General features: G+C 71.7%; 50 protein-coding genes and 2 tRNA genes (1 of these 52 only partly in view). 31 read left to right on the plus strand and 21 right to left on the minus strand.

Annotated elements, in window-relative coordinates:
- The 5 genes from ABD106_RS01165 to ABD106_RS01185 all read left to right on the plus strand — a co-directional run.
- A protein-coding gene (locus ABD106_RS01165) for a YdcF family protein (RefSeq protein WP_343917836.1) crosses the window boundary here: on the plus strand, positions 1-112 show its 3' portion. 845 nt of this gene lie to the left of the window's left edge; the window shows 112 of its 957 coding nt (coding positions 846-957); its start codon lies off the left edge, out of view; its stop codon occupies positions 110-112.
- A gap of 64 nt (positions 113-176) precedes the next feature.
- A complete protein-coding gene (gene gatC / locus ABD106_RS01170; protein ID WP_343916498.1) occupies positions 177-476 on the plus strand; it encodes an Asp-tRNA(Asn)/Glu-tRNA(Gln) amidotransferase subunit GatC in 300 nt (99 codons plus the stop codon).
- On the plus strand, positions 473-2,026 hold the full coding sequence (gatA, locus tag ABD106_RS01175) for an Asp-tRNA(Asn)/Glu-tRNA(Gln) amidotransferase subunit GatA (protein ID WP_343916500.1): 1,554 nt from the start codon (positions 473-475) through the stop codon (positions 2,024-2,026). Before gatC ends, gatA begins: the two co-directional genes overlap by 4 nt.
- Positions 2,023-3,534 (plus strand): Asp-tRNA(Asn)/Glu-tRNA(Gln) amidotransferase subunit GatB, encoded by a 1,512-nt coding sequence (gene gatB / locus ABD106_RS01180; RefSeq protein WP_343916501.1) that lies wholly within the window; start codon positions 2,023-2,025, stop codon positions 3,532-3,534. The genes gatA and gatB overlap by 4 nt, the downstream gene beginning before the upstream one ends.
- A 117-nt stretch (positions 3,535-3,651) precedes the next feature.
- Positions 3,652-3,927, plus strand: a complete 276-nt coding sequence (locus tag ABD106_RS01185) for a GlsB/YeaQ/YmgE family stress response membrane protein (protein WP_343916502.1) — start codon at positions 3,652-3,654, stop codon at positions 3,925-3,927.
- 91 nt (positions 3,928-4,018) lie between these two features.
- Here ABD106_RS01185 and ABD106_RS01190 read toward each other — a convergent pair whose 3' ends face one another.
- Complete coding sequence (locus ABD106_RS01190) at positions 4,019-4,939, minus strand: TIGR03560 family F420-dependent LLM class oxidoreductase (RefSeq protein ID WP_343916504.1); 921 nt, start codon at positions 4,937-4,939, stop codon at positions 4,019-4,021.
- A 99-nt stretch (positions 4,940-5,038) separates the two neighbouring features.
- Here ABD106_RS01190 and ABD106_RS01195 point away from each other — a divergent pair, with 99 nt between their 5' ends.
- On the plus strand, positions 5,039-6,073 hold the full coding sequence (locus ABD106_RS01195; protein ID WP_343917838.1) for an LLM class F420-dependent oxidoreductase: 1,035 nt from the start codon (positions 5,039-5,041) through the stop codon (positions 6,071-6,073).
- 63 nt (positions 6,074-6,136) lie between these two features.
- Positions 6,137-6,997, plus strand: a complete 861-nt coding sequence (locus ABD106_RS01200; protein WP_425545697.1) for a DUF3097 domain-containing protein — start codon at positions 6,137-6,139, stop codon at positions 6,995-6,997.
- Positions 6,998-7,027: 30 nt separating this feature from the next.
- Here the strand turns inward: ABD106_RS01200 and ABD106_RS01205 are convergent, their stop codons facing one another.
- Positions 7,028-7,789, minus strand: coding sequence for an SGNH/GDSL hydrolase family protein (locus tag ABD106_RS01205; RefSeq protein ID WP_343916506.1), 762 nt, complete (start codon positions 7,787-7,789; stop codon positions 7,028-7,030).
- A gap of 173 nt (positions 7,790-7,962) precedes the next feature.
- On the opposite strand from ABD106_RS01205, the gene ABD106_RS01210 reads away from it, so the two are divergent.
- The 5 genes from ABD106_RS01210 (at position 7,963) to ABD106_RS01230 (ending at position 12,403) form a co-directional block, all read left to right on the plus strand.
- On the plus strand, positions 7,963-8,574 hold the full coding sequence (locus tag ABD106_RS01210; protein WP_343916508.1) for an ECF transporter S component: 612 nt from the start codon (positions 7,963-7,965) through the stop codon (positions 8,572-8,574).
- The gene (locus ABD106_RS01215) at positions 8,571-10,031 is read left to right on the plus strand and encodes an ABC transporter ATP-binding protein (protein ID WP_343916510.1); all 1,461 of its coding nucleotides are present in this window, start codon (positions 8,571-8,573) and stop codon (positions 10,029-10,031) included. The genes ABD106_RS01210 and ABD106_RS01215 overlap by 4 nt, the downstream gene beginning before the upstream one ends.
- Positions 10,028-10,792 carry an energy-coupling factor transporter transmembrane component T family protein gene (locus ABD106_RS01220; RefSeq protein ID WP_343916512.1) on the plus strand — a complete coding sequence of 255 codons (765 nt, stop codon included), beginning with the start codon at positions 10,028-10,030 and terminating at the stop codon, positions 10,790-10,792. Before ABD106_RS01215 ends, ABD106_RS01220 begins: the two co-directional genes overlap by 4 nt.
- Positions 10,789-11,268 (plus strand): nucleoside/nucleotide kinase family protein, encoded by a 480-nt coding sequence (locus tag ABD106_RS01225; RefSeq protein ID WP_343916514.1) that lies wholly within the window; start codon positions 10,789-10,791, stop codon positions 11,266-11,268. Before ABD106_RS01220 ends, ABD106_RS01225 begins: the two co-directional genes overlap by 4 nt.
- Positions 11,269-11,350: 82 nt before the next feature.
- A complete protein-coding gene (locus ABD106_RS01230; RefSeq protein WP_343916516.1) occupies positions 11,351-12,403 on the plus strand; it encodes an NAD(P)-dependent alcohol dehydrogenase in 1,053 nt (350 codons plus the stop codon).
- Between the two features lie 31 nt (positions 12,404-12,434).
- Here ABD106_RS01230 and ABD106_RS01235 read toward each other — a convergent pair whose 3' ends face one another.
- Positions 12,435-12,779, minus strand: a complete 345-nt coding sequence (locus ABD106_RS01235; RefSeq protein ID WP_343916518.1) for a metallopeptidase family protein — start codon at positions 12,777-12,779, stop codon at positions 12,435-12,437.
- 80 nt (positions 12,780-12,859) lie between these two features.
- Between ABD106_RS01235 and ABD106_RS01240 the strand changes: the two genes are divergently transcribed.
- Together ABD106_RS01240 and ABD106_RS01245 are read left to right on the plus strand one after the other, a co-directional pair.
- Entirely contained in the window at positions 12,860-13,696 is an 837-nt protein-coding gene (locus tag ABD106_RS01240) for a siderophore-interacting protein (protein WP_343916520.1), read from the plus strand.
- Between the two features lie 40 nt (positions 13,697-13,736).
- Entirely contained in the window at positions 13,737-13,988 is a 252-nt protein-coding gene (locus tag ABD106_RS01245; RefSeq protein WP_343916522.1) for a DUF3253 domain-containing protein, read from the plus strand.
- Positions 13,989-14,018: 30 nt separating this feature from the next.
- On the opposite strand, the gene ABD106_RS01250 is transcribed toward ABD106_RS01245, so the two are convergent.
- Complete coding sequence (locus tag ABD106_RS01250) at positions 14,019-14,375, minus strand: iron chaperone (protein ID WP_343916524.1); 357 nt, start codon at positions 14,373-14,375, stop codon at positions 14,019-14,021.
- A 191-nt stretch (positions 14,376-14,566) separates the two neighbouring features.
- Here ABD106_RS01250 and ABD106_RS01255 point away from each other — a divergent pair, with 191 nt between their 5' ends.
- Positions 14,567-14,896, plus strand: coding sequence for a hypothetical protein (locus tag ABD106_RS01255; protein WP_343916526.1), 330 nt, complete (start codon positions 14,567-14,569; stop codon positions 14,894-14,896).
- A 249-nt stretch (positions 14,897-15,145) separates the two neighbouring features.
- Here ABD106_RS01255 and ABD106_RS01260 read toward each other — a convergent pair whose 3' ends face one another.
- The gene (locus tag ABD106_RS01260) at positions 15,146-16,045 is read right to left on the minus strand and encodes a hypothetical protein (RefSeq protein WP_343916528.1); all 900 of its coding nucleotides are present in this window, start codon (positions 16,043-16,045) and stop codon (positions 15,146-15,148) included.
- Positions 16,046-16,730: 685 nt separating this feature from the next.
- On the opposite strand from ABD106_RS01260, the gene ABD106_RS01265 reads away from it, so the two are divergent.
- Both ABD106_RS01265 and ABD106_RS01270 read left to right on the plus strand, forming a co-directional pair.
- Positions 16,731-17,402: a hypothetical protein gene (locus tag ABD106_RS01265; protein WP_343916530.1), complete on the plus strand. Its 672-nt coding sequence runs from the start codon at positions 16,731-16,733 to the stop codon at positions 17,400-17,402.
- Positions 17,403-17,593: 191 nt separating this feature from the next.
- Positions 17,594-18,142, plus strand: a complete 549-nt coding sequence (locus tag ABD106_RS01270; protein WP_343916532.1) for a hypothetical protein — start codon at positions 17,594-17,596, stop codon at positions 18,140-18,142.
- 197 nt (positions 18,143-18,339) lie between these two features.
- Here the strand turns inward: ABD106_RS01270 and ABD106_RS01275 are convergent, their stop codons facing one another.
- Positions 18,340-18,570 carry a hypothetical protein gene (locus ABD106_RS01275; RefSeq protein WP_343916534.1) on the minus strand — a complete coding sequence of 77 codons (231 nt, stop codon included), beginning with the start codon at positions 18,568-18,570 and terminating at the stop codon, positions 18,340-18,342.
- Positions 18,571-18,597: 27 nt separating this feature from the next.
- Between ABD106_RS01275 and ABD106_RS01280 the strand changes: the two genes are divergently transcribed.
- Complete coding sequence (locus tag ABD106_RS01280; RefSeq protein WP_343916536.1) at positions 18,598-20,127, plus strand: recombinase family protein; 1,530 nt, start codon at positions 18,598-18,600, stop codon at positions 20,125-20,127.
- Here ABD106_RS01280 and ABD106_RS01285 read toward each other — a convergent pair.
- From ABD106_RS01285 to ABD106_RS01300, 4 genes are all read right to left on the minus strand, one after another.
- Positions 20,120-20,195, minus strand: a tRNA-His gene (locus ABD106_RS01285). The two genes, ABD106_RS01280 and ABD106_RS01285, sit on opposite strands and share 8 nt — an antisense overlap.
- A gap of 67 nt (positions 20,196-20,262) precedes the next feature.
- The gene (gene orn / locus ABD106_RS01290) at positions 20,263-20,847 is read right to left on the minus strand and encodes an oligoribonuclease (RefSeq protein ID WP_425545715.1); all 585 of its coding nucleotides are present in this window, start codon (positions 20,845-20,847) and stop codon (positions 20,263-20,265) included.
- Positions 20,848-20,914: 67 nt separating this feature from the next.
- Complete coding sequence (locus tag ABD106_RS01295) at positions 20,915-21,556, minus strand: HAD family hydrolase (protein WP_343916540.1); 642 nt, start codon at positions 21,554-21,556, stop codon at positions 20,915-20,917.
- A gap of 47 nt (positions 21,557-21,603) precedes the next feature.
- Entirely contained in the window at positions 21,604-22,122 is a 519-nt protein-coding gene (locus tag ABD106_RS01300) for a pyridoxamine 5'-phosphate oxidase family protein (protein WP_343916542.1), read from the minus strand.
- Positions 22,123-22,419: 297 nt separating this feature from the next.
- Here ABD106_RS01300 and ABD106_RS01305 point away from each other — a divergent pair.
- From ABD106_RS01305 to ABD106_RS01315, 3 genes are all read left to right on the plus strand, one after another.
- Positions 22,420-22,492, plus strand: a tRNA-Arg gene (locus ABD106_RS01305).
- Positions 22,493-22,992: 500 nt separating this feature from the next.
- Entirely contained in the window at positions 22,993-23,676 is a 684-nt protein-coding gene (locus ABD106_RS01310) for a DedA family protein (protein WP_425545698.1), read from the plus strand.
- 112 nt (positions 23,677-23,788) lie between these two features.
- The gene (locus ABD106_RS01315; RefSeq protein ID WP_343916544.1) at positions 23,789-24,349 is read left to right on the plus strand and encodes a YceI family protein; all 561 of its coding nucleotides are present in this window, start codon (positions 23,789-23,791) and stop codon (positions 24,347-24,349) included.
- A 90-nt stretch (positions 24,350-24,439) separates the two neighbouring features.
- Here ABD106_RS01315 and ABD106_RS01320 read toward each other — a convergent pair whose 3' ends face one another.
- Complete coding sequence (locus tag ABD106_RS01320; protein ID WP_343916546.1) at positions 24,440-24,691, minus strand: hypothetical protein; 252 nt, start codon at positions 24,689-24,691, stop codon at positions 24,440-24,442.
- Between the two features lie 99 nt (positions 24,692-24,790).
- Here ABD106_RS01320 and msrA point away from each other — a divergent pair, with 99 nt between their 5' ends.
- The 6 genes from msrA (at position 24,791) to ABD106_RS01350 (ending at position 30,132) form a co-directional block, all read left to right on the plus strand.
- Positions 24,791-25,315, plus strand: coding sequence for a peptide-methionine (S)-S-oxide reductase MsrA (gene msrA / locus ABD106_RS01325; RefSeq protein ID WP_343916548.1), 525 nt, complete (start codon positions 24,791-24,793; stop codon positions 25,313-25,315).
- Between the two features lie 64 nt (positions 25,316-25,379).
- A complete protein-coding gene (locus ABD106_RS01330) occupies positions 25,380-25,919 on the plus strand; it encodes a single-stranded DNA-binding protein (RefSeq protein ID WP_343916550.1) in 540 nt (179 codons plus the stop codon).
- A gap of 43 nt (positions 25,920-25,962) precedes the next feature.
- Entirely contained in the window at positions 25,963-26,412 is a 450-nt protein-coding gene (locus ABD106_RS01335; protein WP_343916552.1) for a DUF6993 domain-containing protein, read from the plus strand.
- Positions 26,413-26,416: 4 nt separating this feature from the next.
- Positions 26,417-28,099: an energy-dependent translational throttle protein EttA gene (gene ettA, locus ABD106_RS01340; protein WP_343916554.1), complete on the plus strand. Its 1,683-nt coding sequence runs from the start codon at positions 26,417-26,419 to the stop codon at positions 28,097-28,099.
- Positions 28,099-28,554: an acyl-CoA thioesterase gene (locus tag ABD106_RS01345; protein ID WP_343916556.1), complete on the plus strand. Its 456-nt coding sequence runs from the start codon at positions 28,099-28,101 to the stop codon at positions 28,552-28,554. Before ettA ends, ABD106_RS01345 begins: the two co-directional genes overlap by 1 nt.
- A 51-nt stretch (positions 28,555-28,605) precedes the next feature.
- Positions 28,606-30,132 (plus strand): CoA-acylating methylmalonate-semialdehyde dehydrogenase, encoded by a 1,527-nt coding sequence (locus ABD106_RS01350; protein ID WP_343916558.1) that lies wholly within the window; start codon positions 28,606-28,608, stop codon positions 30,130-30,132.
- Between the two features lie 77 nt (positions 30,133-30,209).
- On the opposite strand, the gene ABD106_RS01355 is transcribed toward ABD106_RS01350, so the two are convergent.
- A complete protein-coding gene (locus ABD106_RS01355; RefSeq protein ID WP_343916560.1) occupies positions 30,210-30,782 on the minus strand; it encodes a GNAT family N-acetyltransferase in 573 nt (190 codons plus the stop codon).
- Positions 30,779-31,663, minus strand: coding sequence for an acyl-CoA thioesterase (locus ABD106_RS01360; RefSeq protein WP_343916562.1), 885 nt, complete (start codon positions 31,661-31,663; stop codon positions 30,779-30,781). Before ABD106_RS01360 ends, ABD106_RS01355 begins: the two co-directional genes overlap by 4 nt.
- A 51-nt stretch (positions 31,664-31,714) precedes the next feature.
- On the opposite strand from ABD106_RS01360, the gene ABD106_RS01365 reads away from it, so the two are divergent.
- Positions 31,715-32,329, plus strand: a complete 615-nt coding sequence (locus tag ABD106_RS01365) for a DUF8185 domain-containing protein (RefSeq protein WP_343916564.1) — start codon at positions 31,715-31,717, stop codon at positions 32,327-32,329.
- 132 nt (positions 32,330-32,461) lie between these two features.
- Here the strand turns inward: ABD106_RS01365 and ABD106_RS01370 are convergent, their stop codons facing one another.
- From ABD106_RS01370 to ABD106_RS01380, 3 genes are read right to left on the minus strand one after another with little or no spacing between them, the layout of a single operon-like run.
- On the minus strand, positions 32,462-32,884 hold the full coding sequence (locus tag ABD106_RS01370; RefSeq protein WP_343916565.1) for an NUDIX domain-containing protein: 423 nt from the start codon (positions 32,882-32,884) through the stop codon (positions 32,462-32,464).
- Positions 32,881-33,918 carry an App1 family protein phosphatidate phosphatase gene (locus tag ABD106_RS01375; protein ID WP_343916567.1) on the minus strand — a complete coding sequence of 346 codons (1,038 nt, stop codon included), beginning with the start codon at positions 33,916-33,918 and terminating at the stop codon, positions 32,881-32,883. Before ABD106_RS01375 ends, ABD106_RS01370 begins: the two co-directional genes overlap by 4 nt.
- 34 nt (positions 33,919-33,952) lie before the next feature.
- The gene (locus tag ABD106_RS01380) at positions 33,953-34,648 is read right to left on the minus strand and encodes an SOS response-associated peptidase (RefSeq protein ID WP_343916569.1); all 696 of its coding nucleotides are present in this window, start codon (positions 34,646-34,648) and stop codon (positions 33,953-33,955) included.
- 47 nt (positions 34,649-34,695) lie between these two features.
- Between ABD106_RS01380 and ABD106_RS01385 the strand changes: the two genes are divergently transcribed.
- Positions 34,696-35,358: a TetR/AcrR family transcriptional regulator gene (locus tag ABD106_RS01385; RefSeq protein ID WP_343916570.1), complete on the plus strand. Its 663-nt coding sequence runs from the start codon at positions 34,696-34,698 to the stop codon at positions 35,356-35,358.
- A gap of 57 nt (positions 35,359-35,415) precedes the next feature.
- On the opposite strand, the gene ABD106_RS01390 is transcribed toward ABD106_RS01385, so the two are convergent.
- Both ABD106_RS01390 and ABD106_RS01395 read right to left on the minus strand, forming a co-directional pair.
- Positions 35,416-36,060: a DedA family protein gene (locus ABD106_RS01390; protein WP_343916572.1), complete on the minus strand. Its 645-nt coding sequence runs from the start codon at positions 36,058-36,060 to the stop codon at positions 35,416-35,418.
- Entirely contained in the window at positions 36,057-36,863 is an 807-nt protein-coding gene (locus tag ABD106_RS01395) for an aminotransferase class IV (RefSeq protein WP_343916573.1), read from the minus strand. Before ABD106_RS01395 ends, ABD106_RS01390 begins: the two co-directional genes overlap by 4 nt.
- 12 nt (positions 36,864-36,875) lie before the next feature.
- Here ABD106_RS01395 and ABD106_RS01400 point away from each other — a divergent pair, with 12 nt between their 5' ends.
- A complete protein-coding gene (locus tag ABD106_RS01400) occupies positions 36,876-38,171 on the plus strand; it encodes an anthranilate synthase component I family protein (RefSeq protein ID WP_343916575.1) in 1,296 nt (431 codons plus the stop codon).
- A 119-nt stretch (positions 38,172-38,290) separates the two neighbouring features.
- Here the strand turns inward: ABD106_RS01400 and ABD106_RS01405 are convergent, their stop codons facing one another.
- The 3 genes from ABD106_RS01405 to ABD106_RS01415 form a co-directional block, all read right to left on the minus strand.
- Positions 38,291-38,617 carry an ArsR/SmtB family transcription factor gene (locus ABD106_RS01405; RefSeq protein WP_343916577.1) on the minus strand — a complete coding sequence of 109 codons (327 nt, stop codon included), beginning with the start codon at positions 38,615-38,617 and terminating at the stop codon, positions 38,291-38,293.
- 11 nt (positions 38,618-38,628) lie between these two features.
- Entirely contained in the window at positions 38,629-39,549 is a 921-nt protein-coding gene (locus ABD106_RS01410; protein ID WP_343916579.1) for an SRPBCC domain-containing protein, read from the minus strand.
- A gap of 76 nt (positions 39,550-39,625) precedes the next feature.
- Positions 39,626-40,096 (minus strand): SRPBCC family protein, encoded by a 471-nt coding sequence (locus ABD106_RS01415; RefSeq protein ID WP_343916581.1) that lies wholly within the window; start codon positions 40,094-40,096, stop codon positions 39,626-39,628.
- Positions 40,097-40,235: 139 nt separating this feature from the next.
- Between ABD106_RS01415 and leuS the strand changes: the two genes are divergently transcribed.
- Complete coding sequence (gene leuS, locus ABD106_RS01420; protein WP_343916583.1) at positions 40,236-42,779, plus strand: leucine--tRNA ligase; 2,544 nt, start codon at positions 40,236-40,238, stop codon at positions 42,777-42,779.
- Positions 42,780-42,875 lie beyond the last annotated feature (96 nt).

Consider the following 42,875-nt stretch of genomic DNA (forward strand, 5'->3'; position numbering starts at 1 on the left):
CGCGATCGTGCGGGAGGCGCTCGCGATCGCCGCCGACCTCCGCTGGTGGTGCCTCGGCGCGGCGCTCGCCCTCGAGGCGCTCGCCGTGTGGGCGCTGCTGTCCACCTCGTAGCGGCAGGGGCGGCCCGGGCGCCGCCGTAGGATTGAGCGAACCCCCGCCGCCGAGGAGGAGACGCATGTCCGAGATCACTCGCGAGGAGGTCCAGCACCTGGCTGGACTCGCTCGCATCGCGCTCACCGACGACGAGGTGACGAGCCTCACGACCGAGCTCTCCGCCATCGTCGACGCGATCGCCACCGTCCGCGAGATCGCCGGCGACGACGTCCCGGCGACGAGCCACCCCGTGCCGCTCACGAACGTGCTGCGCGACGACGCCGTCGGCGAGACGCTCACGCACGAGCAGGCCTTCGCCGGCGCCCCGAGCCACGACGGCGAGCGCTTCCGCGTCTCGGCCATCCTGGGGGAGGAGCAGTGAGCGCCGACCTCACCCGCCTCGCCGGCCACGAGCTCGCGGGACTGCTCGCCGCCGGCGACGTCTCGAGCGTCGAGGCCACCCAGGCGCACCTCGACCGCATCGCGGCGGTGGACGGCGAGATCCACGCCTTCCTGCACGTCAACGACGGCGCGCTCGAGCAGGCGCGCGCGATCGACGAGCGACGTGCCGCGGGCGAGGAGCTGCACCCGCTCGCGGGCGCCCCCGTCGCGATCAAGGACGTGCTCTGCACGATCGGCATGCCCTCGACGTCGGGCTCGCGCATCCTCGAGGGCTGGATCCCGCCCTACGACGCGACCGTCGTCGCTCGCCTCAAGGCGGCCGGCCTCGTCGCCCTCGGCAAGACGAACATGGACGAGTTCGCCATGGGCTCGTCGACCGAGCACTCCGCCTATGGACCCACGCGCAACCCGTGGGACACCGAGCGCATCCCGGGCGGCTCCGGCGGCGGCTCGGCGGCCGCGGTCGCCGCGTTCGAGGCGCCCTTCGCGCTCGGCTCCGACACCGGCGGCTCGATCCGCCAGCCCGCGGCGGTCACCGGCACGGTCGGCGTCAAGCCCACCTACGGCGGCGTGAGCCGCTACGGCGCGATCGCGCTCGCCTCGAGCCTCGACCAGGTCGGCCCCGTCGCGCGCACGGTGCTCGACTCGGCGCTCATCCATGACATCATCGGCGGGCACGACCCGCACGACTCCACGAGCCTCCAGCGCGAGTGGCCGTCGTTCACCGCTGCGGCCCGCGAGGGCGCCGCGTCGGGGAGCCTCGCGGGCGTCCGCGTCGGCGTCGTCAAGGAGCTCGACGCCGAGGGCATCGCCGACGACGTGCAGGCGCGCTTCCGCGAGACCGTGCAGGTGCTGAACGATGCGGGGGCGGAGGTCGTCGAGGTCTCGTGCCCGTCGTTCGCGTACTCGGTCGCCGCGTACTACCTCATCCTGCCGGCGGAGGCGTCGAGCAACCTCGCGCGCTTCGACTCCGTGCGCTTCGGCCTGCGGGTCGAGCAGCCCGGGCAGACGGTCGAGGACGTCATGGCGGCGACTCGCGAGGCCGGCTTCGGGGCCGAGGTGAAGCGCCGCATCATCCTCGGCACCTACGCACTCTCCGCGGGCTACTACGACGCGTACTACGGCTCCGCGCAGAAGGTGCGCACGCTCATCCAGCGCGACTTCGACGCTGCGTTCCAGCAGGCCGACCTCCTCATCAGCCCCGCGGCGCCGACCACGGCGTTCAAGCTCGGCGAGAAGCTCGACGACCCGCTCGCGATGTACGTGAACGACATCACGACCATCCCCGCGAACCTCGCGGGCATCCCCGGCATGGGGCTGCCGATGGGGCTCGGCGACGACGGGCTGCCCGTCGGGCTGCAGATCCTCGCGCCGATGTTCGAGGACGAGCGGCTGTACCGCGCGGGCGCCGCCATCGAGGCGCTGCTCGCCGAGCGGTGGGGCGGCATCCTCACCACGAAGGCACCGGCCCTTCGAGACGCCGGCTCCGCCGGCTCCTCAGGAACCAAGCTGACGGAGGCGACGCGATGAAGGACAAGCTGATGGACTTCGACCGGGCGCTCGAGCTCTTCGAGCCGGTCATGGGCTTCGAGGTGCACGTCGAGCTCGGCACGCGCACGAAGATGTTCTCCGCCGCGCCCAACCCCGCGCATCCCGACTTCCACGAGGTCGAGCCGAACACGCTCATCGACCCGCTGAGCCTCGGGCTGCCGGGCAGCCTGCCGGTCGTGAACGAGCTGGCCGTGCGCTACTCGATCTCGCTCGGGCTCGCGCTCGGCTGCGAGATCGCCACCTCGAGCCGCTTCGCGCGCAAGAACTACTTCTACCCGGACACGCCGAAGAACTACCAGATCTCGCAGTACGACGAGCCGATCGCGTTCGAGGGCTCCGTCGAGATCGAGCTCGCCGACGGCCGGCAGATCGCGATCCCGATCGAGCGCGCGCACATGGAGGAGGACGCCGGCAAGCTCACGCATGTCGGCGGCGCCACCGGCCGCATCCAGGGCGCCGAGTACTCGCTCGTCGACTACAACCGCGCGGGCGTGCCGCTCGTCGAGATCGTGACGAAGCCCATCTTCGGCGGCGAGCACTCGTCGCCCGAGATCGCGAAGGCCTACGTCGCGACGATCCGCGACATCGTGCTCTCGCTCGGCATCTCCGAGGCGCGCATGGAGCGCGGCAACCTCCGCTGCGACGCGAACGTGAGCCTGCGGCCCCGCGGCCAGGAGCGGCTCGGCACGCGCACCGAGACGAAGAACGTCAACTCGATGCGCTCGGTCGAGCGCGCGGTGCGCTACGAGATCCAGCGGCAGGCGGCGATCCTCGCCGACGGCGGCACGATCATCCAGGAGACGCGCCACTGGCACGAGGACACCGGCACGACGAGCCCGGGGCGGCCGAAGTCGGATGCCGACGACTACCGCTACTTCCCGGAGCCCGACCTGCTGCCGATCGCGCCGAGCCGCGAGCTCGTCGAGGAGCTGCGCGCGCAGCTGCCCGAGCAGCCCGTCGCCCGTCGGCGCCGGCTCAAGGCCGATTGGGGCTTCGCCGACCTCGAGTTCCAGGACGTCGTGAACGGCGACATGCTGCACCTGGTCGAGGCGACCGTGGCGGCCGGCGCGACGCCGCAGGTCGCGCGCAAGTGGTGGACGGGCGAGATCGCGCGCGTCGCGAACGAGCGCGGCGTCGAGGCGGAGACGCTCGTCCAGCCCGCGTACGTCGCAGAGCTCCAGCGGCTCATCGACGAGGGCACGCTCACCGACCGGCTCGCTCGCCAGGCGCTCGAGGGCGTCATCGCAGGTGAGGGCAGCCCGAGCGAGGTCGCCGCGGCTCGCGGGCTGCAGGTCGTCACCGACGAGTCGGCGCTCATCGCGGCCGTCGACGAGGCGCTCGCCGCGCAGCCCGACGTGCTGCAGAAGATCCGCGACGGCAAGGTGCAGGCGGCGGGCGCGGTCATCGGCGCCGTGATGAAGGCGATGCGGGGCCAGGCGGACGCCGCGCGAGTGCGCGGGATAGTACTCGAGCGAGCCGCACGGTGATCAGGCAACTTCCCAGGAATTCTCAATGAATCGGGGTACGCTTTTCCCGACCCCGCAGAGCGCGGGGGCACGGCGGGGCCACACCATGTCCCGTCGCGACACGGAAGGATCACTCACATGGGATTCCTCGTCTTCCTCATCTTCGGCCTCATCGCCGGTGCACTCGCAAAGCTGATCCTGCCCGGCAAGCAGGGTGGCGGCTGGCTCGTCACGCTCATCCTCGGCGTCGTCGGCGCCATGCTCGGCGGCTGGATCGCCGGCGGCATCTTCAACCTCGACATCTACAACAGCTTCTTCGAGCCGCTCGCGTGGGTCTTCGCGATCGGTGGTGCGATCATCGTGCTGCTGATCTGGGGCCTCGTCACGAAGAACCGCGGCCGCTCGCGCGCCTGATCTTCTGACGCACGCGAAGGGGGCTGCCTGCGGGCAGCCCCCTCTTGCGTGCCCGGAGCACGAACGCCGGCCCGCGCGGGGGCGGGCGTGCTCAGACCGCGTTGAGTCCCGTGAAGGCCGCGATCTCGTCGAGGTGGTCGAGGTCGGTCATGTCAAGCACCTGCAGGTACAGGCGCTCGACGCCCGAGTCGGCGAGCTCGCCCATGCGGTCCTCGACCTCGGCACGGCTGCCCGCGATGCCGTGCTCGCGCAGCTCCTGCGGCTCGCGCCCGATCGCGGCGGCACGGCGCGCGAACATCGCCTCGTCGTCGCCGACGACCGCCACGAGGGCTGCCGAGCGCACGATCGGCCGCGTGCGCTCCTCGCGCTCGATCGCGCGATCGAGCGCGGCGAAGAGCGGTCGGATGCGGTCGAGGGCAGGGAAGGGCAGGTTGTGCTCGTCGGCGAACTCCGCCGCGAGGCGCGGTGTGCGCCGCTCGCCGAGACCGCCCACGATGACCGGCAGCCGCTCCTGTGCGGGCTTCGGCAGTGCGGGGGCGTCCTCGAGCCGATAGTGCTCGCCCTCGAACGAGAACCGGGCGCCGACCGGCGTCTCCCAGAACCCGGTGACGATCGCGAGCTGCTCCTCGAGCAGGTCGAAGCGCGCTTGCGGGAACGGGATGCCGAACGCGGCGTGCTCCTCGGCGAACCAGCCGGTGCCGAGCCCGAGCTCGACGCGGCCGCCCGACATCTGGTCGACGTTCGCGACCTGCACGGCGAGGATCCCGGGCAGCCGGTATGTGACCGACGACACGAGCGTGCCGAGCCGCACCCGCTCGGTGTCGCGAGCGAGCCCCGCGAGCGTCGTCCAAGCATCCGTCGGCCCGTAGCCGGGGTCGCCGTCGCCCATCCGGAGGTAGTGGTCGGAGCGGAAGAAGCCGTCGAAGCCGAGCTGCTCGGTGCGCTGCGCGATCGCGAGCAGCTCGTCGTAGGAGGCGCCTTGCTGGGGCTCGGTGAAGATGCGGAGGTCCATGGCTCGAGCCTACGGATGCCGACTGCCAGCGCGCCGCGCGCCTGGTCGGAGAGCCACAACGGCGACGGCTCGGCGCGCGGGGTCTGCCACGATCGGGGCATGGACTACGGCTACATGCTCGGCTACTGGAAGGCCGGCCCGCCCGCTGGCGCGCTCGAGGCGATCCAGGAGGCGGAGCGGCTGGGCTTCGACTCGGTGTGGACGGCGGAGGCGTACGGTTCGGATGCGTTCACCCCGCTCGCGTGGTGGGGCGCGTCGACCTCGACCATCAAGCTCGCGACCGGCATCGCGCAGCTCTCGGCGCGCACGCCGGCGTCGACGGCGATGACCGCGATGACGCTCGACCACCTCTCGGGCGGTCGCGTCATCCTCGGGCTCGGCATCAGCGGTCCGCAGGTCGTGGAGGGGTGGTACGGGCAGCCGTTCCCGAAGCCGCTCGCCCGCACCCGCGAGTACGTCGCCATCCTGCGCAGCATCATGGCTCGCGAGGCGCCCGTGACGGCGCCCGGGCCGCAGCTGCCGCTGCCGCGGTCGGGGGAGGGCACGACGGGCCTCGGGAAGCCGCTCATGTCGACCCTCCACCCGGTGCGACCGCACATCCCCATCCACCTCGCGGCCGAGGGCCCGCGCAACACGGCGCTCGCCGCCGAGATCGCCGATGGCTGGCTGCCGTTCCTGTTCTCGCCGGCGAGCGACGCAGACGCGCGAGCGCTGCTCGCCGAGGGCTTCGCCCGGCGCGACCCGAGCCTGCCTGGCGCCGACGCGTTCGAGGTGTCGGTGCCGGTGCCGATCGTCGTCGACGACGACCTGGAGGCCGCGGCCGACCGGCTGCGCCCGATGATCGCGCTCTACGTGGGCGGCATGGGCGCGAAGGGCGCGAACTTCCACTTCGACGCCGTCGCGCGGCTCGGGTTCGAGGCGGAGTGCCTGCAGATCCAGGAGCTCTACCTCGCCGGTCGCAAGGCCGAGGCGATCGCCGCGGTGCCGACCCGGCTCGTCGACGAGATCGCGCTCATCGGGTCGATCGAGCGCATCCGCGACGGGCTCGCGCGCTGGGAGGAGTCGGTCGTGACGCGGATCCTCGTGCAGGGCGACGTCGCGACCCTGCGGGCGATCGCGCAGCTGCGCGGCTGACGGCGACCGCACACAGCCGCGCGCCTCGACCGCCGCTCGCGACCCGCCGCGTAGGCTCGGCCGGTGCCGAACGACAACCGCTTCGACTGGGATGCCTGGGGTGGCGACGTGCTCTCGCCGGAGGCGAAGGCCGCCCGCGCGCCGGTGCCGCCGAAGCGCGTGCCCGCTGAGCGCGGCCTCGTCGTCGAGCGGCACGACGGCTGGGTCGGCGCCGTCGTGCGGGTCGAGACGGGCAACGTGCACCTCGAGGATCGGCGAGCGAAGGTGCGGGCGTTCCCGCTCGGTCGCGGCTTCTTCGTCGACGGCGTCGAGGTCGAGCTCGTGCCCGCGGCGGCCAAGCAGCAGGCGGCGACCCGCACCGCTTCGGGATCGCGCGCCGTCGCCGACGTGCGGGCGCGCGTCGCGCTGCCGAGCCGCATCCTCGTCGAGGGGGTGCACGACGCCGAGCTCGTTGAGCAGGTCTGGGGCCACGACCTGCGCGTCGAGGGCGTCGTCGTCGAGCCGCTGCACGGCGCCGACGACCTCGCGGGCATCGTCGCGGAGTTCGCGCCCACCGCCGAGCGCCGGCTCGGCATCCTGCTCGACCACCTCGTGCGCGGCTCGAAGGAGACGCGCATCGCCGAGGCCGTGCTGCGCGGGCCGCACGGCGCGCACGTGCGCATCGTCGGGCATCCGTTCATCGACATCTGGCAGGCGATCAAGCCGGCGCGGCTCGGCATCGAGGCGTGGCCGGATGTGCCGAGGGGCGAGGACTGGAAGCGCGGCACCCTGCGGCGCCTGGGCATGCCGCACGACTCGCAGGAGGACGTCGGGCGCGCGTGGCAGCGCATCCGCTCGCGCGTGCGCGACTGGAACGACCTCGAGCCGGCGCTGCTCGCGCGCGTCGAGGAGCTCATCGACTTCGTGACGACGAACCGCCACTAATCCGGGCGCCCGAGCCGGGCGCCCGAGCCGCTACGCGAGCGGCTGCACCTCGACGAGCTGCGGCAGCTTCGGGTCGCGGCCGTCGCCCGAGGAGCGGCCCGTGAACCGGCGCCCGAGCCACGGCAGCACGAACTCGCGGTAGTACGCGAGGTCACGGCGGCCCTCGGCGGTGCTCGCGCCTGTGAGGTCGCGCCAGCCGGCCGGCGCCTCGAAGCCGAGCGCGCGCAGCACGTTGCGCGCGACGTGCGCGTGCCCCGCCGCGTTGAGGTGCAGGCGGTCGTTCGACCAGAAGCGCGGGCTGCGCAGCTCGACGTCGGACCAGTTGTCGACGTAGGGCGCGTCGAGGTCGCCCGTGCGGGCGACGACCGCCCGGGCGAGCGCGTCGCCGCGGCGCTGCATCGCGGCGCCGAGCGGCATGACGGCGCTCGGGTTGCCGCCCGAGAGCATGATCGGGCGGATGCCCGCGTCGGCGATGCGGTGCGCGGCGGCCGCGAGGCGCTCGCCCACGTGGTCGATCGAGACCTTCGGGCGCAGGATGTCGTTGCCGCCGCCGTTGATGCTGATCGCGTCGGGCGCGAGGGCGATCGCCGCGTCGAGCTGCTCGTGCAGGATGCCGGCGAGCTTGCGGCCGCGGATCGCGAGGTTGGCGTACTGCACGGGCTCGCCCTGCGCGGTCGCGAGCCCCGCGGCGACGAAGTCGGCCCAGCCGCGCACGCTCCCGTCGGGCAGCTCGTCGCCCACGCCCTCCGTGAAGCTGTCGCCGATGGCCACGAACGATCGGATGCGCTGCATCCCTCCAGCGTACGCGCGGCATCCGCGTGCCCGGGCTAGACTGGCGGCATCACGGGAGTCCGGTGCGCCGGGCTGAGAGGAAGGCCGAAGCCTTCGACCGTCAAACCTGATCTGGATCATGCCAGCGCAGGGAGGACAACACACCCGTGCCACCCCTCGAGGAAGGCACCGCAATGACCACCACCGCACCCGCGCCCGCGCGCACTCGCTCCAGCCACTGGCGCGTCGTCGACATCGTCGTCGCCGCGGTCCTCGGCGTCGCCACCGGGCTCCTGTTCGTCGTCTGGAACGGCGTCGGCTACGTCTGGTTCAGCGCCATGGACGCGCTCACCCCCGGCTTCGGCGGCCTCGCCGTCGGCATCTGGCTCATCGGCGGCGTACTGGGCGGGCTCATCATCCGCAAGCCCGGCGCCGCGCTCTTCGTCGAGCTGCTCGCCGCGAGCGTCTCGATGCTGCTCGGCAGCCAGTGGTCGATCGAGACCGTCTACGCCGGTGTCGCGCAGGGGCTCGGCGCCGAGCTGATCTTCCTGCTCTTCGCCTACCGCCGCTTCGGCGTGCTCGTCGCGATGCTCGCCGGTGCCGGCGCCGCCGTCGCCGCCTGGACGCTCGAGCTGTTCACCTCGGGCAACCTCGCGAAGGGCGCCGAGTTCCTCGCGATCTACCTCGGCTGCGTCGTCGTCTCCGGGGCGCTGCTCGCCGGCCTCGTCGGCTGGCTCCTCACCCGAGCGCTCGCCGCGACCGGCGTGCTCGACCGCTTCGCCTCGGGTCGGTCGCGCTCCCGGTGACCGGCTCCCGCATCCGCGCCCGCGGGTGGGGCTGGCGGCACGCGAGCCGCGATGCGCCCGCCGTTGCCGGGCTCGATCTCGACGTCGAGCCGGGGGAGCGCGTGCTGCTGCTCGGCCCCTCCGGCGCCGGCAAGTCGACGCTGCTCGCAGCGCTCGCCGGCGTGCTCGGCGGCGACGACGAGGGCGACGAGACGGGCGAGCTCGCCGTCGACGGCGCGCATCCGGCGACGCGGCACGGCGAGGCGCACACCGCCGGCCTCGTGCTGCAGGACCCGCAGGCGAACACGATCATGTCGCGCGTCGGCGACGACGTGGCGTTCGGCTGTGAGAACCTCGCGGTGCCGCGCGACGAGATCTGGTCGCGCGTGCGCGAGGCGCTCGATGCCGTCGGCCTCGACGTGCCGCTCGACCGCTCCACCGCCGCGCTCTCGGGCGGGCAGCGGCAGCGGCTCGCGCTCGCCGGCGTGCTCGCGATGCGACCGGGGCTCATCCTGCTCGACGAGCCGACGGCCAACCTCGACCCGGTCGGGGTGGTCGAGGTGCGGGATGCCGTGGCCCGCGTCGCCGCCGCGACCGGCGCGACGCTCGTGGTCGTCGAGCACCGCGTCGAGACCTGGCTGCCGGTCGTCGATCGCGTCGTCGTGCTCGAGCCCGGCGGCGGAGCGCTCGCCGACGGCGCGCCCGGGACGGTGCTCGACGCGCACCGCGCGTCGCTCGCGGCGCAGGGCGTCTGGGTGCCCGGGCTGCCGGTCGAGGTGCCGCGCTCCCGCCGCTCGCCGGGTGGGGCGCTGCTCGTCGCCGATGCCGTGCGCTCGGGTCGCGCAGGGGAGGCCGTGCATTCGGCCGTCGACCTCGAGATCCGCGCCGGCGAGGCGCTCGTCATCACCGGGCCGAACGGCGCCGGCAAGTCGACGCTCGCGCTCACCCTCGCCGGGCTGCTCTCGCCCGTCGCAGGCACGGTGCGCGCCACCGATGCGCTGCGCGGCACGGGAGCGGTCCGCGTCGCCGACGCGCCCATCCGCTGGCGTCCGAAGCAACTCACGACCCGCATCGGCACGGTCTTCCAGCAGCCCGAGCACCAGTTCGTCGCGGCTCGCGTGCGTGACGAGATCGGGGCCGGGCTGCGCGCGCTGCGCCTGCCGCAGCGCGGGATCGACGCTCGCGTCGACGAGCTGCTCGCCGCCCTGCGGCTCGAGGCGCTCGCCGACGCCAACCCCTTCACCCTCTCCGGGGGCGAGCAGCGGCGCCTCTCGGTCGCGACCGTGCTCGCGCCGGCGCCCCGAGTGATGGTGCTCGACGAGCCGACCTTCGGGCAGGACCGCCGCACGTGGCAGGAGCTCGTGCGGCTCATCGCCTCGCTCGTCGACGATCGGGGCTGCGCCGTCGTCGCGGTGACGCACGACGCCGACGTCGAGCGCGTGCTCGGCGACCGCACCCTGCGGCTGGGGGAGCCGTGAGCGTGCTCGACCGCGTCAACCCCGTGACGCCGCTCGTCGCGGCGGTGCTCTACTCCGTGCCCATGCTGCTGACGATCGACGTCGTCACCGCCGCGGTCGCGCTCGGCGCTTGGGTCCTGGCCTTCGCCGCCGTCGGGATCGGTGCGCGCACGGTGCTGCGCCGCTCGTGGCCGCTGCTCGTCGCGGCGCCCATCTCGGCGGTGAGCATGCTGCTGTACGCCGAGCCGGGTGGACGCATCCACGCCCAGGTCTGGCTCGCCACGATCAGCGACCAGTCGATCGAGCTCGCGCTCGCGATCGGCCTGCGCGTGCTCGCGCTCGGCGTGCCCACGCTCGTCGCGCTCGTCGGGCTCGATCCCACGAGGCTCGCCGACGGCCTCGCGCAGGTCGCGCGGCTGCCGCATCGCTTCGTGCTCGCGGCGCTCGCCGGCACGCGGCTCTTCGGCGTGCTCGGCGAGGACTGGCGGCAGATCGCGCTCGCCCGCCGCGCGCGGGGGCTCGGCGACACGGGCGCCGTGCGCCGCGCGCTCCAGTCGGCGTTCGCCCTGCTCGTGGTGGCGCTGCGCCGCGGCGGCACGCTCGCCACCGCGATGGAGGCCCGTGGCTTCGGCGGCCCCACGCGCACGTGGGCGAGGCCCTCGACGGTCGGACGGGCGGACGCGGCGATGCTGGTCCTGTCGATCGCGGTCGCGGCGCTCGCGATCGGCGTCTCGATCGCGGCAGGATCGTTCCGACCCGTGTGGGAGGGGGCCTCGTGGTGACGCGCACGCCGATCACGATCGTCGACGGCCGCTCCGGCGCGGGCAAGACCGCGCTCGCGGCGCGGCTGGCTGCGCAGTCGGGCGCGCGCGTCATCCACATGGACGACCTCTACGCCGGGTGGCACGGGCTCGCGACCGGGTCGCGCCTGCTCGAGCGCGGCATCCTCGTGCCGCTCGCAGCAGGGCGCATCGCGGTCTGGCGGCGCTGGGACTGGACGACCGGCGACTGGGGCGAGGAGGACTCGGCGGCACCGGGGGAGCCGCTCATCGTGGAGGGCTGCGGCGCGCTCACGCTCGAGTCGCGCGAGCACGCCGAGCGCGCGATCTGGCTCGAGGCGCCCGAGGGCGTTCGCCGCGACCGCGCGCTCGCACGCGACGGCGACGACTCCTGGTGGATGCTGTGGCGCGAGCAGGAGGATGCCCACGTCGCCGCGAACGATCCGGCATCGCTCGCCGACGAGGTGCGGCGCACCTAGCTCGCTCCCGGCGGGCACTGCGGGTGCTCGCCGTATGCTTGCCGCCGGCCTCGCTCGAGGTCGAGATCCCCGAGGAGGCACCATGCCCATCCTGACCCAGGCGCTGCAGAAGACGGCGCCCGACCAGCCGTTCCGGATCGCCACGATCGAGCGCCGCGACCCGCGACCGAACGACGTCGTGATCGCCATCAAGGCGGCGGGGATCTGCCACAGCGACATCCACACGATCCGCAACGAGTGGGGCGAGGCTCCCTTCCCGCTCACCGTCGGTCACGAGATCGCGGGCATCGTCGAGTCGGTCGGCGACGCCGTCACGCGCCATGCCGTGGGCGACCGCGTCGGGGTCGGCTGCATGGTCGACTCGTGCGGCGAGTGCGAGCAGTGCCTCGGCGACCAGGAGCAGGACTGCCTGAACGGCACCGTCGGCACCTACGCGGCGGTCGACCGCGACGGCTCGGTCACGCAGGGCGGCTACAGCCAGCACGTCGTCGTCGACGAGCGCTTCGTGCTGCGCATCCCGGAGGGCATCGAGCTCGACGTGGCGGCACCGCTGCTGTGCGCGGGCATCACCCTCTACTCGCCGATCGACCGCTGGGGCGTCGGGCCGGGGAAGCGCGTCGCGGTCGTCGGCCTCGGCGGCCTCGGCCACATGGGCGTGCAGCTGTCCGCCGCGAAGGGCGCCGACGTCACCGTGCTGTCGCGATCGCTCGCCAAGGCCGACCTCGCCGCCGAGCTGGGCGCCGCGCGCACGGTCGCGACCGGCGAGGAGGGTTGGGCGGACGCGCACAAGGGCGAGTTCGACGTCATCCTCAACACGGTGAGCGCCGACCTCGACCTCGGCACCTACCTCTCGACGCTCAAGCCGCACGGCGCGATGGTGAACGTCGGGCTGCCGCCCGCGCCGCAGCAGCTGTCGATCGGCTCGCTCATCTCGGGCGGCAAGGTGCTCGCCGGCTCGAACATCGGCGGCATCGAGCAGACGCAGGAGATGCTCGACTTCTGCGCCGAGCACGGCCTCGGCGCCGTCATCGAGCGCATCGGCGTCGACGACGTGGATGCGGCCTACGACCGGGTGGTCGACGGCGACGTGCGCTTCCGCTTCGTCATCGACACGGCGACGTTCCCCGCCGCCTGACGACCGCCGGCTGCACGAGCTCGCGGGGGCGCTACGCCCAGCCGAGCTCGTGCAGCTGCTCGTCGTCGATCCCGTAGAAGTGCGCGATCTCGTGCACGATCGTGGTGCGCACCTCGGCGCGCAGCTCGTCGAGGCTCTCGGCGGTCTCGAGGTGCGGCAGCCGGTAGACCATGATGCGGTCGGGCAGCTCGCCGAAGCCATACTGGCCGCGATCGGTGATCGCGACGCCCTCGTAGATGCCGAGCAGGTCCTCCTCGGGGTGCTCGTCCTCGACGAGGAACACGACGTTGTCGAGCCCTTCGACCATCTCGTCGGGCAGCGCGTCGAGCACCTCCGTCACGAGCGCCTCGAACGCGTCGGGGTCCACCTGCAGCATGCGCCCTCCGGTCGTGCACGATCATCGTGAGCCTACCGGCGGGCCCGTCGCCGACGCCCGCCGATAGGCTCGAGAGCACCATGAGCCTCCCTGTCCGTCAGCCTCGACCGAACCGCCCGCAGCACGTCATGGAGGTCCTCCGCACCGAGCGGATCGCCCCGAGCCTCGTGCGCGTCTGGATCGGCGGACCGGGCTTCTCGACGTTCGAGGACAAGGACTGCACCGACGCCTACGTGAAGCTCCACTTCGTGAAGCCCGAGCTCGGCCTCGAGCCGCCGTACGACCTCGCGGCCCTCCGCGAGACGCTCGCGCCCGACGATCTGCCCGTGACGCGCACGTACACGGTGCGCCAGGTCGCCGACGACGCCATCGCGATCGATGTCGTCGTGCACGGCGATCAGGGCGTCGCGGGCCCGTGGGCTGCTGCCGTCGAGCCGGGAGCGCGCGTCGTCTTCGGCGGCCCGGGCGGCGCCTTCGTGCCCGATGTCACCGCCGATTGGCACCTCTTCGTCGGCGACGAGTCGGCGCTGCCCGCGATCGCACGCGCGCTCGAGGCGCTGCCTGCGACGGCGACGGGCATCGCGGTGCTCGAGGTGCAGGATGCGTCGGAGGAGATCGCGCTGCGGCACCCGGACGGAGTCGACGTGCGGTGGCTGCACCGCGGCACGCCGAGCGAGGCAACGATCGGCCTGCTCGCCGCGACGGTCGCCGGTCTCGATTGGCCGGCCGGCCGGGTGCAGGTCTTCGCGCACGGCGAGCGCGAGTCGATGAAGGCGATGCGCGAGGAGCTCTTCGTGCACCGCGGCCTCGAGCGCACGCAGGTCTCGCTGTCGGGCTACTGGGCGCTCGGCCGCACCGAGGACCGGTTCCAGGCCGAGAAGCGCGAGCCCATCGGGCAGATCCTGCCGCGCGACTGACGCGGATGCGCTCGGCCCGCGATCGCGCGAGGATGGCCGCATGACCGACGACGCGATGGAGACCGCGATCCTCGAGCTGCTCGCGAAGCGGCGGCCCGGCGCGACCATCTGTCCGAGCGACGCCGCTCGGCACGTCGCGGGCGACGATCCGGACGCCTGGCGACCGCGCATGGACGAGGCGCGCGCAGCCGCCGCGCGGCTCGTCGAGCGCGGGGAGGTGGTCGTGACCCAGAAGGGGGAGCCGACCGATCCGGCGCTCGCGCGCGGACCCATCCGCATCCGCCGCACGTGAGACCGGGGGTCGGCTCGGGGCCGCGCGCCGTCAGACCCCGGCGTCCTTCCGCGACGCCCGCGCCAGCCGTTCGACGAGGTCGTCGGGGATCGGCGTGCGCGGCGAGAAGGTGACGCCCGTCTTGGTCGCCTTCAGGCCGGCGGCCGCGATCTCCTCGGCGTGCTCGGAGATCGCCCCGGCCCGGAGGTACAGGCCGCACTGCTTGCTGAACGCCGCATAGCTCGCGACGATCGAGCCGCCGATCGTGAACCCCGGCATGTCGTAGGCCACGACCTCCTCCGCGTCCGGCAGCGCGCTGGCGAGCAGCGCGCGCAACCGGCGCAGCGACGCCTGGAACGGCTCGGGCGCGGCAGCGATGTAGGCGTCGTGGTCGGCTGTCGTGGTCATCGCTGTGGCTCCGTCCTGACGAGAGAAGGCCCGGAGGAGATCCTCCGGGCCTTCGTCTGGGGTGCCTGGGTAGCACGTTCGGCAACTCCTCCCCGAAGACAAAGACCCTAGGCAACCGCATGACTCGTGGGGTCTACGAGGTCTCGCGGCGTCCCCAGATGAGCGCTCCGAGGGACGATCGGGGGCCCGCCGTGAGGACTGTCGAGACGGCTCAAACTTTTCTGACCGCTGCTGAGGTGGACGCTCTCGTCGGCGACTACCTGGCCGGGATGGGCGTCAAGCAGCTCGCCGAGCGGTACGGAATTCACCGTGCCACGGTGTTCGCCCACCTCCGCCGCCGGAACGTGCCGAGTCGTCGACCGGGGCTGGGCCTCGACGAGAAGGCGGAGGCCGTGCGGCTCACGCGGGCGGGTGTCTCGATGCGAGCGATCGGTCGCCGGATGGGCGTCGACCGCAAGGCAGTGCGAGCGGCGCTGGTCGAGGCTGGGCTCATCGTGGACGACGCCAGCGACGGTTCATAACGCACCTCCGCGCCGCTGATCCCGCGGGGCTGTCGGCGCACGCCGTCGGTGACGAACGCCGAGAGGAACCGACGATGTCGAGCTTGAGTCAGCTGGCGACCGACGAACGAACCGCAAACGGCGTCGATCGTCCTTACCCTGCTGGCCATCGCGACCTACTCGATCGCATGGCCGATGTCAGAGTCCTCGTCAGCGACGTGCCACCCGGTGCTGGCACGCGCATAGGAGCGGCAGAGAACCGGGGACGGTTCAGACGAGCCTGCTCGAGGACGCGATCGCGTAGGTGACGCGCGGCACGGATGCGACGGGGGAGGACTGGTTCGTGTTCGGCCGCGCGAGCAGCGTCTGGGTCGTGGACGGGTAGGCGAGGCGCGTGTCGCTCGTGCCGGGCGATCCGGGCGAGGTGTTCGACTGCGACACCCGCAGGACCCGGTTCGTGGTCGCCTGGTACTCGAACGAGATCGTGGCGCCGGTGGGACCGGTGATGGACGTGAGCAGCTGCCCGGAGTAGGCGAAGGTCGTGGATCGGCCCATGGCGTCGACCATCGACGTCAGGTTCGAGCTCGCGTCCTTCGTCCACGTCACCTGCCGGCTGGACGCGCCCGACGTCTGCGTGGCGGTCAGCTGCCCCCCGTAGGGCCCGGGGTAGTCGAGCGTCGCGGTGCGGGCGGCGATCGGGCCAGCAGAAGAGACGACGGCGCTCGGGATGCCCGGCGAGGAGTAGCTGATCGTCGTCGTGTTGCCGTTGCGGTCCGTGATCGAGATCGGGTGCCCGTCAGCGTTGAACGTGGCGACCTGCCGCGACTCGCGCTCGGTGAGGGTGTAGTTGCCGCTCGAGAGCGCGAGGTCGGCCTTCGCGCCGGCCGGCGAGACGAAGGCGCCCGGGGTGGTGGTCGAGGGAGTGAACTGCCAGGTCGCGCCGGAGCCGTCGGTGTAGATCACGGCGCCGGATGCGCCCGCCGCCAGCCAGCCGACACCCCCGACGCTCAACGTCCATCGGTTCGCGGCCGACGTCGACGTCGAACCGAGCGTCGCCCTGAGCGAGTTGTAGGTGCGTCCGATCTCGACCTGACCGTTCACGCCGACGAGGGACAGGCTGGAGGTGGACACCCGGAGGTTGCCCGTGCCGACGTCGACAGATGCGGTCACGCGATCCGAGACAGCGAAGCCCAGCTCCGTCGCCCCGGGACGATCACCCGTCGTCTGGCTCGACGTAGGAGCGACCGGCAGAGCCGCGTTCGCCGGTGCTGCGACCGCCGTGATCAGTCCCAGGGTGAGGGCCGTCGTGGCGAGGACAGAGACGAGAGAACGACCCTTTCGCATGGCGCATCCTTGCTGCCTCGGTCGTCTTTCGCGACCGATAGCCAGAACGTAAGCGAGGAACCATCACGAGCGCAACACCTTTCTCGAACAATGTTCGCCTCCGCGATGCGAGCGGTACTCCACCATGGGCAGAAGCGAGCCATCCAGGCGCAGGCTGGTCACCGGATGGCCAGCCACGAGCGAGCGCCGCGCGCCTCGCGGCGGCTTAGTCATTCGGTTCTCACAGGAAGTCCTTGTGGAGGAAGACTCACTTCGCTTAGTGTTCGGCACGCGCCGTTCTTTCGGGCGTTGGCAGCCGAGCTCGAGGAGAGCCATGAAGCTCCGCGTACTAGTCACCATGACGGCGTTGATGCTTGGGGTGGGAGCCGCCTCAGTGCAAGCAGCGCCGCCTCCGCTCGAAAGTCCCGCAGTGCAAGCTGAGACAGCAAGCACGGTTGAGCCGCAGGCAGGGGCCCGTTCAACGGGGTCGGCGGCCGGCGACATTGAGATGTGCCTGGTGAGGAATGCGATCGTGCCGATCGATGAACAGAACATCGGTGCGGAAACTCCGGACTTTGCGGTCTTCGAGTACGCGCTCAGGTCTCTTCAATATGGGCTCCTCACCCACCACTCCGACTCCATCGCGGCAGTCGATCGCACGCTGGACGAGAGTGGCGCGATGACGGGGTTGACGGTGTCGGTGCCTCGGGGTGCCCAGCTCGACGTTCTAGGGATGGTGCGGGAGGCGATCGTCTCGCTGCCGAGGGCGTATGCGGCTGTCGCCGGCGTCGCGAAGATCGAAGTTCGAGAGAGCGAGACGTCAGCCACGTTCGCGGACTTGTGCGCGGGTATGCAGCAGATTATGGACCGTACGGAGCTCGGCGGCGACCTCACGTACGTGGGCATCGATCCAGCGGCCGGACGGCTCGAAGTCGGCTCTCTCGGCTCGCCATCCGGTGCGGTGGCTGAGGTTCGCGAAGCACTCGGGGGTGCGCTCGAAGTCCGGGAAGACACGCGACAGGTCCCCGCGGCCGCGCATCGAAGCAACGACACCAACGGTTACAGCGCCGGGGCCGGCATCGACGTGGCTTACGGCTGGCCTTGCCCTGCCGGGTTCGCCGCCGTTACGGGGTCCGGTCAGCGCTACCTGGGCACGATCCTGTACACCTACGGCGGCACGCTCTTCACTCCGAAGCCGCTGTAGTGAAGAGAGCATCCGCAACCTGCGCAGTCGCCGCCCTCTTGACGCTGGCATTGTCGGCCTGCACGAGCCCGGGAGCTGCGACTCCTACGCCCAGCACGGCGGCATCACCATCCAACGCCGAGTCGACGGCGCCAGCGGCCGAGTCGCCGTCCCCCTCGGTTGAGGCGCCGAGCTCAGCGATTGCCGCCCTGGTGCTTCCGCCTGAGGGATTCCCGGTCGATGGCTGGGAGCCGATCGAGAGAGACACGGGAGGGGACTTCCCCAGGACCGCAGAGGCGTGCGCGCTCGCCGTCGAGCCGCTGCTCGGGGACGTCGACCTCGAGCGCGATGGCGAAGACGGCACCCGAGCCGGTCAGGTCTACTCAACCTCGCCAGCCACCTCGCCCCTGACGGTCGCGACGATCATGGTCTATCAGTCCGAGACGGCAGTCGACGGAGTGAACGCGGCGCAAGAAGCCGTCAGCGCGTGCCCTCTCGACGTTGTCGGCCCGTCGAACCCGTATGGTCCGGTCACGTTGCTCGCGCCCGCCGCGCAGATCGAAGCCGGCGACGCTTCGTTCTGCGCCTCTGCGTCGGTTGATCACTTCCAGTACGGTCCGATGCTCGAGACCTCGTGCTGGGCCGCTGCGGATGGCCACCGGTTGGAGGTGCTGGTCTCGGCGCCCGAGAGCGCTCCCGTGCCGGCCGAGGCCATGCAAGCGATCGTCGATGCCGCCGCCGATCAAGCGTTTGCAAACTGACCGGATGACGGCCGATCGCCCCGCCCCTCTTCGGAGGTGGCGGGGCGCTTCGCATCGCACTTAGCCTCAGCGCTACGGGCGCGGTGACCGCGACAACTTTAAGGCATGGTGGGAAGCGAATCTGCCGCCGGACGTGCGTCGACACTGGCGGTGACCCATAGCGAATACGCAGACGGTGGAAATCGGACGAGGCATCCCTACGAACGCTGTTGTGCGCGGCGCTTCTTGACGCGGGCTGCCGAGATCGACATGCGAATGATGTAGAGGACGGCAACTGCTGCGGGGATGAGTAGCTGGAGCAAGAGTTGATCGACGCGCCAGATGACGAGACCGATGACGGCGGCGAGCACGATGATCCCGATGCGGGCTTCGCGGGCGGGCGTTGGCGCGATCATCGGATTGACGAGATCAAGCAAGATCTTGGACATGTTGGGGTAGCTCCTTAGCGGTCTGTGGTGAGGCTTCACCGGCGGTTTGTCGATTCAGCAGTGGTTGGTCTCAGTGACGGGGAGTTCGTCGACGCGGGGGAGTCCGCGCGCAAGGCGGACCGGCCAGAACTCCTGCGGATGATCCACTACGTCACCAAGCACAAAACCAACTACTGCATCGTCCACAAGGTCGACCGGCTCGCCCGCAACCGTGCCGACGATGTGACCATCCATCTGGCACTCAAGGACGCGGGCGTGACGCTCGTGTCGGCGACCGAGAACATCGACGAGACGCCCTCGGGGATGCTGCTGCACGGGATCATGTCCTCGATCGCTGAGTTCTATTCACGCAACCTCGCCACGGAGGTGGTCAAGGGTTTGTCGCAGAAGGCAGCGCAGGGCGGCACAGTGACGAAGGCACCCATCGGCTACCGCAATGTCGGCGTGCGAGACGAGTTCGGACGGGAAGTCCGCACCGTCGAGACCGACGGTGAACGAGCGCCGCTGGTCCGGTGGGCGTTCCAGGTGTTCGCGTCCGGCGACTGGACGACGAGCCAGCTCCACCGAGAGCTCGTGGCGCGCGGGCTGACCAGTGCGGCGACGCCACGACGCCCATCGCGGCCCATCGCCAAGTCATCTGTGCACCGGATGCTGACGAACCCCTACTACAAGGGCAGCGTGCGGTACCAGGGTGTCGCCTACGCCGGAGTGCACGAGGCGATCGTGCCGAACGAGGTGTGGGACCAGGTTCAAACCGTGCTCGGCACTCATCGCTCGGCGGCGGACGCGACCCAGGTGCATGAGCACTACCTGAAGGGGACGGTTTTCTGCGGGCAGTGTGGGTCGCGTTTGCTGGTGTGCAACGCGAAGAGCAGCCAGGGCACGATCTACCCGTACTTCGTGTGCGCGAGTCGGCATGGGGGCAGGGGCGACTGCACTCGGCAGGCCATGCTGATCGAGCACGTCGAGCGGCTCGTCGAGCGCTTCTACGCACGGGTCCAGATCAGTTCCGAGACGATGCAGGCACTGTCGTCGATGCTGCATGCCAAGTTCGACCAGATGATGTCCGAGGGAGCAGCCGAGCTGGCCGACCTTGCGACGCGCAGGACGCAGCTGGAAGGCGAACAGCAGAAGCTGCTCCAGGCCCACTACGCTGGCGCGATTCCTCTCGATCTCCTCAAGAAGGAACAGGACCGGATCACGGCCTCGCTGGAGACGATCGCTCACCGGATCGCCGCGCACCACGGTCACTACGCGGAGGCCCGCGCGAATCTCGATGACTCGCTCGAGCTGCTGTCCAACGTCGCCGACATCTATGCCAACGCCGACGACGCGAACCGCCGGCTGTGCAACCAGGCGCTGTTCAAGGCGATCTACGTCGACGAGGACAACGACGTGCGCGTCGGCTACCGGACTCCGTACGACGGACTGAGCGACGCCGGCTTGCAGGCCGACGCTCTCACCTGGGCCGCCGAGGCAAAGAAAGAGGGCCAGGTGCGAACTTCCTCCAAGGGTGGTCCCTTGGTCGAAAGTTCACACCTGACCCGTCTGGGGTGAGTAACGGGACTTGAACCCGCGACATCCGCCACCACAAGGCGGCGCTCTACCAACTGAGCTATACCCACCATGTGCGCGTGAAGCGCAACCAGGACAGTGTACGACATACCGGGGCTGATTGCCGCATCGGCGGCGTCATTCGGGCTGGAGCGCTCCGAAGCCCTCGGAGACCTCGCGCGAGATCAACTGCAGCTCCTCGCTCGACCGGCCGGGTGCATCCGTGAAGACCGCACGGCGGTAGTAGCGCAGCTCGCGGATCGACTCGAGGATGTCCGCGAGCGCCCGGTGCCCGCCGGCCTTCTCGGGAGACTGGAAGTAGGCGCGCGGGAACCAGCGGCGCGAGAGCTCCTTGATGCTCGACACGTCGATCGACCGGTAGTGGAGGAAGCCGTCGAGCGTCGGCATGTACTTCGCGATGAACATGCGGTCGGTGCCGATCGTGTTGCCGCCCAGTGGCGCAGTGCGCTCGAGGGGCACGAAGCGCTGCACGTACTCGAGCACCTCGAGCTCTGCCTCGGCGAGCGAGACCCCGTGCTCGAGCTCGGCGTCGAGGCCGCTCGTCGCGTGCATCTGGCGCACGAAGTCGCCCATCTGCTCGAGCGCGGCGTCGGACGGCTTGATCACGATCTGCAGCCCGGGATCGAGCACCTCGAGCTCGAAGTCGGTGATCACCACCGCGACCTCGACGAGCTCGTCGACCGACGGGTCGAGCCCCGTCATCTCGCAGTCGATCCAGACGATCCGATCAGCAGCAGCCACGCGCCCGAGTGTACGCGGCGTCCGAGGGTCAGCCGATCGCGGCGAAGAGGTCGTCGGCGTCGATGTCGGCGAACGTGCCGATCGTGCGCTCGGCGGGCACGGGCGATGCGGTGAGCTGGGTCGTGAGGAACCAGAGCCGGGCGCCGGCGGCGACGGCGGAGCGCGCGCCGCTGCTCGAGTCCTCGAAGGCGATGCAGGCGGATGCGTCGGCCCCGAGCCGCGCGATCGCGGTCGCGTACGGCTCGGGATCGGGCTTCGAGCGCTCCACGTCGTCGGCGGCGATTGCGAAGCGGAGCGCCCCCTCGGGCGCCGCGGCGAGCAGCGCTCGCGCGTTCTCTGCCGTCGCGTTGGTGATGAGCGCTGCGGGGATCCCGGCCGCGGCGACGCGCTCGAGCAGGGCGAGGCTGCCCGGCAGCCACGGGACGTCGTCGCGCACTCGCGCGGCGACGGCGCCCGCGACGGTCGCGATGATCGTCGCGGCGTCGAGCGTCACGCCGCGCTCGCGCATCCGCTCGGCCCACTCGACCATCGGCCGGCCGGTCGTCCAGTGCGCGTCCTCGGCCGTCCATTCGATGCGGTGCTGCTTCGCGAAGGCGCGCATCTCGTCGTGCCACATGGGCTCCGAGTCGATGAGCGTGCCGTCCATGTCGAACAAGAGCGCACCCGTCATGGCTCCAGCCTGCCATGGTGCCGTCTGGCTTCGCGGCGCGACCGCCGTCACCAGCGGAAGCGCGTCACGTCCTTCGGGAAGTCGAACCAGGCCAGCACGCGCTCGGGCGTGATGACCCGCAGCCCGCCTCCGTCGGCACCCGACCACGCGTCGGCCGCCGGGGCGTAGCCGTCGTCGGCATACTTGCCGAACGCCGCCGACAGCCGTGCGCCGAGGTCGTCCGCGTCGGCGCGCGCGGCGAGCGACCTGCCTTCGACGATGACGACCTCGGTGCCGCTCTCGAGCGTGAGCGTGACGGCGGGGTTGTGCTCCGCGTTCAGCGCGTGCCGCGTGGTCGGGGCGCCGTCGTACCAGAACCGGCCGTCGACCCACACGCCCCAGCGGGGGATGCTGTGCGGACGACCGTCCGGGCGCACCGACGCGAGCCAGTAGTGCTTCGAGGCGATGAGCCGTGCCTCGACCTCGCGCCAGTCGAGCAGTCCTTCGTCGTCGGCCGGCAGGCCGTAGCCGTCCGGCAGGCGTGGTCGGTCGCGGCGCGGAGGGAGAGGCTCCAACTCGGTCTCCATGCGGGCAAGCTACTGGCGGCCGCCCACACGGCGCCAGAGGGTGGCCACCGCGGGTCACGAGACGACACGGCCTCCATGATGATGCGGCGCTCGCTCATCCGCTCCGTGGTGCGGTCGATGCCTGCGGGCGACGACGCGCAGCGCATCGTGCCGGCTCGGGTTGGAGTGGAGGAGCGCCGTTCATGTCGAACAGGAGTGCGCCAGGCGAGCCCGTAGCCTGCCGCCTCGAGGGAGCCGAGATAGGCACTTCGCAGCCGCCGAACCGAGTGGCGCAGTCGCGCCCGGTAGATTGAGCACGCCCCCGTAGCTCAGCGGATAGAGCAGAGGCCTTCTAATCCTTTTGTCGCGGGTTCGACTCCCGCCGGGGGCGCATCCAGAAGCGCTGTCAGTGGCTCCCTCTATCTTCCGGCCATGAAGCGTTGTGCGCGGTGCCTTGGAGAGAAGCCAGTCGGTGACTTCAATAGGAGCCCCCGCAACAAGGACGGTCGACACTCGTACTGCCGCGCGTGCCAGAAGGCGCACTATCGAGACAATGCGGCACGCCACAAAGCCAATGTGCGCCGCACGAGCAAGGCTCGACGCCGGCAAGCACTCGACGCGATCATGGCGCGCTTCTCCCACGGATGCGTGGACTGTGGCAGCACGGACATACGTGTGCTCGAATTCGACCACGTTCGTGGGACGAAGGTTGCCAGCGTCGGCAGCATGGTTCGACGAGGGCGTGGCTTGGCGGTGATCGAAGCGGAGATCGCGAAATGCGACGTGCGCTGTCGCAACTGCCACGCGATCGTGACCATCCAGCGGAGGGGTGCGTCGTGGCACGACGCTTACATGACAGGGTGACCGAGCCGACGGCCCTAGGCTGTTGTGGTGCTCCGGACGATGCTGCAGTCAGCCCAGCCCGCCCCCGACACCGGCGAGCTCACCGGCGTCGCCGGCTGGGCCGTCGGCCTCATGGAGGCGGTCGGTGCTCCCGGCGCGGGGCTCGCGATCGCCGCGGAGAACCTGTTCCCGCCGATCCCGAGCGAGGTCATCCTGCCGCTCGCTGGGCTCACCGCCGCGGCGGGCGGGTTCACGCTGCTCGAGGCGATCCTGTGGACGACCGCGGGCTCGGTCGTCGGCGCGCTGCTGCTCTACTCGCTCGGCCGCGTGCTGGGCCACGAGCGGCTCGCCCGGATCGCGTCGAAGATGCCGCTCGTGCGCTCGAGCGACATCGACAAGACCACCGCGTGGTTCGCGAAGCACGGCTGGAAGACGGTCTTCTTCGGCCGGTTCCTGCCGATCTTCCGCAGCCTCATCTCGATCCCAGCGGGGATCGAGCGCATGCCGGTGCCGCTGTTCCTCGGGCTCACTGCGATCGGCTCGGCCATCTGGAACACGATCTTCATCATGATCGGGTTCACCCTCGGCCAGAACTGGCACATCATCGAGCCGTACATGGACTGGCTGCAGTGGGTCGTCATCGGCGCCGTGATCGTGCTGATCGTGTGGTGGGTCGTGCGTCGCATGCTGCTGAACCGCCGCGAGGGCAAGCACCTGCTGCACGGCGAGTGACGCATCCGCCCGCCCGGTCGACGGATCGGGAATGGATCGAGACGCGGCGCGGTTCCCTCTCCTCGGACTTGCTCGTTCGATTCTGAACGACTCCTTCGACCGAAAGGCACCCATGCTGCAGAACATCCCCGGCTACCAGCCCGGCACCTACGTCATCGACGGCTCGCACTCGAACGTCACCTTCTCCGTCCGCCACATGATGGTGGCGAAGGTCCGCGGCGAGATCGAGGGCCTCGAGGGCACCATCGTGCTGGCCGAGCAGCCCGAGGAGTCGTCGATCACGGCGACCGTCGACCCGTCGACGATCAATACGAAGAACGCCGACCGCGACGCGCACCTGCGCTCGGCCGACTTCTTCTCGACCGACGAGCACCCGATGTGGACCTTCCAGTCGACCGGCGCGCGCGTCGACGGCAGCGACCTGTACGTCGACGGCGACCTGCAGCTGCGCGGCGTGACGAAGCCCGTCTCGCTGCTCGTCGAGTTCGGCGGCATCGGCCCGGACACGTGGGGCAACACCCGCGCCGGCGCATCGGCCCGCACGCGCGTCAAGCGCAGCGACTTCGGCATCACCTGGAACGTCGCCATCGAGTCGGGCGGCGTCATGCTCTCCGACGACATCGACATCGAGATCGAGATCTCGGCGATCCAGCAGGCGCCCGTCGCGGCCTGAGCGGATCACCTGAGCGGATCGCTCTGGCGGGGTCGGGGCGAGAGCCTCGGCCCCGCTTCGTCGTCCGGCCTACCGCTCTCGTCGTCCGGCCTACGGCGTCGTGAAGCAGGCAAGCGCGTCGGCGAGCGCCCAGCCGCCGCCGATCGGGATCATCGCGGTGCCGCCCGGCAGCAGCCGGCGCGCCTCGAAGACGGTCCCGCCCGGCCCGTCGACCTGGGCGATGTAGCCGAGCGCGAGTCCGGATGCGCTGACGACGCGCCAGAGGTCGTCGCGCACGCGGCGGGTCGCGACGCCGGTCGCTTGCGGTGCGGTGCGCCGCTGGGTGCTGGACATGATGGCCATGGCCGCTCCTCTCCCTCGACTGCACGCTACGACCGGCCACCCACACCGCCGCGCCCGCGGCCACGGCGGGCGCAGAGGGGTCGGAGCTACGCTCGGACCATGCAGGAGATCGTGCTCGCCGGTGGTTGCTTCTGGTGCCTGGACGCCGCGTATCGCGTCGTCGACGGCGTGGAGGATGTCGTGTCCGGCTACACGGGCGGCGATGTCGCCCACCCGGACTACGAGACGGTGTGCACCGGCAGGACCGGCCATGCCGAGGCCGTGAAGGTCGTCTACGACGAGGATCGCCTGCCCACCGAGGTGGTGCTCGACATGTTCTTCACGATGCACGACCCGCGGCAGCTGAACCGCCAGGGCAACGACGTCGGCACCCAGTACCGCTCGGCGATGTTCTACCGCGACGACGCGGAGCGCGAGCGCTTCGAGACCGCGATCGCGCGGGCGGCCGAGTGGTGGCCAGGCGAGGTCGTGACCGCGCTCGAGCCGCTCCGCGAGTTCTACGACGCCGAGGACGAGCACCAGGACTTCTTCGCGAAGAACCCGACGCAGGGCTACTGCCTCGCTGTCGCGGCGCCGAAGGTCAACAAGATCCGCGCCGGCTTCGCCGAGTACCTGCGCGTCTGACGTTGTCCACAGGGCGGCCGATCGGTCGCCCGCGGCAGTGCCGTGCCGGCGCATGCTCGCGCCCATGAACGAAGATGTCATCACCGTCGTCGGGCGCCTGGGCGGCGACCCGACGCTGAAGTCCGTGCGCGGCGACCGCGTCGCCGAGTTCCGTCTCGCGAGCAAGGCGCGGCGGAAGGTCGACGAGACCTGGATCGACACCCACACCAACTGGTTCTCGGTCGAGGCGTGGGGCGACTTCGCGGCGCACGTCACCGCGTCGCTCCGGAGGGGCGATCTCGTCGTGGTCGTCGGCAAGCTGAAGATCGAGGACTGGGAGTCGGGGGAGCGCCGCGGCACGAGCGTGAAGATCCGCGCCGACCACATCGGCCCGACGCTGCGCACCGGCGCGGTGACGAAGGATCGGCGATCGGCCGCGGCGGAGGAGCGACCCGCGCCGCAGCCCGAGCACGAGCCCGCAGAGCCTGCGTGGGCTGCCTCGACGGCCGCCGCGGAGCCGGCGTGGACCGCCGCGACGGCCGCAGCCGAGCCGGCACCGGTGCTGCAGGGCGCGACGCACGAGACGTGGAGCGCGCCGCTCGCCGAGCCCGATCCGCCCTTCTGACGCCCGTAGGCTGGAGCCGTCCATCTACCGCTCGGGAGGCTCCGTGCGTCGATCCGCGGCATCAGCGCTGCTCGCCGCCGCGCTGTTCGCGCTGCTGCTCGCGGGCTGCACCGCGGCCGACCCGGACGGCACGGGCGACCCGGACGGCATGGGCGTCTCCGGGGCGAGCGACGCGCCAGCGGTCACTGCAGCACCGAGCGCCGCGGCCGACCAAGCGCTCGACAACTTCCTCGCTGCGATCGCCGGGCACTCGCCGAACGATCCCGACGCGCTCGTCGCCGCGGTCGAGGCTGCCGGCTTCCCGAGCGACGCGATCGAGCGCACGCGCGAGGTCGACTCCCTCGGGGCCCCCGTCACGTTCCTCGAGATCGCGGTGCTCGACGGCGACAGCTGCATCGTCGGCCAGGTCGGCGACGGCGAGCCGATCGCGATGCGAGCGAGCCCGCTCGGCGGCGGCCGGTGCCTCGTGGGCGAGATCGTCACCGTAGACTGAGGGCATGGCCGAATACATCTTCTCGATGGTGCGCGCCCGCAAGACTGTGGGCGACAAGGTGATCCTCGACGACGTCACGACGGCGGTGATCCCCGGCGCCAAGATCGGCGTCGTGGGGCCTAACGGCGCGGGCAAGTCGACGATCCTCAAGATCATCGCCGGCCTCGACACGCCGTCGAACGGTGAAGCGAAGCTGACCCCCGGCTACTCCGTCGGCATCCTCATGCAGGAGCCGGAGCTCGACGAGTCGAAGACGGTGCTGGAGAACGTGCAGGAGGCCTTCGGCCACCTGACGGCGAAGATCACGCGCTTCAACGAGATCTCCGCCGAGATGGCGAACCCCGACGCCGACTTCGACGCGCTGATGACCGAGATGGGCTCGCTGCAGGAGGAGATCGACGCCGCCGACGCGTGGGACCTCGACTCGCAGCTCGAGCAGGCGATGGACGCGCTGCGCTGCCCGCCGGGCGACTGGCCGGTCACGAACCTCTCCGGCGGTGAGCGTCGCCGCGTCGCGCTCTGCAAGCTGCTGCTCGAGAAGCCCGACCTGCTGCTGCTCGACGAGCCCACGAACCACCTCGACGCCGAGAGCGTGCTGTGGCTCGAGCAGCACCTCGCGAAGTACCCCGGCGCCGTCATGGCCGTCACGCACGACCGGTACTTCCTCGACCACGTCGCGGGCTGGATCTGCGAGGTCGACCGTGGTCGCCTCTACCCCTACGAGGGCAACTACTCGACCTACCTCGAGAAGAAGGCCGAGCGCCTCCAGATCCAGGGCAAGAAGGATCAGAAGCTCGCGAAGCGCCTCTCCGAGGAGCTCGACTGGGTGCGATCCAACACGAAGGGCCGCCAGGCCAAGTCGAAGGCGCGCCTCGCCCGCTACGAGGAGATGGCGACCGAGGCCGAGCGCACCAAGAAGCTCGAGTTCGACGAGATCCAGATCCCGGCGGGCCCTCGCCTCGGCTCGATCGTCCTCGAGGCCAAGGGCATCGAGAAGGGCTTCGACGACCGTCAGCTCATCGACGGCCTCTCGTTCACGCTGCCGCGCAACGGCATCGTCGGCGTCATCGGCCCGAACGGCGTCGGCAAGACCACCCTCTTCAAGACGATCGTCGGCCTCGAGCCGCTCGACGGCGGCGATCTCAAGATCGGCGAGACCGTCAAGCTCAGCTACGTCGATCAGGGCCGCTCGAACATCGACCCGAACAAGAACCTGTGGGAGGTCGTCTCCGACGGGCTCGACTACATCCAGGTCGGCAACGTCGAGATCCCCTCGCGCGCCTACGTCAGCAAGTTCGGCTTCAAGGGACCCGACCAGCAGAAGAAGGCCGGCGTCCTCTCCGGCGGAGAGCGCAACCGGCTCAACCTGGCGATGACGCTCAAGCAGGGCGGCAACCTGCTGCTGCTCGACGAGCCCACCAACGACCTCGACATCGACACCCTCTCGAGCCTCGAGAACGCGCTGCTCGAGTTCCCCGGCTGCGCCGTCGTCATCACGCACGACCGGTGGTTCCTCGACCGCATCGCCACGCACATCCTCGCCTACGAGGGCACCGACGAGAACCCCGGGTACTGGCACTGGTTCGAGGGCAACTTCGAGGCGTACGAGCAGAACAAGATCGAGCGGCTGGGCCCCGACGCCGCGAAGCCGCACCGCTCGGCCTACCGGAAGCTCACGAGGGACTGATGCGCCTCGAGGTGCCCGTGCAGGTGCGCTGGTCGGACCTCGACGCGTACGGGCACGTCAACAACGCCTCGCTGCTGACCCTGCTCGAGGAGGCGCGCATCGTCGCGTTCTGGGCGGGCGGGCCCGACGGCTCGCCCGCGACCGCCGTGATCGACGCCGGTGCGGGCGCCTCGAGCATCACGGTGATCGCGCGGCAGGAGGCCGAGTACCTCGGGCAGATCCCGCACCACCGCGAGCCGATCGTCGTCGAGACCTGGATCGGCCACCTCGGGGGCGCGAGCATGCAGGTCTGCTACGAGGTCTTCTCGCCGGACCGCTCCGTGCTGTACGCGCGTGCCGCGACGCTCGTCGTGATGCTCGATGCGGTGACCGGCGTGCCGCGCCGCCTCACCCCGGCGGAGCGCGCCGCTTGGGAGCCCTACCTCGAGGCACCTGTCGACTTCCGGCGCGGCTGAGCCTCGGTAGGCTGGCGGGGCAACGATGCCACCACGCCGAGGAGCGACACCATGACCGAGACCGCCGTCGACACCGCGAACGCGGCCGCCGCGCCCACCTCCATCCCGCACTGGATCGCGGGCCGTCGCCAGGAGGGCTCGAACCGCACCGCACCGGTCTTCAACCCGGCGCTCGGCACGGCCGTCAGCGAGGTCGCCCTCGCGAGCGCCGACGAGGTCGGAGAGGCGATCGCGACCGCGAAGGCGGCGTTCCCCGCCTGGCGCGACCTGTCGATCGCGAAGCGCCAGTCGATCATGTTCCGCTTCCGCGAGCTCATCGTGAGCCGCAAGGACGAGCTCGCGCAGATCATCACCCGCGAGCACGGCAAGGTGCACTCCGACGCGCTCGGCGAGATCGCGCGCGCGATCGAGGTCGTCGAGCTCGCGACCGCGTTCCCGCTCCTGACGAAGGGCGAGTACTCCGAGAACGCGTCGACCGGCGTCGACGTCTACTCGCTGCGCCAGCCGCTCGGTGTCGTCGGCATCATCAGCCCGTTCAACTTCCCGGCGATGGTGCCGCTGTGGTTCGCGCCGATCGCGCTCGCCTCCGGCAACTGCGTCGTGCTGAAGCCGAGCGAGAAGGACCCGTCCGCGTCGGTGTGGATCGCGGAGCTCTATCAGGAGGCCGGCCTGCCCGACGGCGTGCTCACCGTCGTGCACGGCGACAAGGAGGCCGTCGACACGCTGCTGACGCATCCGGATGTCGAGGCGGTCTCGTTCGTCGGCTCGACGCCCATCGCGCAGTACGTCTACGAGACGGGCTCGAAGCACGGCAAGCGCGTGCAGGCGCTCGGCGGCGCGAAGAACCACATGCTCGTGCTGCCCGACGCCGACCTCGACGTGACGGCCGACGCCGCGGTCAACGCGGGCTTCGGCTCGGCGGGCGAGCGCTGCATGGCGATCTCGGTCGTCGTCGCGGTCGACACGATCGCCGACGAGCTCGCCGCGAAGATCGCCGAGAAGATGGGTGCGATCCGCACGGGCGACGGCACGCGAGACAACGACATGGGACCGCTCATCACGGGCGCGCACCGAGACAAGGTGGCCGGCTACATCCAGACGGCCGCCGACGACGGCGCGACGCTGCTCGTCGACGGCCGCGACCCGGAGGTGGACGGCGACCCGAACGGGTTCTGGATCAAGCCGACGCTCATCGACAAGGTGCCGACCGACTCCGCCGCCTACAAGGAGGAGATCTTCGGGCCCGTGCTCTCGATAGTGCGCGTCGCCTCCTACGAGGAGGGTCTCGAGCTCATCAACTCGAACCCGTATGGCAACGGCACGGCGATCTTCACGAACGACGGCGGTGCCGCGCGCCGCTTCCAGAACGAGGTGCAGGTCGGCATGGTCGGCATCAACGTGCCGATCCCCGTGCCCGTGGGCTACCACTCGTTCGGCGGCTGGAAGCAGTCGATCTTCGGGCAGGGCAAGGCCTACGGCAAGCACGCGTACGACTTCTACACGCGCGAGAAGGTCGTCACGAGCCGCTGGCTCGACCCGAGCCACGGCGGCCTGAACCTCGGCTTCCCCTCGAACTGACCGACCCCGCTCCTCAACGTCGCCAGTGGTCGCTCGACCCGCTCAGCGGGATGAGCGACCACTGGCGACGTCGAGGTTCAGTGGCGGCGGATGGCCAGGATGAGCGAGGTGCCGAGCTCACCCGTCGCCGGGTTGACCTCGTCCTCGACGTGGCGCGCCTCGACGACCATGCCGAGCCGCTCGGCCACGCGCCGGGAGGCGACGTTCTCCTCGTCGAGGTGCGCGATCACGCGGTGCGCGCCGATCCTCCACGCGAGATCGAGCGCGGCACGCGCGGCCTCGGTCGCGATCCCGCGCCCCTGGGCCGCGGGCGCGATCATCCAGCCGAGCTCGACCTGGCGGCTGCGGAGGCTCGTGATGCGCACCATGAGATCGCCGACGAGCGCGCCGTCGTGCTCGATGCCGAGCTGCACGGCGTCGCCGTCGCGCAGGAAGACGGGCGCGCCGCCCGCGGTCCAGGCCATGAGCTCGGCCTCGGTCTGGTCGGGCGTGTACGTCCAGCGGCGCTGCCCGGGCGCGTTGCGGTAGCCGCGCACGGCGTCGAGGTCGTCGGGGTGCAGCGTGCGCAGCAGCAGCCGCTCGGTGCGCAGCGGCAGGGCGTCGCGCAGCGCGCGCATCGCGTCGGCGGGCGCGATCGCGTCGACCCTCACTGCTCGGCCGCGTCCATCGGCACCCGCACCATGCCCTCCTGGGCGATCGTCGCGACGTGCGTGCCGTCGGGCGCGTAGACGAAGCCGCTCGCGAGGCCGCGTCCGCCGCCCGACGAGATCGTCTCGAGCTCGAGCAGCAGCCAGCCGTCGACCCGGGCGGGCCGGTGCCACCACACCGCGTGGTCGAGGCTCGCCGCCCGCAGGCCCTCCGTGGTCCACGCGGCCCCGTGCATCCGCACGATCGGCTCGAGCATGGCGTAGTCGGAGAGGTAGGCGAGCGCCGCGCGGTGCAGGGCGTCGTCGTCGGGCAGCGCATCCTTCGCCCGGATCCAGACGTGCTGCTTGCCGCGTCGCGGCCGCTCGCGGTCGGGGAGGTACACGGGACCCTCGACATGGCGGATGTCGAACGGGCGAGCGATGACGGCGCGCGCCTGCGGGTGGCCGGCGTAGGGCGCGAGCAGGTCGTCCGAGCTCGGCAGGTCCTCGGGAGCGGGGAGGCCCGTCGGCATCGATCGCTGCGAGCTGGGGCCGGGGTCGATGTCCTGGTACGACGAGATCATCGACATGATCGGCAGCCCGTGCTGGTACGCCTGCACCCGCCGCGTCGAGAACGAGCGGCCGTCGTGGATGCGCTCGACCGAGAACGTGATCGGCAGCTCGACATCGCCCGGCCGCACGAAGTAGCCGTGCACCGAGTGGATGGGCCGGTCGGCTTCGACCGTGCGCTGGCCGGCGACGACGGCCTGCGCCATGACCTGCCCGCCGAAGACCCGCCCGTACGGCATCGAGTGGCTCGTGCCGGTGAAGATGTCCTCGCTCGTGCGAGCACCGGTGTCCTGGAGCGTCAGGGTGTCGAGCAGCACGCGGATGCGATCGGTCATGCGGTCCTCCAGACGGCGCCCGGTCGTGGGCCGCTCTAGTCTAGGGAGCACATGCACGCCATCCTCGCCCTCGACGAACGCGCGCGCGCCGACCTCATCCTGCTGCTCGAGCGCGCCGCCGTGTTCGGCGACGGCACCGTGCGGCTGCTCGCCGACGGCGAGGTCGCGCTGCTCACGACGCCGCTCACCGCCGCGAGCGGGCTGCTCGACAGCGGGCCGACGGTGCTCGTCGCGCGCGCGTCGCGCATGCGCGGGCCTGCGCGGTTCGACGGCGTCGTCGCGCTGCCGGCGCTGCGCGACGCGCTGCAGCAGGGCGCCGACGTGGAGGTGCCGGATGCCGTGGCGCGCCCCGCGTGGGCCGCCGTGTCCCCGCCGCGGGGAGGCTGGTCCCACACCGGCGACGTCGCCGCCGAGACAGTCAGGTCGCTCGCGGCCCAGGCCGCGGCCGACGTCGAGGCGGCGCTGCCGCGCTCGCCCGGCGAGGCCGTGCGCCGACGTGCCGAGCGCGCCGTCTGGGCGCGCGTCGTCGACCCGAGCGGCCTCACGGCCGGGCAGGCCGCGGCGCTCGTGGCGATGCGCTTCCTCGGCGACGGCCCGGTGCGCGTCACGCAGTCGGGCGGCTGGACCCGGTCCGCGGCCCGCGCCGGCGAGGTCCTCGCCCGCTGACGGCCGCCTCGCCCGGCCCGCAGACCGCTGGGTGGTCACGACACGCCGTCCGCGCAGCGCGGGGTGGTCACGACACGCCGTCCGGCAGCAGCGCGCGCGGCGTGTCGTGACCACCCCACGCAGACAGCGGGGCTAGCGGGGGCCGAGCAGCGCGACGAGCCCCGCCGGCACGAGCTCGATCGCCGGGTCGGCGAAGCGGTCCGCGGCGAGCCACCACACCGGATGCCCCGCATCCGTCGTCGGCGGCAGCGGCGCATCCGGCAGCGTCGCGGCGAAGACGGAGACGCGCTCATGCAGCTCCCGGCCCGCGAACGACACCCGATGCTCGAGCTCGCCGAGCGGCCGCACCGCGCCCGCCTCGACGCCGAGCTCCTCGCGCAGCTCGCGCACGACCGCATCCGCCGCCGACTCGCCTGGGTCGATGCCGCCGCCGGGCGGCCGCACGAGCACGCGCCCCGTATCGGGCTCGGTCGCGCTCGTGACGAGCAGCGCACCGTCGGCGCGGCGGACGACGGCGATCGCGATCGCCCGGATGCCGGCCGATTGGCCCGTCACAGCACCTGCAGCTCGGGGAGCGCCGCGAGCTCCTTCACGAGCCCGCCGCCGTTGGGCGACCACACCCACGGGTGCATCGAGCGGGTGTCGGCGTGCTTGCGGCCACCGGCGAGCACCGCCTCCTGCGTCGACAGCTCGCGGATCGCGACCGCGCGCACCGATGCGGGGTGCGCGTTCGCGAACTCGCCGTACAGCTCCTCGTCGTGCTGGCCGTCGTCGCCGACGAGCAGCCACTGGATGTCGGGGAACTCGCGCGCGAGCCGATTGAGCTGCGCGCGCTTGTGCTCCTTGCCGGAGCGGAAGAAGCGGTCGTGCGTCGGGCCCCAATCGGTGAGCAGCATGCTGCCCGCGGGGTAGAGGTTGCGCGACAGGAAGCGGGTGAGCGCGGGGGCCGCGTTCCACGCACCGGTGGAGAGGTAGACGAAGGGGCTGCCCGGGTGCTGCTGCTTGATGCGCTCGTAGAGCACCGCCATGCCGGGCACCGGCGTGCGGCCGTGCTCGTCGAGCACGAACGCGTTCCACGCCGCGAGCAGCGGCCGGGGGAGCGACGTCACCATGACGGTGTCGTCGATGTCGCTCACGACGCCGAAGCGCGTCGCGGGATCGACGACGAAGACGGGCGCCGCGACCGGCACGGAGCCGGCGACCGAGACGGAGAGCTCCTGCCAGCCCGGCTCGAGGCGGATGGGCACGATCGCGTCGACGACGCCGCCGCGGTCGGCGGTGACGACGTGCCGCTCGTCGCCCGCCGCGATCGTCACGTCGACGTCGTTGAGCGTGAGCGACGTGAAGGAGCGCCAGCCGCGCACGTTCTCGTACTGCGCGCGGTGCTCGTCGCCGGGCGCCACGAGCAGCACGCGCGCGAGCACGCGCACCCAGCCGTCGCCCCCGTAGCCCGGGTACGCGACGATGACGGGCAGCCGTCCGCTGCGGAGCGCGCGGGCCTCTCGCTGCTCGTGGAACCAGTCCTCGATGCGGGCCGCGGTGTGCTTGATCGGCTCCGGGATGCGCGCCAGCGGATCGAGCTCCTCCATGCGTGACCTCCCGAGCCGTGAACGCCCCTCGACCCTACTCGGTGGCGACTGCCGCGATGAGATCGGGCCCCTGCTCTCGCACGTTGCCGACGCGCCGGTCGACGACGTGCGACGAGAGGTCGGCGACGACGCCCGGCGCCTCGGCGACCACTGCCTCGAGCGCCGCCTCGCCGTCCTCCGTCGGGTCGAGCCACGCGTCGCGCATCTCGGGCGACACGACGAGCGGCATCCGCTCGTGGATCTCGGCGAGGGCGCCGGTCGCCGCGGTCGTGAGGATCGAGGTCGACAGCAGCCAGGTGCCGTCCGGCTGCTTCCACCACGCGTAGAGGCCCGCGAACGAGATCGGCGCGTCGCCGTGCACGTAGTGGGGCGTCTTCGCCTCGCCTTCGCGATGCCACTCGAACCAGCCGTCGGCGGGCACGAGCGCGCGGCGCTCGCGCACCGCGTCGCGGAACATCGGCTTCGACGCCGCCGACTCGCTGCGCGCGTTGAAGGCACGCTGTCCGACCGAGACGTCGTCGGCCCACGCCGGCACGAGACCCCAGCGCGCCGCCTCGAGCCGGCGGATGGGCGGGCCGTCGTCGCGGGGCGCCGGCTCGACCACGATCGGCACGGTCGTGGTCGGCGGGATGTTCCAGTTCGGCTCCGGCAGGTCGGCGCCCGCCTCGTCGATCTCGAAGAGCCCGACGAGGTCGCTCGTCGGTGTGGCCACCACGTACCGTCCGCACATGCTGGAATGCTCTCATCCGTGGAGCCCGCATGCGAGAGGATGAGCACATGAACGAACGTCCTCCCGGCCAGCCGTCGGTCACGGTGCGTCACGAGCCCGTGCAGGCGCGAGCGGCGCAGCGGGTCGAGGCTCTGCTCGACGCGGCTGCCGCCGTGGTCGTCGAGCACGGCATCGAGCACCTCACCACCGCCCTCGTCGCGGAGCGCGCCGGCGCCTCGATCGGCACCGTCTACCGCTACTTCCCCGACCGGGTGGCGGTGCTCGTCGCGCTCGCGGAGCGCAACCTCGAGCGCTTGCGGCACGCGCTCGCGCGAGTGCTCGCGGAGCCGCACGAGACCTGGACGGATGCGACGGATGCCGTGATCGGCGCGATGGTCGACACCTTCCGCGAGGTGCCGTCGTTCCGCTCGCTCCGCACCGGTGAGGGGCTCGACCTCGGGCCGCAGGCGCGCGAGCAGGTCGCGCCGCAGTTCGCAGCGCTCATGGCCGACTACGTGAGCGGTCGATGGGGCATCGAGCTCGACGATGAGCAGCACGAGGCGCTCGTGCTCGCCGTCGGCGGGCTCGACGCGCTCGTCACCTACGCCTTCTTGCACGACCCGCACGGCGACCCGCGCTACCTCGCACTCGGCCGCGTGTGCGCGATGCAGCACCTCGTGGTCGCGTTCGGTGAGCCCGTGCCGGCTGCGGAGACCGCGCCCGAGGCGTAGCGCCACCGAAGTGCGGCGCCCGCGCGGCGGAGCGCCTCCGAGGCGCAGCGCCCGCGCTCAGTCGTCGAGGTGCCGCGCCTCGCTGCGCGAGACGAGCCGCTTCACGACGTAGGCGCCGACGAGGAAGACGACGACGACGCCGACGAGCACGAAGCCCGCGCCGTGCAGCTCGTCGGCGAGCTCGCGGTAGGTGCCGCCGGCCAGCCAGCCCGCGCTGGAGTACGCCGTCGCCCACAGGATGCACGCGGGGAGCGTCCACGCGAGGAAGCGGCGGTAGGGCATGCCGGCGCTGCCGGCGATGAGCGGCACGAGCGAGTGCGCGACGGGCAGGAAGCGCGACAGGAAGATGGCGATGCCGCCCCGACGGGCGAGGTACCGCTCGGTGCGGCGCCAGCGCAGCGACGCCTTCGGCCATCGGCGGGCGAGCCAGCGGTCGATCGCCGGCCCGATCCACCGGCCGATCGCGAAGCCGATCGACTCGCCGCAGATCGCACCGATCACGGTCGCCGCGATGAGCGCGAGCCACCACGGCCACTGCTCGACCGCGAGCGCGGCGATGATGACGATCGTGTCGCCCGGCACGACGAGCCCGAGCAGCACGCTCGTCTCGAGCAGCATCGCGAGTCCTGCGAGCAGGGTGCGCAGCAGGGGATCGATCGAGCCGATCGTCTCGAGCAGCAGATCGATCGCGTCGTCGATCACCGCCGGCTCGCGATCGGTGCGTCGAGCGCCCCGCCGAGGGGCGCTCGCAGCGACTCGAGCCGGGCGCGCCACGCGGGCGCGCGCTCGGCCGGTGCGAGCTGCGGGCCGCCGTGCCAGTGCGACACCGCGCGGATGCCGCGCAGCGCGTTGGCGAGCCACACCTCTCGGCCCTCGAGGTCGTCGGGCGTCGCGCGCGCCTCGCGCACCTCGACGCCGTCGGCGCGCGCGAGGTCGAGGATGACGGCGGCGGTCACCGAGGGGAGCCGGGGGATGTCGAATGCGGGCACGACGAGCGCGTCGCCGTGCCACCACAGCAGCGCCGACCACGCGCCTTCCGCGACGGCGCGCCCTGCGGTGCCGTCGGCGGTGAGGATCGGCTCGACGTCGGCGCCGATGCGAGCGCGCTCCTGCGCCTGCAGCGCGGCGAGCGCGGCGAGGTCCGGTCCCTTGCGCAGCGGCAGCGTGCGCGGATCGCGCGAGGCCGTCACGACGTCGACCGTGCCGGTCGCGGTCGGCGCCTCGCGGATCCGCAGGCGGATGCCGTCGGGCGTGAGGTCGAGCCGCGGCGACCACGAGCCCTCGGGCACGAGCTCCATCGCGGCATCGACGGCCGCGAGCGCGGCGCGCGCGTCGCCGCCGACGTCGGCCACGGCATCCGCGAACCGGCGGCGATGCCGGTCGAGCGCGAGCACCCCGCCGTCGACGACGAGCCACGAATCGGCGGCGAGCGTCTCGCCGAGGCGGCCGGTCGCGGTCTCGAACCGTGCGCCCGTCCACGCGCGCACGACGTCGCTCCCGCTCATAGGATCGACCCTATGCCAGCGACCCCTGCGGCACTCCTGCCGCACCTCGGTGCCCGCTGGGCAGCACCTATGACGACGACGCCGGAGGCGGCGTTCGCGGCGCTCGAGGCCGAGGGCGGCGACGTCGTCTGGCTCGACTCGTCCTCCGAGGGCGCGCACGTGCTGGGCGTCGGCGCGCACGTGCTGCTCGCGCGGGGCGGCGTCGCGACGCTCGACGGCCGGCCGGTCGAGGGCGACGCGGTCGCGGCGCTCGAGGCCGCGCGCACGGCGATGCCCGGGCCGTGGGTGGGCTGGTTCGGCTACGAGGCGGGCGTTCGGATGCTCGGCCTCGAGCCCGCGGTCGGCCGCAGCCCCGAGGCGGCGTGGCTGCTGCTCGACCGGTGGGTCGTGATCGAGGGCGGGCGAGCGCAGCTGCAGTCGCGCGATGGCGAGCCGTGGACGCTCCCGCCCGCGCCGCCGGTGACGCTGCCGCCGATGACGACCGTCGACCCGGCGCTCGTGACGTGGCGCGACGACGACGCCGCCTACGCCGCGAAGGTGGAGCGCTGCCGCGCGCACATCCGCGACGGCGACTCCTACGTGCTGTGCCTCACGACCGCGATCGACGCGCCACCGATCGACGCGATCGCCACGCACGCGCGGCTGCGCTCGGCGAGCCCCGTGCACCACGGCGGACTGCTGCGGATCGCGGGCGTCACCGTCTCGAGCGCGAGCCCCGAGACGTTCCTTCGGGTCGAGGACGGTGTCGCGACCACCCGGCCGATCAAGGGCACGCGCCGGCGCGGGGCGGACGACGACGCGGCGCTCGCGCGCGAGCTGTTCGACAACGAGAAGGAGCGCGCCGAGAACGTCATGATCGTCGACCTGTGCCGCAACGACCTGCAGCGGGTGTGCGAGCCGGGCTCGGTCGACGTGACGAGCCTGCTCGGCGTCGAGACGTATCCGACCGTGCACCAGCTCGTCTCGACGGTGCGGGGGCGGCTGCTGCCGGGCCTCGGCCCGCTCGACGCCGTGCGCGCGCTCTTCCCGGCGGGATCGATGACGGGCGCGCCGAAGCGCCGCACGGTCGAGCTGCTGCAGGCGCTCGAGGGTGCGCCGCGCGGCGTCTATGCGGGCTGCTTCGGCATCGTCGCGGGGGAGTCGTGCCAGCTCGCGATGGTCATCCGCAGCGTCGTCGCCGATGCCGAGGGCGTGCACATCGGCGTCGGCGGCGGCGTCACCGCGCTCTCCGACCCGGCCTTCGAGGTCGACGAGCTGCACGTCAAGGCCGCGGCGCTCCTCGCGGCGCTCGTCCCCGCCAGCACCTGACCCGCCTCTCGGCCCGACGCCGAGCTTCCCTGAATCGCGGTGTCTCGGCCGCGACTCCCGGAGTTCAGGGAAGTTCGACCGGCGGTCGGCGGTCGGCAGTAGATGACGGACGGATGCGGTCAGGGGGTCGGGCGCGACTCCGCGATCCGCGCGAGGCGGTCCAGGCGCGACTCCCAGCCCCGGCCGATCGCGTCGAGCCGATCGGCGAGAGCGCTGAGGCTCGCACCGACCGCGCGGTGCCGCACCGAGCGGCCCTCGCGCACGGCGTCGACGAGACCGGCGGCCTCGAGCACCGCGAGGTGCTTGGCGATCGCCTGCCGCGACACCGGCAGCGCCCTCGCGAGTTCGCTCGCCGAGCGCGGCTCGCTCCCGAGCAGCTCGAGGATCGCCCAGCGGGTGTCGTCGGCGAGCGCCGCGAGCTGCTGCGTCGGCGGCGGCACGGTCATCGCCGCCATCGTCAGACCACCGCCAGGACGTGCGCGCGCAGGCCGTCGAGCACGAGCTCCCAGCCCTCGACGTTCTGGTCCATGCGCTCGTCGCGCTCCTCGACGGGCGCGCGCATCCACCCCGACTCCACGACGGTCACGCGCGTGCCGGTGGCCGTCGGCTCGAGGTCGAAGCGCACGTCGCACGCCTCCGGTCCCGGTTCCGACTCGCCGAGCGCGCCCCAGCGGAACGCGAAGGTCGAGGGCGCGTCGACGATGCGCAGCGCGATGGGGAAGCGCTGCCCCTCGTGCTCGAACGTGCCGGTGACGCCGGCGCGCACGCCGCCGGGGAAGTCGGCCGGATGCCCCCACCACGCCTCGATCGACGTCGGGTCGGTGAGGTGCCGCCACACGACGTCGGGGGCGGCCGCGATCTCGAGCGAGCGCGTGATCGTACCGGCGGTGCGGTCGGCGACCGCGGGCGTCCAGCGGCGGGCGAGCAGGGCGACGAGGTCGTCGAGCTCGTCGGTCCAGCCCTCGCGGTTGTCCTCGAGCGCGGCGCGTCGCGCGCCGGCGTCGGCGAGGCGGTCGAACCCCGTCTCGACGACCGTGAGCCGCGTGACGCCGCCGTCGCGCTCGAGCGAGAACGTCGCGGTCGTGCTGTTGTCGTCGCGGATCGGCTCGCCGGGCGTGCCCCAGCGGAACGCGAACCGGCACGGCGGCTCGCAGGCCTCGATGCGCACGGGGAAGTCGCCGTGCGCCTCCCAGCCGAAGCTGCCCGTCGCGCCCTCGTGCACACCGTCGGGGAAGTCGGCGCGCTGCCCGAACCACTCGGCGATCCAGCGCGGCTCGGTGAGCGTCTCCCACACGACCTCGATGGGCGCGCGCACCTCGATCGCCCGCGACACGCGCATCGCGTGCTCGTCGGCGGTGGCCTGCGGCTCGTGCGTCATGGTGCCTCCTGCAATCGTCGGGTTGCAGGTGCAGGCTACGACGGCACGAGGCGTCGTGCAACCTTAGGGTTGCAGGTCAGCGGGCGAGCGACTCCGCGAGGTCGACGAGCTCGTCGAGCTCGACCGTCCAGCCGGCGGCGAGCGCCCGCAGCGCCTCGCGGCGAGCGGCCTGATCGCCCTCGAGCGGGAAGCCCGACTCGACGAGGTGCACCTGGGTCGAGCCGTCGACGTCGCGCAGGTCGATCTCGACCGTCGACGCCCTGCCCGAGAGGATGCCCTCGGCCCAGTCGAAGACGAAGCGCTCCTCGGGCTCGACCTCGAGGATGCGCGCGGCGAGCACGACCTCGCCGCTCCACGCGAACCGGCCGGTCGCGCCGGCCACGACGCCGCCGGGGAACGCGGCGATGTCGCCGAGCCAGCGGGCGAGCAGATCGGGCTCCGTGAGGCAGCGCCAGACGGCGCTGCGAGGGGCGTCGATCGCGACGATGCGGGTCACGCGCGACGCGGGGACGTCGACCGTGGCTGGCGGATTCTCGAACTCCGGCACCGACTTCCCTCCCCTCGCACACGACCCTGGACCGCTCTGGCCGGGACGGTCTCGATTGTGTCACGAGGTGCTTGCGGATGAGCGCCGTAGACTGGGAAGCCGTCGTGCCGCTCCCGGCCGACGACACCCAGGAGCATCTGTGACCGACGAGACCTTCGACTTCGCCCGAATCCAGCAGCGCTGGCTGCCGGTGTGGGACCGCATCCGCCCGTTCGCGACGGACGACGACACCGACGCGCGGCCGCGCAAGTACGTGCTCGACATGTTCCCGTACCCGTCGGGCGACCTGCACATGGGACACGCGGAGTCGTACGCCTACGGCGACGTGCTCGCGCGCTACTGGCGTCAGCAGGGCTTCAACGTGCTGCACCCCATCGGCTGGGACTCGTTCGGCCTGCCGGCCGAGAACGCAGCGATCAAGCGCGGCGAGGACCCGAAGCGCTGGACCGAGGCCAACATCGAGCAGCACAAGCGCTCGATGCGGCAGTACGCGACCGCGTTCGACTGGGACCGCATCCTGCACACCTCCGACCCCGCGTACTACAAGTGGAACCAGTGGCTGTTCCTCGAGCTCTACAAGGCCGGCCTCGCCTACCGCAAGCCGTCGAACGTCAACTGGTGCCCGCAGGACCAGACGGTGCTCGCGAACGAGCAGGTCGTCGACGGGCGCTGCGAGCGATGCGGCACGCCGGTCGTGAAGAAGAAGCTCACGCAGTGGTACTTCAAGATCACAGACTACGCCGACCGGCTGCTCGACGACCTCAACCAGCTCGAGGGCCGCTGGCCCGACAAGGTGCTGCGCATGCAGCGCAACTGGATCGGCCGCTCCGTCGGCGCTGAGGTGGAGTTCGAGATCGAGGGCCACCACAGCCCCGTGCCCGTCTTCACGACGCGCCCCGACACGCTCTACGGCGCGACGTTCATGGTCGTCGCCCCCGACTCCGACCTCGCGGCGGAGCTCGCCGCCGGCGCATCGCCCGAGGTGCGGATGCGGTTCCAGGCCTACCTCGACGACGTCGGCCGGATGACCGAGATCGACCGTCAGAACGCCGAGCGCACGAAGACCGGCGTCGACCTCGGCCGCGTCGCGATCCACCCGCTGACGGGGGAGCGCATGCCGGTGTGGACCGCCGACTACGTGCTCGCCGACTACGGCCACGGCGCGGTCATGGCCGTGCCCGCGCACGACCAGCGCGACCTCGACTTCGCGCGCGCCTTCGACCTGCCGGTGAAGGTCGTCGTCGACACGAACGCCGCCGTCACGGGCGTGATGCCCGCGATCCCGCTCGACGAGCACGGCAACGCCGTGCTGCCCGACGACCTGCCCACGCTCGACCCGAAGACGACGGGCGAGGCGCTCACGGGCGACGGCCGGCTGATGAACTCCGGCGAGCTCGACGGGCTGTCGAAGCAGCACGCGATCGGCCGCATGGTGCAGCTGCTCGAGCGCCGCGGCGTCGGCCGTGCCGCGAAGTCGTACCGGCTGCGCGACTGGCTCGTGAGCCGCCAGCGCTACTGGGGCACGCCCATCCCGATCATCCACACCGAGGACGGGCAGGAGGTGCCGGTGCCGTTCGAGCAGCTGCCCGTCACGCTGCCCGACTCGGCGGGGCTCGACCTGTCGCCGAAGGGCACGAGTCCGCTCGGCGCGGCCCAGGACTGGGTGAACGTGCCGTCGCCGATCGACGGCAGCCCCGCGCGCCGCGACGCCGACACGATGGACACGTTCGTCGACTCCTCCTGGTACTACCTGCGCTTCCTGAGCCCGAACGACGACACCCAGGCCTTCGACAAGGCGCAGGTGGCCCGCTGGGCGCCCGTCGACCGCTACGTCGGCGGCGTCGAGCACGCGATCCTGCACCTGCTGTACGCGCGCTTCATCACGAAGGTGCTCTTCGACCTCGGCCACGTGCCGTTCACGGAGCCCTTCGAGTCGCTGCTCAACCAGGGCATGGTCATCCTCGACGGCGCGAAGATGTCGAAGTCGAAGGGCAACCTCGTCACGCTCTCCGAGGAGCTCGAGCGCTTCGGCGTCGACGCGGTGCGGCTCGCGATGAGCTTCGCCGGCCCGCCCGAGGACGACATCGACTGGAAGGACGTCAGCCCGACCGGTGCGCAGAAGTTCCTCGCGCGCGCGTGGCGGCTGTCGAAGGAGTCGCTCGCGAAGCCGGGTACCGACCCGAAGCCGGGCGACGGCACGCTGCGGCGCGAGACGCACCGGTTCCTGGCGGATGCGCCGGGGCTCGTCGAGGCGCTCAAGTTCAACGTCGTCGTCGCGCGGCTCATGGAGCTGACGAACGCCACGCGCAAGACGGTCGACACCGGTGCCGGTGCCGCCGATCCCGCGGTGCGGGAGGCGGTCGAGACGATCGCGCTCGGACTGTCGCTCTTCGCGCCGTACACGGCGGAGGACATGTGGGCGAACCTCGGCTTCGAGCCGTCGGTCGCGAACGCGGGCTGGCGCAAGGCCGATCGCTCGCTGCTCGTCGAGCAGACGGTCACCGCGGTCGTGCAGGTCGACGGCAAGGTGCGCGACCGCATCGACGTGGCGGCCGACATCACCGAGGACGAGCTCGAGCGCACCGCGCGCGAGCTGCCGGGCGTCAAGCGCTCGATCGGCGACCGCACCGTGCGGCACGTCGTCGTGCGGGCCCCGCGCCTCGTGAACCTCGTCACGGGGTAGCCCGCCCGCTCTCGCCGGTCGAGCCGCACGGCGAAGCCGCGCGAGTCGAGACCACCTCCTGCCGGTCGAGCCGCACGGCGAAGCCGCGCGAGTCGA

It is taken from the genome of Agrococcus citreus, assembly GCF_039527715.1.
Classification (GTDB): domain Bacteria; phylum Actinomycetota; class Actinomycetes; order Actinomycetales; family Microbacteriaceae; genus Agrococcus; species Agrococcus citreus.

Coding starts and splice junctions, on each gene's coding strand:
- gatC (WP_343916498.1), top strand. CDS start 177: ATGTCCGAGATCACTCGCGAGGAGGTCCAGCACCTGGCTGGACTCGCT.
- gatB (WP_343916501.1), top strand. CDS start 2,023: ATGAAGGACAAGCTGATGGACTTCGACCGGGCGCTCGAGCTCTTCGAG.
- ABD106_RS01185 (WP_343916502.1), top strand. CDS start 3,652: ATGGGATTCCTCGTCTTCCTCATCTTCGGCCTCATCGCCGGTGCACTC.
- ABD106_RS01190 (WP_343916504.1), bottom strand. CDS start 4,939: ATGGACCTCCGCATCTTCACCGAGCCCCAGCAAGGCGCCTCCTACGAC.
- ABD106_RS01195 (WP_343917838.1), top strand. CDS start 5,039: ATGGACTACGGCTACATGCTCGGCTACTGGAAGGCCGGCCCGCCCGCT.
- ABD106_RS01205 (WP_343916506.1), bottom strand. CDS start 7,789: ATGCAGCGCATCCGATCGTTCGTGGCCATCGGCGACAGCTTCACGGAG.
- ABD106_RS01210 (WP_343916508.1), top strand. CDS start 7,963: ATGACCACCACCGCACCCGCGCCCGCGCGCACTCGCTCCAGCCACTGG.
- ABD106_RS01230 (WP_343916516.1), top strand. CDS start 11,351: ATGCCCATCCTGACCCAGGCGCTGCAGAAGACGGCGCCCGACCAGCCG.
- ABD106_RS01235 (WP_343916518.1), bottom strand. CDS start 12,779: ATGCTGCAGGTGGACCCCGACGCGTTCGAGGCGCTCGTGACGGAGGTG.
- ABD106_RS01240 (WP_343916520.1), top strand. CDS start 12,860: ATGAGCCTCCCTGTCCGTCAGCCTCGACCGAACCGCCCGCAGCACGTC.
- ABD106_RS01245 (WP_343916522.1), top strand. CDS start 13,737: ATGACCGACGACGCGATGGAGACCGCGATCCTCGAGCTGCTCGCGAAG.
- ABD106_RS01250 (WP_343916524.1), bottom strand. CDS start 14,375: ATGACCACGACAGCCGACCACGACGCCTACATCGCTGCCGCGCCCGAG.
- ABD106_RS01275 (WP_343916534.1), bottom strand. CDS start 18,570: ATGTCCAAGATCTTGCTTGATCTCGTCAATCCGATGATCGCGCCAACG.
- orn (WP_425545715.1), bottom strand. CDS start 20,847: ATGACGGGGCTCGACCCGTCGGTCGACGAGCTCGTCGAGGTCGCGGTG.
- ABD106_RS01295 (WP_343916540.1), bottom strand. CDS start 21,556: ATGACGGGTGCGCTCTTGTTCGACATGGACGGCACGCTCATCGACTCG.
- ABD106_RS01300 (WP_343916542.1), bottom strand. CDS start 22,122: ATGGAGACCGAGTTGGAGCCTCTCCCTCCGCGCCGCGACCGACCACGC.
- ABD106_RS01315 (WP_343916544.1), top strand. CDS start 23,789: ATGCTGCAGAACATCCCCGGCTACCAGCCCGGCACCTACGTCATCGAC.
- ABD106_RS01320 (WP_343916546.1), bottom strand. CDS start 24,691: ATGGCCATCATGTCCAGCACCCAGCGGCGCACCGCACCGCAAGCGACC.
- msrA (WP_343916548.1), top strand. CDS start 24,791: ATGCAGGAGATCGTGCTCGCCGGTGGTTGCTTCTGGTGCCTGGACGCC.
- ABD106_RS01330 (WP_343916550.1), top strand. CDS start 25,380: ATGAACGAAGATGTCATCACCGTCGTCGGGCGCCTGGGCGGCGACCCG.
- ettA (WP_343916554.1), top strand. CDS start 26,417: ATGGCCGAATACATCTTCTCGATGGTGCGCGCCCGCAAGACTGTGGGC.
- ABD106_RS01345 (WP_343916556.1), top strand. CDS start 28,099: ATGCGCCTCGAGGTGCCCGTGCAGGTGCGCTGGTCGGACCTCGACGCG.
- ABD106_RS01350 (WP_343916558.1), top strand. CDS start 28,606: ATGACCGAGACCGCCGTCGACACCGCGAACGCGGCCGCCGCGCCCACC.
- ABD106_RS01360 (WP_343916562.1), bottom strand. CDS start 31,663: ATGACCGATCGCATCCGCGTGCTGCTCGACACCCTGACGCTCCAGGAC.
- ABD106_RS01365 (WP_343916564.1), top strand. CDS start 31,715: ATGCACGCCATCCTCGCCCTCGACGAACGCGCGCGCGCCGACCTCATC.
- ABD106_RS01375 (WP_343916567.1), bottom strand. CDS start 33,918: ATGGAGGAGCTCGATCCGCTGGCGCGCATCCCGGAGCCGATCAAGCAC.
- ABD106_RS01380 (WP_343916569.1), bottom strand. CDS start 34,648: ATGTGCGGACGGTACGTGGTGGCCACACCGACGAGCGACCTCGTCGGG.
- ABD106_RS01385 (WP_343916570.1), top strand. CDS start 34,696: ATGAACGAACGTCCTCCCGGCCAGCCGTCGGTCACGGTGCGTCACGAG.
- ABD106_RS01395 (WP_343916573.1), bottom strand. CDS start 36,863: ATGAGCGGGAGCGACGTCGTGCGCGCGTGGACGGGCGCACGGTTCGAG.
- ABD106_RS01400 (WP_343916575.1), top strand. CDS start 36,876: ATGCCAGCGACCCCTGCGGCACTCCTGCCGCACCTCGGTGCCCGCTGG.
- ABD106_RS01405 (WP_343916577.1), bottom strand. CDS start 38,617: ATGACCGTGCCGCCGCCGACGCAGCAGCTCGCGGCGCTCGCCGACGAC.
- ABD106_RS01410 (WP_343916579.1), bottom strand. CDS start 39,549: ATGACGCACGAGCCGCAGGCCACCGCCGACGAGCACGCGATGCGCGTG.